Here is a 57,671-nt window from a genome sequence, read left to right on the forward strand (position 1 = left end):
AGAAATCCCAATTAAGGCTTTTCGTTGGGTAATTTTGATTGTCTTTTTCATTATTCTGCTGGCGCACCATAAAGGGATACAAATATTCGGTAAAATCACGAGAAACCACGTAGCGATGCCAATGTATTCAAAGCGCCAAAGGAAGGATAGCTTCACAATTTTCCAAATGGATATGGTTGCCCAAATAATATGTCGCAATTGTGGTTCACTGTAATAGCCGAAAGAGATAAAAATAATGAATAAATATATAAATCCGGTCGCTAAATTTCCTAAATGAGCCCATTTTTTTGCTTTTTTCCCATCTTGAATGAAGGGATAAAAAATGAGTAGTGCCTCATATCCAATAAAAGAAAGGGATAATTGAAAGGATGCTTTCATAATTGATTTTAACGAATGATCGAGTACAGGTAAAAAATCGGTGTAATCGGAATACGGCACTGCAAATAAAAATGTAAAATAAACATATATAGGTAGGATAACGCTAAAAAATGATATCCCAACAATCGTTTTGAAACCGCCATTTACAATATATATAGCAAGCAGTAAAAAACTGAAAGTGAACCAAAAAACACTTAAATCTTCAAAAAACCATACTTGGAGAATTTCAATATACGTCCGGATAACCCCAATCACTATTGCAGTGAAATATATGGCGATAACCACATTAAAAAGCCGCCCGAAAATTTTTCCGTACACAAAATAATGCGTCTGGATTAAATCGCCCTTCCCCAATTCAATAACTTTGAAAATAATAAATAAAACAATAGTTGTACCGAGTGTTGCAATGATAACGGCTATCCAAGAATCATAACCGGCACTGTTGGCAACCTCACGTTGGAATCCGAGAATACCAATGCCGATCTGTACCGAATGAATGACGAAGAAGACAAGAAAAGGTGCAATTTGTTGCTTTTTAGGTATAGAATCCATTACTTATTGCCTCCACCTTTTTCATTCATCAATATCCCTCATTTTATTTGCGTCCTTCGGCCGGAAGCGGATAGGCTGTTGAGTCTGCAAATATCCAGGACGTTTATATCTTTTGGCAAACGGGGCTTTAATGATTGAATCTTTTAGATCATTGAAACGGGGAGGATAAATTGGCTCCATATAAGGCCTCCCAAGGGATGTAAGTTGGATTAAATGCGTCAAAAAGAAACAAATGCAAAAAACAATTCCGAGCAGCCCCCATAATTGAGCGAAAAGTAAAAAAGGAAAGCGGATAATCCGAATGGTCGAAGTAATTTTATAAACAGGTGTAGTAAATGCCGCCAATGCACCAAGAGCGACGAAAATCAATAAAACATTACTCGTCAAGCCTGCCTCTACCACTGCGGTACCAAGGACTATACCGCCGACGATACCAATCGTCTGGCCAATTTTTGTCGGAAGACGCGCACCCGCTTCCCGCAGTAACTCAATACTGAATTCTAAAAAAAGAGCTTCTAAAATTGGTGGGAAAGGAACAGTTTCCCGTGAACTTACTAGTGGAGCCATTAAATCCTTTGGTATGATTTCAGGATGATACGTTAATATCGCAACATATAATGGGGTGGCCAATATCGAAAAAGTGACCCCAATAATTCTTAAAAGCCTAATAAAAGTGGACAAAACCCAATTATTTAAATAATCTTCATAAGAAACAAAATACGAAATGATGGTTGTAGGCCCCAAAAGTGCAAATGGCGAGCCGTTAACGAGAACAACAACTTTTCCTTCCACAAGATCACTAGCTACTTTTGCAGGATTTTCTGTACTTATCAGTTGAGGGAAAGGCGAATTATGATTCCCCACAATTGTTTCCTCAATAAAATGGCTATCAGTTATCTGGTCCATATCAATCTCTTTAATTCTTTGTCTCATCGTATCGATATTTTCAATATTGGTAAGACCGTCGAGATAAATGATGGCGACTCGTGTTTTCGTGAATGTCCCAACAATTAATTCTTCAATAACTAATTCTTTGACCGGAATGCGTGTCCTAATCAGATTAATATTTTGATCGATCGATTCAACAAACGCCGCTCTTGGTCCTTCAATCGTGTACTCAATATCTAATGTTTCAATACTTCTTCCAACTTCCGCGGTTGCTGGAAGTAGGGCCACTTTTTTGTCATCACCTTCGATTTTGATTAATATACAACCGGTCAGTATCTTATTTTCGATTTGGGCAGTATCAGAAGTAACAAAGACTTGGGCAGTTGGGACCAAGTTATATAAATCCGCAAGCGTATGAAATTCCCCTTCGAGCAAATAAGGCAAAATATCTTCCGCGATAATGCTGGTGTTTACTAAGGTGGAAAAATATTCGATTGAAAATTTGACATTCGTACGCTGATTAGTAGCTTTTGACTGCATGTAATCTTTAGATTTATGTAATTGCTCTAAAAGAGAAGAAAGAGGTGCTTCGGATTGACTCGTTTTTGATTCGGCCTTCTTTTTTTTATGCTTAAAGAATAAATTCATCTTATTATCATCTCCGGAACATGGATCCACTAATTCCTATAGTTTCCTGAACTGGGCAAAATATGCGGGCTTAAACTGGGTAAAAAAAAAGAAGCAAGTCAGGCCGCTTCTTTTTGAAAAGTATTATTGTACTTGCCCGCCGTACGGAAATTGAGATGAATAGCCCGCATGCTGCTGGTATGACTGCTGAATCTTTTGTGCATCTTGTGCTTCAAATTTATACCAGCCTTTTTGGAACATCTCATTAAAGAGATTACGCTGCATTTGCTGTGTCTCGTTAAAGATCGCCATTAAATCTTCATATAGATGCTGATGACTTGCTTCATGTAGTGCAGTTGTATAAGCGTCAGTCATGTACTTTTCAGTGGCTAACATATCATTTAGAAAATCGCGCTCATTCATCTGTGGGGTTTTAGGGACTTGTGTCTTTGGATTTTGGATTTTTTGCATATTTGGATTTTGGTTTTGCATACGATCTACCTCCTTGTTATTGCATTACACTATTGGAGTGCTGTTTTTCTTGTAAATGATAAAGGATTTTTTCGTAATGACGCTGATGCATTTGACCGCAAGAATCCAAGACTGTTTTGATTTGTTGGTCCTGGCACTGGGTAGCTGCAAAATGAGCTTTTTTCATTGCCAGCAAGTTCCACGCCAGCATGTCATTGATATAAGCAAAATCCTTCGTTGTTATCACGTGTGGCGGCTGTTGCATGACGTTTTGCTGATTTTGTGGTTGCTGATTTATTTGTTGATTTTGCATAAAGGGTTTCCTCCTTTGCTTTTACATATATAGCATGCCTGCTGATTCTTTTTTTATGTACATATAAGTAAAAGCCAACACAAAATGATGAAAAAATGATACAATTGAAAGGGTTTTCAATAGAGAAAGTGTGTAGGGGGAGTTCACCATGGAACATTACTTACGAAATTTATTTTTATTTTTATCAAAAAATAGATTCTTTACGAGGTTAGCCAAAAAGTATGGATTGCGTTTTGGCGCTGCCAGGTTTGTGGCAGGGGAAACAGGAGAACAAGCATTCAATGTGATTAAAGATTTAAACAAACAAGGGTTATCTGTAACGATTGATTATTTGGGAGAATTTGTTGATAACGAAAAGGAAGCAAATGAAATGGCTGATAACTCCATTAAAGCGATTGAAGCAATAGGTAGGGAAGGGCTTGATTCCCAGTTGTCTTTAAAACTTACCTCTATGGGCATGGACATATCCGATGAGCTCGTCTTTAAAAATATGCGGAGAATAATGGATGTGGCAAAGGAAAATCGTGTATTTGTAACGATTGATATGGAAGATTTCGCTCGCTGTGAGAAAACCTTAAAAATCTTTAAAACACTAAAAACGGAATACGATAATATTGGCACTGTCATCCAGGCATATTTATATCGTACGGAGACGGATATGATTGATTTGAGCGATTACTCACCTAATCTTCGACTCGTAAAAGGTGCCTATAAAGAATCACCAGAAGTCGCTTTTCCTGAAAAGGCGGATGTCGATGAAAATTTCAAAAAAATCATTAAAATGCACTTATTAAATGGTCATTATACGGCGATTGCCACTCACGATGAAGCAATGATCCAATTTACGAAACAATTCGTAAAGGACAATCATATCCCAAATGATCAATTTGAATTTCAAATGCTTTATGGCATAAGGATTGAGCGCCAACTCGAGCTTGTGAAAGAAGGGTATAAAATGCGTGTATATGTACCATATGGAACCGATTGGTATGGCTATTTTATGCGCAGGCTTGCAGAGCGACCTGCGAATGTCGCTTTTGTTTTAAAAGGCATATTTAATAAATGAGGTGCCAGTTCTGCTTGATTTATCAAGCAGAACTACTTTTAGAAAATTTGCTATTTTTGTGATTTTCGGATTGCAAGTAAATGGGAAATTCGATATATTAAGATTAATCATCATTCATTCATAGGGAAAATTTTTTAATCATAAAATGAATGAGTGTTCATTCAACGTTTTAAAGGAGGTATTTTCATTGACGTATAGCATTAACAAGGCAGCTGTTCTAGGATCCGGAGTAATGGGTTCGGGAATCGCCGCACATCTTGCGAACATTGGCATTCCAGTGCTTCTCCTAGATATCGTTCCGAAAGAGTTGACAGCTGATGAAGAAGCAAAAGGCTTAACGTTGGAAGATCAAGTTGTTCGAAACCGGTCTACGGATACTGCAGTCCAAAAGCTTTTAAAACAAAAACCGGCTCCGCTTACTCACAAAGACAATACTGCATTGATTACAACTGGGAATTTCGAAGACGATTTGAATAAGTTATCGGATGTGGATTGGATTATTGAAGTTGTGGTGGAAAACCTCGAAGTCAAAAAGCAAGTGTTTGCACAAGTGGATCAATTTAGGAAACAGGGAAGTATGGTCAGCTCAAACACGTCTGGTATTTCGGTGGAAGCGATGGCCGAAGGACGGTCAGAAAACTTCCAGCAGCATTTTATGGGTACGCATTTTTTCAATCCACCGCGTTATTTGAAATTGCTCGAAATCATACCGACTGCAAAAACAGATCCAGAAGTACTTCAATTTATGAGAAAATTCAGTGAGGATGTGCTTGGGAAAGGTGTGGTCATTGCAAAAGATACACCAAACTTTATCGCCAACCGCATTGGAACTTACGGACTGCTTGTCACTGTGCGGGAAATGCTGAAAGGCGGCTTCAGTATTGGTGAAGTAGATTCGATTACCGGCACACTCATTGGCCGTCCGAAAAGCGCTACATTTCGCACATTAGATGTTGTTGGCCTTGATACGTTTATTCATGTCGCTAATAATGTTTATGAACAAGTTGAAGGAGAAGAGCAAAAAGTATTTGAAGTTCCTGCATTTATGAAGAAAATGCATAAAAACGGCTGGCTTGGCAGCAAATCAGGGCAAGGTTTTTACCTGAAAAAAGGTAAAGCTATTCTTGAACTCAATCCCGAAACGATGGAGTATGAAGAACAGAAAAAGCTAAAAACGCCGGGGCTGGAAATGTCGAAGCAAGTAAAAGGAACAGCGCAAAAAATGAAAGCGCTTGTATACTCAGCTGATAAGGCTGGTAAACTCCTCTGGGACATCACGGCTCCTGTATTGGCCATTTCGGCAGAACTGCTTGGTGATATTGCCGATGATCTTCTTTCCATCGATCAGGCGATGAAATGGGGATTCGGCTGGAAGATGGGCCCATTTGAAACGTGGGATGCGATCGGTGTTGAGAAATCTATTCAAAAGATGGAAGCGGAAGGCATGACCGTTCCAGCATGGATTAAAGAAATGCTAGCCCAAGGATATTCCAATTTTTATAAAGAGGAAAATGGAAAAGAATATTATTATTCCAATGGTGAATATCGGGAAATTATAAAAAATCCGAAAGAGATAGATTTAAAGCTATTAAAAAAACAAGGGAAATTGCTCAAGAAAAATAGTGGTGCAAGTTTAATAGATATAGGCGATGGTGTAGTTCTGCTTGAATTCCATTCACCAAATAATGCGATTGGCTTTGATATTATTCAAATGATCAATTATGCAGTTGAAGAAACGGAAAAAAAATATAAAGGTCTCGTCATCGGAAACCAAGGGAAACACTTCTGTGTCGGTGCTAACCTAGCAATGATTTTGATGGCCGCACAAGATGATGAGATTTTCGAAGTCGATATGGTCGTTCGCCAATTTCAGCAGGCGATGATGAAAATTAAATATAGTAGCAAGCCTGTTGTCGCTGCCCCATTTGGCATGACGCTCGGCGGCGGCGCTGAAGTCTGTCTGCCGACAGCTCATATCCAGGCTTCGATGGAAACGTATATGGGACTTGTTGAAGTTGGCGTCGGTGTCATTCCAGGTGGAGGAGGAAATAAAGAATTATATATTAAAACATTAAAAGAGATGCCAAAAGGAATTGAATTCGACCTGCAAAAAGTTGCGAACAAGGTGTTTGAAACGGTCGCTATGGCAAAAGTATCGACTTCAGCTGAAGAAGCAGCGGTAAATCAATTTCTTAACAAAGCTGATGGGATCAGCATAAATGGCGACCATTTACTGTATGATGCAAAGCAAGTCGCTCTTGCAATGTATGAACAAGGATATAAACCGCCTATACGGGAAAAAGTTCCTGTCACAGGGGAAACGGGATATGCGACCTTGCTGCTAGGAGCAGAAGCGATGCGTCTCTCCGGCTATATTTCTGACCATGATATGAAAATTGCCAAAAAACTCGCCTATGTCATTGCGGGAGGAAAGGTGCCATATGGAACAGAGGTTGATGAACAATATTTGTTAGACATAGAACGGGAAGCATTTTTAAGTCTTGTTGCTGAGACGAAGTCACAACAGCGGATGCAGCATATGCTTGTAAAAGGCAAGCCACTGAGAAACTAAGTTTACTAGAAGGCGAGGGAGTACAACATGCGTGAAGCAGTCATTGTCGCCGGTGCAAGAACGCCGGTTGGTAGAGCGAAAAAAGGAACACTTGCCAATACGCGTCCAGATGATCTTGGTGCATTGGCGGTGAAAGAAACAATCAAACGCGCCGGGAATTATGAAGGCAATATCGATGACTTAATTTTTGGCTGTGCCATGCCTGAAGCTGAACAAGGGCTTAATATGGCAAGGAATATCGGCGGACTTGCAGGTCTTCCGGATACTGTGCCGGCGATTACAATTAACCGTTATTGTTCATCAGGCTTGCAATCGGTTGCCTATGCTGCGGAGAGAATTATGCTTGGGGCTTCGGACACAATCATCGCCGGAGGAGCAGAGTCTATGAGCCTTGTACCGATGATGGGGCATGTCGTCCGTCCAAATATTAGACTTGCAGAAACGGCTCCTGAATATTATATGGGAATGGGCCATACGGCTGAACAAGTAGCAAAAAAGTTCGGTATTACGCGCGAAGACCAAGATGCATTTGCGGTTCGCAGTCATCAAAAGGCGGCAAAAGCAATAGCTGAAGGTAAGTTTAATGATGAAATCGTGACAGTTCCGATTACCACTCGCACTGTGGGGGCTGACCATAAGCTAAAGGAAAGTAATATTGAATTTACAACGGACGAAGGAGTCCGTCCAAACACGAATATGGAAGTTCTCGCAAAACTTCGCCCGGCTTTTTCGGCAACAGGGTCGGTAACGGCTGGTAACTCATCGCAAACGAGCGATGGAGCGGCGGCGGTGATGGTGATGGACCGTGAAAAAGCAAATTCGCTTGGACTGAAGCCGATGGTCAAATTCAGGTCCTTTGCTGTAGCGGGTGTACCACCGGAAATTATGGGAATTGGCCCCGTTGAAGCCATTCCTAAGGCATTAAAAATAGCTGGATTAGAACTTTCCGATATCGGCTTGTTTGAATTAAACGAAGCGTTTGCTTCACAGTCAATCCAAGTCATCAGAAAACTCGGTATTAATGAAGAAATCGTCAATGTGAACGGTGGCGCCATTGCTCTTGGTCATCCGCTAGGCTGCACAGGTACGAAGCTTACACTGACACTTGCGCATGAAATGAAGCGAAGGGATGTACAATTTGGCGTTGTCACGATGTGTATTGGTGGCGGTATGGGGGCTGCAGGAGTTTTTGAATTAATCTAAGAATAGGAGGATCATATTATGGTAAATGAAACAAAGAAGCTTATAAAAGGCGGGGCATTTTTAATAGAAGATATTACTGCTGATCAAATGTTTACCCCTGAGGACTACACGGATGAACAAAAAATGATTGCCAAAACAACCGAAGACTTTGTCATCAATGAAGTCATGCCGGAAGTGGAACATATTGAAAACCACGAATTTGACCGTACTGTAAAACTACTTAAACAAGCAGGAGAACTCGGGCTGCTGGGGGCAGATGTTCCAGAAGAGTATGGCGGTCTTGCGCTTGATAAGATCAGTTCATCCCTTATTTCGGAAAAATTGTCTAGAGCAGGCGGATTCTCCATTTCTCACGGTGCACATGTCGGAATCGGGTCACTTCCAATTGTATTATTCGGAAATGAAGAGCAAAAACAAAAATATTTGCCATCTTTGGCAACGGGCGAGTTATTGGCTGCTTATGCTTTGACAGAACCAGGCTCAGGATCAGATGCGCTCGGTGCAAAGACGAATGCAAAGCTAAATGATGCGGGCACCCATTATCTTTTAAACGGAGAAAAACAATGGATCACGAACTCTGCATTTGCCGATGTCTTTATCGTGTATGCGAAAATTGATGGAGAGCATTTTTCAGCCTTCATTGTAGAACGAGAATTTCCGGGTGTTTCATCAGGTTCTGAGGAAAAGAAAATGGGGATAAAGAGCTCCTCAACACGGACTTTAATTCTTGAAGACGCACAAGTGCCTGTTGAGAATTTACTCGGGGAAGCGGGTAAAGGCCATAGAATAGCTTTTAATATTTTAAATATTGGCCGCTATAAGCTTGGCGTTGGTGCAGTAGGCGGTTCAAAACGGGCACTGGATATTACATTGCAATATGCAAACCAGCGTAAGCAGTTTAAAACACCGATTTCTCAATTTAATTTGACGAAAGAAAAATTTGGAACACTCGGCTCTGAAATATACGCAGCTGAGAGCTCCGTTTATCGTACAGTGGGCTTATTTGAAGATCGAATGAGCAAGCTGACAGAGGATCAAGTGAAAAATGGGGCAGAAGTAGCCAGTTCAATTGCTGAATATGCAATTGAGTGTTCTTTGAATAAAATCTTCGCATCCGAAGTGCTCGATCATGTTGTTGATGAAGGTGTCCAAATTCATGGTGGCTACGGGTATATGCAGGAATATGAAATTGAACGAGCATACCGGGATTCTCGCATTAACCGCATTTTTGAAGGAACAAATGAAATTAATCGCTTGCTCGTACCAGGGACATTTCTCCGCAAAGCATTCAAGGGAGAACTCCCGCTTTTACAAAAAGCACAAAGCCTTCAAGAAGAATTAATGATGCTTATGCCAGAGGAACCAGGTGATGAGCCGCTAGATCAAGAGAAACACTTAGTTAGAGGGGCTAAAAAAGTCGCGCTCATGATTGCGGGACTTGGTGCTCAGAAATACGGTCAAGCGCTAGAAAAAGAGCAGGAGATCCTTGCGAAGCTAGCAGACATTGTATCCTTCGCCTATTCTATGGAATCAACAGTCCTGCGTACTGAAAAAGCCATAGGTCGAGACGGCGTAGAAAAGAGCAATCAAAAGCTCCTTTATACACAAATTTTCTGTCAGGACTCAATTGTAAAAGTAGAGCAACTGGCAAAAGAAAGCCTTGCCGCCATTGAAGAAGGTGATACATTCCGGATGATGAACTCAGCCCTCCGAAAATTAACACGCCACACACCAATCAATGTTATCGCCAAGAAACGTGAAGCGGCAGATCGTTTGATTGCTGCGGAAAAGTTTGTTGTATAAATCAGTTTAAGAAAAGCTGCCCACTGCAGTTGGCGGCTTTTCTTTTTTATTGAGGAGTTGTCTTAAAAATCCCTCAAAATAAAGAGGGTTGTGCTTGTTTCGATTGCCCGTACTGCAGCAAAATTGCGGTTTATGGTAAATCGAGTGTTGTTCGATTGCCCATGCTGCAGCGAAATTGCAGTTTACGGTAAATGCAAAATGCAATGTAGTTCAATTACCCATTAAGATAAAAAGTGACCTTCTGAACAGCCCCTCCAATAAAAAACCACAATCAATTAATAATTTTATTCAGCTCCCTACAATATAGACGAAGTTTTTAAAATATTGTTGACATTGAAACCGGATTCATATCATAATAGTAGACAAGCAGCAAAATCCCACCCTCAAAACCACAAAAGGCCGTAAGATATCACAGCGATAGTTCAAAACCTTAAAAAGCTTACATCTATGAATTGGGATTCGGTGCTAAATACATGTAAGGGGGAAGTAAATTGAAAGGATTTAAGCAATCTTACAGATTAATGCTCGTACTGATTTTAGCTTTAAGTGTAGTTTTAGCAGCTTGTGCTGGTGAGCCTAAGACGAAAACCACCACGACAGGAAAGTCTGAAGGGAATGACTCTGAACCAGGAAAAGAAAAGGTAGTGCTAGATTTTTGGACATTCTGGGGATCGGAAACCCGTAAACCAATTATAGAAAAAATTATCGAAGATTTTAATTCCTCGCAGGATGAGATTGAGGTAAAACATACATATCTTCCATGGGGTGATATTTGGACGAAGGCTCTTGCTGCCGGAGCTGCAGGAAATCCACCGGATGTCATTATCAATGATATCAATACGGTTGCACAACGGGCAGATAAGAAACAAAACACAAATCTTTCCGAGTATATTAACAAGGAACAGGGCTTTGAAGAGCGATTCTACCCTCATTTATGGAGTCCAATGCTACATGACGGAGATGCTTATGCATTACCTTTTAATACTGATACTTACATGCTTTTTTGGAATAAAGAAGTATTTAAAGAGGCTGGTTTAGACCCTGAACAACCACCTAAAACATGGGCTGAGCTTGAAGAGTTTGCAAGAAAGATAGATAAGAAGAACGGTAATAAATATGAAAGAATTGGTTTCTTACCAAGGCATGGCGCAGGTCATAACCTCTGGATGCTCAATGCAGATGGCAAATCTTATTGGGATTATGACGCAAATAAGCCAACTATCAATCAACCTACTGACGTAGAAACACTTGAGTGGATTAAAGATTATGAGAGTCATTACGGTCAAAAAGTCATTAACTCCTTTACTGCTGAGTTTGGCTCAGAAACTGCAAATCCATTTATTGCCGGGAAAATTGGGATGTTTATTAACCCAGGAACTTTCTATACGCAAATTCGAGATTATGGAGATGGTATGGAATTCGGTATCGCACCAATGCCTGAAAGAGAAGCGGGTTCAGGGAATACAACATGGGGCGGTGGCTTTGTAGCTGAGATACCGTATGGTGCTAAAAATCCTGAGGCATCATGGGAATTCCTAAAATATCTAACTGGACCTGAAGCACAGGAATATTGGGCGGTTAAGAACTTCGACAATGTTGCAAATATTGAAGGTGCTGAAGCTGCTGCCCAAAGTTCTGAACTTACGGAAGAGGGACGTGCAACATATGACGCAACAGTAGACAATTTAAAAAATACTGTATTAACACCAAATCCGATTGAAGCTCCGGATTATACAACTTTAATCGATCCAGAAGTCGAAAAAGCATTATTGGGTGATCAATCCCCTAAAGATGCTTTGGATAAGGCACAAAAAGCTGTAGAAAAATTAATTGAGAGCAATAAATAATCCATGATCAAGGAGTGAGCGTCTTACTCGCTCCTTGATTATACATATAGGAAGAAAGGGGATGAGCAGCATGCGTACCACACCAACAATTGAGACAGAGACTCCTGCCCGTAAACAGAAGAAACCTATGTCACTTGATCAAAAGGAAAGTATACAAGGGTATATATTCATCGCTCCTTGGATCATTGGCTTTTTATTTTTAACAGGAGGTCCAATTTTATTTTCTTTATACGGCAGCTTTACCAATTATGACGTAACATCGCGAATGGATTTTGTTGGTTTAAAGAATTACATTCGTATGTTCACGAATGACGATTTGTTTTGGACATCCTTATACAACACTTTATATTACGTGGCGATATCAGTGCCATTGACAACAGCAGGAGCTGTTTTACTGGGTGTTTTATTAAATCAAAAAGTGCCAGGTATGAGGGTTTTTAGAACAATTTATTATTTGCCGGCTGTCCTGTCTGGTGTTGGCGTTTACTTGTTATGGATGCAATTATTAAGCCCGGACACTGGCCTGGTTAATACGATGTTAAGCTGGGTAGGCATTGATGGGCCAGCTTGGCTATCTGATCCTGCATGGACAAAGCCAGCGCTTATTTTTATGAAGCTTTGGAGCCTTGGCGGGGGAATGCTTTTATACTTAGCAAGTTTGCAAGGAGTACCTCAATCATTATACGAAGCAGCGGAAATGGATGGGGCGAATGTGTTTCACCGTTTTCGTCACATTACGATACCAATGATTACTCCAGTCATCTTCTTTGACCTCGTTACAAGTTTAATTGGAGGATTCCAAATCTTCCAAGAGGCTTATGTTATGACTGAAAGTGGCAGTGGCGGTCCTGCGAATTCATTGGTTTTCTTTAATTTACATATGTGGAATAAGGCTTTTAGAGTGTTTGATATGGGTTATGCGATGGGGATGTCATGGGTGTTGTTTATCATTGTCTTTATTTTAACAGTCTTTAATTTAAAGCTTGCTCCACGATGGGTGCATTATGAAGGGGAGGATCGGAAATGAATACTGTGGCGGAGAAGAAAACAACATATTTTGAAAACGCTAAAAACAGAAAACGGGTATTACAAATATTCGTCACGACCATTCTGATCCTTGGGAGCTTATTAATTTTGTCGCCTGTTTGGTGGATGATTTCCACTTCATTAAAGGATATGAAGGAAGTTATGACATATCCTCCGACACTCATTCCTAAGGAGTTTCACTGGGGGAACTACCAGCGAGTATTGAACGCTGCGCCGTTTTATGGCTATGCTGCGAATACATTAATCATTACGACCATCGTTGTGATCGGGAATGTCCTATCCAATACGTTTATTGCTTACGGTTTTTCAAAAATAAGATTTAAAGGACGCAATACCTTGTTTGCCATTGTGCTTGCAACAATGATGATACCAGGATTCGTCATGTTGATTCCTCAATATATAATCTTCTCTAAATTGGGATGGCTGAACACATGGTTGCCTTTAACTGTTCCGGCGTTCTTTGGAAGTGCGTTTTTTATCTTTTTATTAAGGCAGTTTTTCTTAACGATTCCTAATGAATTAATTGAAGCGGCAAAAATTGATGGTGCCAATCACTTCTATATTTGGTCAAGGTTGATGATCCCATTGACAAAACCTGTCATCGCGACGGTAGCTATTTTTTCCTTTAATGGTGCTTGGAACGATTTCCTTGGCCCTTTGCTTTATATTAATGACCAAGCGCTTTACACGTTGCAGCTTGGGCTACAAGTGTTTAAAGGTCAAAGTAATACACAATGGAACTTATTAATGGGTGGTTCTTTAATGGTACTTTTGCCAGTTATAATTCTCTTCTTCCTATTCCAGCGCTATTTTATCGAAGGAATGAATATTACAGCCGGGACGAAAGGTTAATGACCTCTGCTTCAAGTAGAATTTAAAGGCATGGCATTACTTGTCATTTCTAATAAATGATAAAGGAGAGAGTTCAAAATGGCCGATCAGAAAGCTGTAGTGGGAATCGATATTGGAGGAACAAAAACCTTAATTGGTTTAGTTGACCGGACAGGTGAAGTATTGGTTAAACAGCAGTTTCCGACGATGATTACGGATTCGCCGGAAATCCATATTCAGAAATGTATTGAAACTGTACATATTTGTCTTGCCAAAGCCGGGCTCACTCATCATTCATTGCTTGGAATTGGTGTAAATGTCCCAGGATTGGCTGATCCCGAAAAAGGTATTCTATTACATGCCCCATATGCTGGGTGGAAAAATGTCCCCGTGAAAGAGCTCTTGGAACGTGAGTGGCCGGGAATGCCGATTAACATTGCTAATGATGTGAATGCTTGTGCGTTAGGAGAACTCATTTTTGGTATAGGAAAACAATATAACAGCTTCCTTTGGGTCACAATTAGCACTGGAATTGGCGGAGGGCTTATTATTGACCGCCAAATCTATGAAGGTGAACATTTTATTGCAGGTGAAGTTGGGCATTTAGTTGTCCAATGGGAGGAAGGGAATCTTTGTGGCTGCGGAAACCGTGGATGTCTTGAAGCACATGCTTCAGGCACAGCCATTGCAAAAGCAGCAAAAGAAAAATTGGCTGCTTTGCCTAGGGATTCTCCATTTTCGACTTATTTTATCGAAAGAAAAAAGGACATAACTGCTCAAAGTGTTGCCGAAGCTGCTTATAAAGGGATAGAAGAGGCTAAGGAAATCTATCAACAGGCTGGCGAGTATATCGGTAGAGCCTTTTCTTATGCAATCAATATCATGAATCCCGGTGCCATTATCATGGGTGGCGGTGTCAGTCTGTCAATTGACTTGCTTGAACCTTATATACGCCAAACATTTCAGACAGCGGTAATTAGCGAGGCGAATAAGAATATGCCAATTTTGCTGACGGATCTTGGTTATGAAGCTGCTTTAATTGGCGCCGCGAGTTTAATTTATGCAGATATTTATATTGGACCAATAAAGGAGATGAACAGATGATGTTTCAATCCTACTTCACCGAATATCGTTCCGAATTTATCAAGGCATTGCAGACACTAGATTTTACCGTTATTGAACAAATCTTTGAAAGTATTAAAAGTACAAGGGAAAACAATCAGCAAATTTTTGTAATCGGAAATGGTGGAAGTGCCGCTTCTGCTTCACATTGGGCCTGTGATTTCGGAAAAGGGGTAAATGTGGAGGGGGTTGAGCGGTTTCGAATTCTCAGCTTAACAGATAATCTTCCCTTCATTAGTGCCTTGGGAAATGATATGAGCTATGGTGATATTTTTGTTGAACAGCTAAAAAACTACTTAAAACCTGGTGATGTGGTAATTGGTCTTTCAGTATCCGGTAATTCCGAAAACGTGGTACGTGCTTTTCAATATGCCAAGAAAACTGGAGCAAAGGTGATTTCTTTAGTAGGGGAAAAGGAAGGAAGAATGAAGGAGCTGTCCGATATTTCGCTTGTGATTCCTTCTAGTGATTACGGCATAGTGGAAGATGTGCATATGTATGTAAATCACGTAATCTCACAATATATAAAAAAAGAAAATGAGCTAAAAGGAGCGTTATCGATCAATGGGTAAGACATTGGCCATCATCCATACGACACCCGTGACAGTAGGATCGCTAAAGCAGTTGGCAAATGAATATTTGCCAGGCTTCGACGTCATCAATTTTGTTGATGATTCGATTTTGCCTCAGCTGGCCAAGAATGAGGGGAAAATTGAAGAAGTGCAGGAAAGACTGATTCAATATGCAAAGTATGCCGAGCAAGTCGGCGCACATACCATTTTGAATGCCTGTTCTTCGGTTGGAGAAGTTGTTGAAAAAGCTAGAGAACAATTGAACATTCCAATCATTAGAATTGACGAGCCAATGGCTGAAACAGCAGTAGATCAAGGCGGGAAAATTGGCGTCGTTGCTACATTAGCCACGACATTGAATCCGACGATAAAATTGTTGAAAGCTACGGCAGAAAAATACGGAAAACAGGTGGACATTCAAGCAGAGTTGGCGGGGGAAGCTTATGAGTGTTTAATAAGCGGTGATCGCGATGGCCATGATGATGTTCTGGTCGAGGTTTTATTAAAACTAGCAGATGAAACAGATGTTGTAGTGCTAGCGCAGGCATCGATGGCAAGAGTGATTGAAAAGCTTCCGAAACAGATTCAAGCTAAGTTCCTTACAAGCCCAAGGCTTGGAATGGAACAAGTGAAACGAACGATGGAAGGATTGTGATTCATGACGGCGCTACTTGGAATAGACATTGGCACAACGCATTGCAAGGCAGGATTATTTGATCGTTTAGGCAATTGTTTAAAACTAGCGAGCCGTCAAACAATGACCCATTATCGATCAAATGGCGAAGCCTATTATCAACCCGACGAAATATGGGGAATTGTCTCGTCGACAATCCAAGAAGTCATCAAAGAAAACAGCGAAACAATTGCTGCCATCGGGATTACGAGTATGGCAGAAACGGGCCTGCTCATAGACAAAAATTCCGGCTTGCCGAAAACGGAAATGATTCCGTGGTTTGATAAACGAGCAATGGAAGAAGCAAATCAAATCCTTATGGAGGCTGACCGGTTAGAGCGCTTTGTGAGATCAGGATTACGTCATAGCTATAAATATGGGTTACCAAAGATTTTATGGTTGAGAAAACAAAATCCTTCTATTACTAATGATGCGATTTGGCTTTCAGCGTCAGATTTTATCGCCTATAAGCTGACAGGGGAATTTGGAACCGATTATTCTCTCGCTGCAAGAACGTATGGATTTAGAATCGATGAAAAAGTGTGGGACACCACGTGGTTGAATAAATTTGGGCTGGATGAAACGCTTTTCCCGCCTGCTAGGCCGAGTGGTACACCAATGGGTGAGGTCAACAACGAGGAATGTATTGCATACGGGTTGTCAAAAGGGACTCCAGTTGCAGTATCTGGGCATGATCACGTTTGTGCGGCACTTGCAGTCGGGGCGATTCATCCGGGTGTTGTGCTTGATTCGATAGGCACGGCAGAAACTTTAGTCGGGACATTGGAAGAACATCCACTTGGCGAGAAAGAATACAAATCAGGATTATCCTACGGATGTCATGTGGCGAAAAACCGCCTTTTTTTGATGGGTGGCCTGCCTTCTTCCGGAGGAGCGGTGGAATGGATACGAACACAGTTTTCCGATAAATCATTATCATATGACGAAATGCTGAGTTTATTGAAAGAAACGGATGAAGGCCCTACAGGAATATTATTTTATCCCCATTTGTCGGGAAGCGGGGCACCAAATCCAGATCCGCAAGCAAAAGCCGCTTTTATCGGTTTAGAGAAGAAACATGAAAGAAAAGATTTATTAAAAGCATTATTGGAAGGTACAGCTTACCAAATGGAATCCATACGCGAAGCTGTTGAAAGCATTGCAGAAAGTGATATTACAAATATAGTAGCAGTCGGCGGTGGAACGAAAAATAAACAGTGGATGCAAATAAAATCGGATATTTCCGGATGTATTTATTCGATTCCTGAAGTAAGTGAATCAACTTTGCTAGGGGCGTCGCTTGCTGCTGGTATCGGTACTGAATTCTATCAAGACGAAGAAGAGGCAACAAGATTAATCGGCCAACAAAACCGGACGGAGATCGTTCCGAACGATGAACATCATCAAGCCTATCAAACTATTTATAAAAATGGCTATGTACAAATGGAAAAAGCACTTCGTATGTATTATCAAAATCAGCTGGGAGATGAATGAAATGAAAACAATGACAAAGCCGAAAAATGTAATCACGTTAAAACAAATGTTGGAAGTAGCTGAAAAAGGCGGTTATGCAGTTGGTTCCTTTGCACCTCGCTATACGGATATGATTCGGCCTATTTTACGAGCTGGACAGAAAACGGAATCCCCGATCATTGTTCAAATATCCCAGAAAGAATTGGTACGGTACGGAGTAACACCTTTTGAGTTTGCTGAAGAATTTTATACGGCTATTTTAGATGAAAAAATCACAGTGCCGGCTGTTCTTCATCTCGATCATACAAAGGACCTTTCCGTGATTAAGGATGCAATAAAGGCAGGGTTTACCTCAGTAATGATTGATGCTTCCGAAAAGGATCTTGAAGAGAATATTGCCATTAGTAAAGAGGCAGCACAATATGCACATGACAAAGGTGTGTCTGTTGAAGCGGAGCTTGGAAAAATAGGCACGACTGATTTCGTAGAAACAGATTCGGATGAAGAATTATATACAGATCCTAATGAAGCTCTGCGCTTTGTCAATGAAACAAAAACGGATGCATTGGCTGTTTCTGTTGGAACGGCACATGGTGTGTATGTAGTAAAAGAGCCGAAGGTTGATTATGACCGCTTAAATGCGATTAGAGCTTTAACGCCAGTCCATCTTGTGTTACACGGAGGATCGGGTGTTCCTTCCGAAATGATTCAGCAAGCGATTAAATTAGAAGCTGGCGGTATTAGTAAGGTGAACATTGCGACAGATTTGGAGAATTCTTTGCTCGCAGCACTTGGAAAAGAAGAACGTATGACAAATGCCGAGTGTAAGAAACTTTCTAAAAGCGAATTGGAGACAGGGCAATCAGCTGTTGAAAGAACGGTCACAGAAAAAATTAATCAATTTTTACGAAGCAATCAGCGTGCTAAGGAATTTAATCTTTAAAGGGAGGTCGCAATCATGAATGAAGCTACTTTAGAAAAAAGTAAACAAGTATTAAAAACGAAGCAACAAACTTTACATATGATTGGTAACGCACACTTAGATCCTGTATGGCTATGGCAATGGCAAGAGGGGTTTCAAGAAACAAAAGCAACCTTTCGTTCAGCACTCGATCGTATGAAAGAGTACGATGACTTTGTTTTTACAAATAGTTCCGCTGCCAATTATGAGTGGATAGAAAATAACGAGCCAGAAATGTTTGAGGAAATCAAACAACGAATCAAAGAAGGCCGTTGGGAAATTGTTGGCGGCTGGTGGATTCAACCCGACTGTAATATCCCAGGCGGAGAATCATTTGTTCGCCAAGGGTTATACGGTCAGCATTATTTCCAAGAAAAATTTGGGGTAACGGCTAAAGTTGGTTATAACGTCGATAGCTTTGGCCACCATGGCATGCTGCCACAAATTCTTAAAAAGAGCGGCATGGATCATTATATTTTTATGCGTCCAAACCCTCAAGAGAAGGGACTTCCGGGACGGATTTTCTGGTGGGAATCAGATGACGGATCCAGAGTATTAACGTATAGAATTCCATTTGAGTATTGTACGTGGGGTAAGGATATTGAAAAGCATGTCCGTCGTAATGCCGGAGAATTCAAAGCGCCTTTTAATGATTTAATGTGCTTCTATGGTGTAGGCAATCACGGTGGTGGACCAACAAAGGAAAACATTGAAAGTATTAAAAGAATGAATGAAGACCCTGAATTTCCGAATATGATATTCAGTACGCCAAATCAGTATTTCGCGGAAATGATGGAAAAAGACTTGCCATTTCCGGTTGTGCACGATGATTTACAACACCATGCAAGTGGTTGCTATTCGGTCCATTCAGGCATAAAAAAATGGAATCGTGAAGCTGAAAATCTTTTACAAGCGGCAGAGAAATTCTCATCGCTCGCCAATTGGACGACTGGACAAAAGTATCCGGAAAATTACGGGTTAGCATGGAAAAACGTACTTTTTAATCAATTCCATGATATTTTGGCCGGAACAAGCCTTGAAGCCGCCTATGAAGATGCTCGTAATATGCATGGAGAAGCAATGTCGATTGCCAGTCGCGGTTTGAACTATGCGATTCAGTCCATGTCTTGGAGAATAAATATTGAAGAAGAAGAAGGAATGAAGCCAATCGTTGTCTTTAATCCGCATTCATGGGAAAGCAAAGTGAATGTTGAACTGGAAGTAGGTGGACTGAAAGATTCCTATGTACTAGTTGACGATGAAGGAAATGAAGTGGCTCATCAAACTGTACAGTCATGGGCAACGGCAGGAGGAAGATATCGACTTAGCTTCATTGCTGAACTGCCGGCATTAGGCTACCGGGTCTATAAGATTCGCAAGCTGTCGCCGAGCAGGCAATTTCAAACAATCAAAGCGAATGATCATACGTTAGAAAATGATACATATCGTGTTGAAATTGATCCAAAGACAGGTTTTGTAACAAGTCTATACGACAAAAATAAAAACTTGGAACTGCTTGAAGGACCTGGAGCTCGACCAGTAGTCATGAGTGATAAGAGTGACACGTGGTCTCATAACGTTCTTCACTTTAATGATGAAGCAGGGCAATTCATTGCCAAAAGCGTCCAAAGGGTTGAACACGGTCCGGTTAAATCTGTCATTCGTGTTGTTAGTGAATACGGAAAATCGACACTCGTTCAAGACTTTACGATGTATCGCGAGCTAAACCAAATTGATGTGCATGTTACCGTGAACTGGCAAGAGCAATTTAAAGCCTTAAAATTAAAATTCCCAGTGGACCTTGTCTTCCGTAAAGGAACGTACGAAATCCCGTACGGCCATATTGTCAGAGAATGTAATGGTGAGGAAGAACCAGGACAAAGCTGGATCGATATTTCCGGTACACATCCTGGTACGGGAGAAATGTACGGATTAAGTATTTTAAATGACGGTAAATATAGCTTCGATATTCATAATAAAGAAATGAGCATAACGGTTTTACGTAGTCCGATATATGCTCACCACGATCCACTTGTTCCACAAGAAGATGGACATTATACGTTTATTGATCAAGGAATCCAAACGTTTACCTATTCATTGATCCCGCATGAAGGAAACTGGGAAACAGCAGGCACGGTGAAGAGGGCAGCGGAATTGAACCAAAAGCCAACAACGATTATTGAAACATACCATGAAGGATCGCTTCCACAAAAGGATTCGTTCATTTCAGTAGATGTTGATAACGTTATAGTCAGCGTTGTGAAAAAAGCGGAAGACAATGATGACCTAATTATTCGCGCATACGAAACAACGAATAATGAAACAGATGTGAAAATTGCCTTGCCGAAATGGAATCGGGTGATTAGCTCAACGTTTAAACCATCGGAAATCAAAACGTTCCGGATTCCAAGTGACCAAATGGAAGCAGTGATTGAAACGAACATGTTGGAATGGGTGGAATAAAAGCTTTTAAAGATAAACGGGCAGCCTCTTTTGGAACAACTGCCCGTTATAACTTTTTCCACGTTAAGGAGAGAAAAGTGTATGAATGAAATCCAAGAGCAATTGCAGCAAGTCGGTCGTTATATGATGGAAAATAATTTAGCTTGGGGTAATGCAGGGAATATTAGTGCACGAATTGCTGATGATCAATATTTAATTACAGCAAGCGGAACATATCTTGGTGAGTTAAGTGAAAATGATTTTGCCCATTGTTCTTTTAATGGGCCTATTTCCTCTAGTGAATCTAAACCATCAAAAGAGATGCCGATGCATAAGGCGATTTATGAGGAAAGGCCTGAGATTAATGCCGTTCTACACGCATCGCCATTTTATAGCACCTTAATCGCCTGTTCAAAGGTTGACCCTCCTACAAATTTATTCGTGGAATCCATGTACTATCTTGAAAGAGTGGAGCGGGTTCCATACTATCACCCGGGGTCGGTTGAGTTAGGCGAAGCGGTAAGAAAGCAAGCTTCAAAGGCTAATATTCTTCTTTTAGAAAACCATGGTGTACTCGTTTACGATACAAGTGTTAAAGAAGCTCGCATGAGTTTGCAGACACTAGAGATGGTGTGCCGAATGTTTATCACTGCCGGAAAATCCGGCATTGAATTAAACACATTATCGAATGAGACGGTAGATGATTTCCTCCATCATTCTGGATATAAGCCTAAAAGAAAGTGGTGAACAAACATGATTGGTGTTGTAGCAGATGATATTACAGGTTCAAATGATATAGGAATCATGTTTGCTAAGTCAAACTACATAACGGATATCTTCCATCATCAAGACTGGGATTTAGAATCCAGTACTGCCAAGGAAAAAAGGGATGTATTAATATTAGACACTGACTCCCGTTTTGATCAGCCTAAAACCGCCTATGACAAAGTCTTTGAAGCAACAACTGCCTTAAAAAAGGCTGGAGCCAACCGGTTTTTTAATAAGGTTTGCTCTGTTTTTCGTGGAAATATTGGTGCTGAATTTGACGCGATGTTAGATGCGTTAGAAGAGGAATTTGCCATCGTTGTTCTCGGGTTCCCAAAGAATGGACGGACGACGATTGATGGAATCCATTATGTTTATGATCAAAAGCTGGAGGAGTCTGAATTCAGAAATGACCCTATGCACCCGATGATCAAATCCAATTTAGTAGAGATTTTACAATCTCAAACGAAACGAAAAGTAGGATTGATTAACTTTGACGTTGTTCAAGAAGGATCAGAGACCCTAAAGTCAGAAATTGACAAGTTAAAAGGTCAGTATAACTACATTATCTTGGATGTGACTGAACAAGCGGACCTTCAAACGATTGCAAAGGCGGTCAATCATGTAAAAGTGATTTGCGGGAGCTCGGCACTTGCGGAGGAACTTCCGACCGTTTGGTCACAAAAAAGTGCTGAAATGGTTTCAATAGATTTACCTTGCTATTCCAAAGAAAAAGGATTGCTTTGTGCGGCTGGAAGCTTAATGACAAAAACAGCGGATCAAATTCAATACATGCGTGAAAAAGGGGCAATTGTACTAGAACTAGAAAGTCTGCAATTGTTTAACCAAGATACACGAAAACATCAATTACATTCATTAGCTGATCAAATTGTCACTTATATGGAAAAAGGCGCTGATGTCATTCTGCATTCTTCCAATGATTATAATACGGTGGACCAAACAAAAAAAGAAGGATTAAGGCTTGGTTTTACTAATAAAGAAATCTCTAGGCTAGTATCCGGCAGCATAGCCGAAATTGTCCAAAATGTCATCGAACGAACTGGCCAAAATAGGCTGCTTGTAGCCGGAGGAGATACATCAGCTGCGGTATGCAGTAAATTGAGCGTTCGTGGGATGAGAGTTTGGAAGGAAATCCAACCTGGTTTGCCTTCTTGCGTTTCACTATCAATCCCGGCATTATTACTTGTGCTAAAATCGGGGAGTTTTGGCCAGCCGAACTTTTTCGAAAAAGCATTTGCACATTTAAGAGAGCAATAGGAAATAAGCGACGAAATGGGGATTATTAAATGAAGTTTGAGATTGATAGATTAGTAACAAAATATCCTGAACTCTCTGCTTGTGTTGCAGATATTGAAGAAACGTTTCAGTTACTCAGGGAAACATATCGTAATGAGGGGCAGGTACTCCTTTGCGGAAATGGAGGAAGTGCAGCTGATTGTGAACATATTGTCGGTGAATTAATGAAGGGATTTCTATTAAAACGCCCTGTCAATGATTCGATTAAGAAAAAGCTCCAGGAAGATTTCCCGAATGACGGTGATTATCTTGCCGATCATTTACAAGGAGCACTCCCAGCTATTTCATTAGTCAGTCAAAGTTCTTTAATTAGTGCTTTCGCCAATGATATTGCTGCAGACATGATCTACGCCCAACAAGTTTTTGGATATGGAAGACCGGGAGACGCGGTAATCGGAATAAGTACTTCTGGAAACTCAAAAAATGTGATTCATGCTTTACAAGTAGCACGGGCAAAAGGCTTAAAAACAATCGGATTAACAGGGAAAAATGGCGGTCAAATGAATTCAATTTGTGATGTAACGATCTGTGTGCCATTGGAAGAAACCCTAGATATTCAAGAGCGGCATTTACCAATCTATCATACACTTTGCGTCATGTTGGAAAAGGAGTTTTTTGGACAATGAGTATATTGGTCGGAATAGATATTGGCGGTACTAAATGTGCAGTATCGATCGGAAAAGCTTCGAATCAATCGGTTGAAATCATCGGAAAGGATAAATTTCTTACACCGGATTCACCTGAACAAGCAATTGAGATGTTGATGGAGACGACAACGAACCTCCTGGAAAAGTTGGAAATTACGGTGATTGACGCCATCGGAATTAGCTGCGGAAGCCCTTTGGACAGTAACCGTGGGTTGATCCTTTCTCCTCCCAACCTTCCAAACTGGGATCAGGTCGATGTAATCACGCCGTTTCAAAAACGTTTTTCCGTTCCTGTTAGTTTACAAAATGATGCCAATGCTTGTGCCCTTGCCGAATGGAAATGGGGAGCTGGCCAAGGGTGCAGAAATATGGTTTTTCTTACATTTGGGACGGGAATGGGGGCGGGCTTAATTCTCGATGGCAAACTTTATGCAGGAACAAATGATAATGCAGGTGAAGTTGGCCATGTTCGCTTAGAAGATGAGGGCCCTGTCGGTTATGGAAAAGCGGGATCGTTTGAAGGTTTTTGTAGTGGTGGTGGCGTTGCAAAATTGGCGCAAGAAAAAGCTGAGAAGCATCTTAAAGACGGTAAAACAACTTTGTTTTGTCGTACGCCAGAGGAAATTTCTGAAATCACAACGAAAAAAGTGGGTGAAGCTGCGCAGTCAGGCGACCCACTTGCAATCGAAGTGTTTGAAATCGTGGCGAAGAAACTTGGAAAAGGATTAGCCTTTATCGTTGATATTTTGAACCCCGAACGGATTGTCATTGGGAGCATTTATGGACGACAGCAATCATTATTGGAAGCGATCACACTTGAAGTGCTTAGTAAGGAAGCTTTACCCCAATCTTTGGCTGTGTGTGAGATTGTGCCGGCGGGGCTTGGTGAACAAGTCGGTGATTATGCCAGCTTGTCCGTAGCGTTAAATACATTAGAGGTAGGGGGTTAAATCATGGAGAGTACAAAGGAAAGAAATACCCTTAACATAACGGAAAATGCTCATTTAGGCGATATAAATTTATTAGTAAAACTTAACGACCATTCACAGGTCGCACTTACATATAAAAATACAGTTGAAAATCATGATCAGGATCAGCTTGGCAACTATAAAAATCTTAACCATCATTTTTCCGATCAAGATGAGAAAATCTCTTTAACGCTACAACTGAAAGTGTATAACGAAATCACTTTTGCCTATATAGATGCAAAAATTAAAAATGAGAGAATCCAAGGCAGGCATCAATATTTTTCCCCGGAAAACAGCATTACTATCAGGGTCGGGAAGCTTGGAGTTATTCAAGGTTTAATGGCGAACTACCAGCATAAAGATTGGTGGACTCGTCCGTACTTTGGTCATGAAATTTCAAAGCTGCCTGATAGAACTCAATCCTTGCTATGGAAATCGGAAGATAATTTCCATTACTTATTACCGGTTGTAGATAAAGATTATCGAACAGATCTTGCTGGCGATGGGGATGGGCTTACTATTAAATTGTCATCCTATGCTGGTGGATTTGATAGCTGCAAAACTTTGGCTTTTGCACTTGGTGTTGGCAATAATCCGTTCAAACTTTCCGAGAAAACGATAAAAACTACACTACATGCTTTAAGATTCCCAACACTACCTCGTGAAGAGAAGCGTTATCCTGAAACATTAGAATACCTTGGATGGTGCAGCTGGGATGCCTTTTACCATCGGGTGAGTGAAACAGGAATTATTGAGAAAATGAAGGAGCTGAAGAAAAAGGAGCTGCCTGTAAAATGGGTGATGATTGATGATGGTTGGCTAGATGTTGAAGAAAACCGCCTTCGCTCTTTTGAAGCTGATAAGGAAAAATTTCCTGATGGCCTTCAGTCCGTTGCCAGTAAATTAAAAGAGCAATACGGTGTAAACTGGGTCGGGGTATGGCATACATTAACCGCCTACTGGGGCGGCATTCACCCTGATAGCGACTTGGCAAAAACAATGGAAGCGTCCCTTTATAAAACGAATAGTGATAAATTGATACCGAATCCAGATTCCAGTAAAGGATTTGCTTTTTGGGATACATGGCATAATAAGCTAAAAAAAGAGAGTATAGACTTTGTGAAAGTTGACAGTCAAAGTGCAGTAAATAATTTTATGATGTACCACGATTCCGTCGGTAAAACCGCCCGCGGAGCCCATGCAGCATTAGAGGCGTCAGTCGGCATTCATTTTGACCAAAGTATCATTAATTGCATGGGGATGGCAGCGGAGAATATTTGGAACCGCCCAATTTCAGCTATTTCTAGAAACAGTGATGATTTTGTTCCCGGGGAGGAAATCAGCTTTAAAGAGCACGCACTGCAAAATGCTTACAATTCCTATTATCATGGCCATTTTTATTGGGGAGATTGGGATATGTATTGGACCATGCATGAAGAGGATGTACAAAATGCTGTTTTAAGAGCGATCAGTGGCGGTCCAGTCTACTTTAGCGACCGTGTAGGTGAAACAGATACATCCAAAATTTGGCCCCTAATTTTAAAAGATGGACGAATTCTGCGTGGTGATCAACCTGGTCTTCCAACGGCTGACTGTTTATTTACGAATCCGAATGAGGAAACCGTACCTTTGAAGGTCTGGAATACAACGAATGAAGCTGGAATTATCGCTGCCTTTAATATCCATTTAAAAGGTGAACAAGTGAAAGGAACCATTTCTCCATCAGATGTTCCAGGGCTTACCGGAGATAGATTCGCAGTTTACGATTATTTTAATGAAAAAATATCGATATTAGAATCGAAAGAAAGCTTACAACTTTCACTAGAAAAAGAAGCTGTTCAATTATTTTTAATTATTCCTTTAACCGGAAAAATAAATCCGCTCGGTTTAATAAATAAATATTTAGCACCAAAAACCGTTACGAAACAAATTGTGTATGAACATAAGACAGTGATTCAGTTAATCGAAGGCGGCGTGTTTGGATTTATTTCAACAGAGAAACCAATAAAGGCAAAGATCAATGGTTTTGATGCGGAAATTCGCAACAAAGCTGGTGGCTTCTATACAATTGATTGCTCAGAACATCAAAAGGAAGTTGTTCTAGAAATAACTCACGGCTAACCTGCTGGAGGTTGCTGGAAATTATATTACAAATCGGAGTGTGTTTCATTTGATTATTGGCTTTCATACAGCAAATTATTTTGCTCGAGCAACAAATTATCAAGCAAGCATGGCGACATGGGCTGAAGCGGAACGCAAAGTTATTGAGAATTTTAGTCTTCCTGAATTCGATAGAATTTGTAGGGATATTGCTGCAGTCGGTTTCCAACATATTGAGCTATGGATGGGGCACGCCTTCCCTAAATTCATGACTCCATATTTAGCAGATGAATTAAAATCAATTTGGAAAAAACACGGATTATATGTTTACTCTTATTCCTGCTCTCTTGGCGATCCGGTTAGGTATCCGAAGTGGGCCCGTCTTTGCTTTGAAACAGCAGAAATGCTTGGAATTGAGATGATTACGAGCGGACTTTCAAAAGAAGCAGCCCCTGTAATATATGCCATGTGCACTGAATATCAAATAAAGGTTGCAGTCGAAAATCATCCGGAAAAACATCCCGATGAAATTAAAGCTGTCATAGGTGACTACGGCGACCTCATGGGTGCAGCGGTTGATACAGGATGGTTCTCTACACAAGGATTTTCAGCCTCGGACGCAATTCGCGAGTTGCAAGATGTACTTTTCCATATTCACTTAAAAGATGTAAGTGAAGTCGGTGAACATAATCCTGTAGCGCTTGGGTCAGGAATTGTGGATATTGAAGAATGTGTGAAAACGTTAAAAGATATTGGATATAACCAGGCGCTCTCTATCGAGCAGGAAACAGGGAAGTATAACCCGACCAAGGATTGCGCCATAGCACTTAATAGAGTGGGGAAAATGTTAAATACTCAAGTGAAAATACAGCCTTAAAGGCGGGAATGAACAATGGTGAAAATCGCATTAGTTGGTACTGGGTGGCAAGGTCAAGGACACTTGGCAACACTGAAAGAGCTTGAAAATGTCCACTTGGTAGGTGTCTGTGATTTAAATGAGGAAATGTTACAGAAAGCAACAAGTAAATTTGGCATTAAAGGCTTTAACAATTATGTAAACATGCTGGAAGAGACCAAACCTGAGGGTGTGATCATTTGTACCCCTCCGGAAATAAGGGAGAACCTTGTTAGAGAGGCCGCCGAAAGAGGAATCCATTGTTTTATCGAAAAACCACCTGCTAGAAATATCGACTCAGCTAAAAAAGTGGTTAGTATTTTGGAGAAAACAGGTGTCATCAATAGTGTCGGATTCATGTATCGGTATAGTCCTGCGGTAGAGTATACAAAACAAATCATTCAAGGCAAAAGGATTGCGTTGGTTCGCAGCGCCATGCTTGATGGGCTCGCGCTTCGCCCCAACTGGCCACGATGGTTTTTTGATAAAGAACGTTCAGGAGGTCCAGTATTTGATCAAGCTATACATATCTTTGATTTATGTAGATATCTTCTCGGTGAGGTGGATCGTGTAACTGGATATCAAGATAATCTTGTAGTTCCAAAAGCTGATGACTTTACAGTTGAGGATAGCTTGACACTATCGATGAAATATAAGAATGGTATTTTACAAAATCATCTTCATTCTTGGTCTTATCCGGATGTTTTTACGCAAATAGAGCTTTATTCCGATGAGCTAAATTTGACACTTGATCTAGTAAAAGGACGCGTGAGTGGACAGGTAGACGGTGAGGTTGTATTTTTTGAATCTAATGAAGATCCATTATATCGATTGGAATTGGAAGCATTTATCAAGGCGATTTCAGAAAACAATCCTAAGTTAATACTTTCATCTTATAAAGATAGTATTCTTTCACTTTCATTTGCGATAAAAGCCATGGAGGCTCTTGAAAATTGATCATTAGGGTGGTGAAAAACTATGAAACAAATCTCTCAAAATCTATTCCTTTACGAAGATACATGTAATGTCTATGTCATTCGAAGCGGAGATCAAGGGATCCTAATCGATTTTGGAGCAGGGGATGTAATGGCGCATCTCTCTTCCATTGGCGTTAATCAAGTAACGGATATCCTTATGACCCACCATCATCGCGATCAAGCACAAGGACTTGATGCCGCTGTAAAAAAAGATATCCGAATTTGGGTACCACATACCGAGCAAAATTTATTTCATTCTGTTAACGAACATTGGAAAGCAAGAGAGATTGATAATAACTATAATATGAGACAGGATCGATTTTCACTTTTACAATCTGTTTCTTTATACGGTACGTTAAAGGATTATTCCACGCATCATTTAAACGGAATTAAGTTTACTATTTTGCCTACACCAGGTCATACAATTGGATCAATCACCATTTTAGCGGAAATTGATGGGATGAATGTAGCTTTCACTGGAGATTTAATTTATGCACCAGGGAAGGTTTGGTCGATGTCTGCAACACAATGGTCGTATAACGGAGGAGAAGGCATTGCATTAAGTGTACTTTCGTTACTTGACTTGAAAGATAGAGACATTGATATTCTCCTTCCGTCCCACGGTCAAGCGATGATTCGTCCAATTGAAGCTATCGACCTTTTGATTGATCGTTTTACGGAATTAATGAAGGAACGCAAACAAAATCCACGGCTTTTTCACTTAAAAGAGAAGCCTTATAAACAAATTACGCCGCATTTATTGCAAAACCAAACGAGCATGGCCAATTCATATGTTTTATTATCAAATACAGGGAAAGCTTTATTGATCGATTTTGGCTATGATTTTATTGGAGGGATGGCGGCTGGGGCTGATCGTGCTTCAAGAAGACCTTGGCTGTATACACTTAACAAACTTAAAGAGGACTTTAATGTCGAAAACATTGATGTTGTCATTCCGACTCATTATCATGATGACCACGTTGCGGGAATGAATATTTTAAGAGATGTTGAGGGAACACAAGTATGGTGCCCAATCAACTTTTCAAATATATTGGAAGAACCAAAAAAATATAATTTGCCGTGTCTATGGTATGACCCGATTAAAGTGGACAAAACACTGCCACTTAACAAAAAAATCAGGTGGGAAGAGTACGAATTTACTTTATATGAGCAGCCCGGCCATACGCTATATGCAGTCGCTATTGCTTTCGAAGTGGACGGGAAACGAGTACTAGCAATCGGGGATCAATATCAAGGCGATGGGGACGAATATAATTACGTATATGGTAATGAATTTCGTATCAACGACTATATTGACAGTGCTGACCTATACAAAAGCTTGAAACCTGATCTTCTCATCTCCGGTCATTGGGATCCAGTTCAAGTGACAGAGGGATACCTCCAAAAAATAGCGGAAAAAGGAAAAAACCTGGAGGAGCTTCATCGAGATTTATTACCGTTAGAGACGATTGATTTTGGTGCTAATGGGTTTGGTGCTACTATTGAGCCTTACCAATCAATAGTAGAGGCTGGAGAATCCTTTTCGATAACAGTAGAAATAAAAAACCCGTTTCAAGACGAACATATGGTTACGGGAACAATCATTACACCGAACGATTGGCAAATTGAAAATAATAAGTATGGTGAAAAAGTAGCTGGAAACATGACGGCTAATTTTACGGCGACCATTACAGTTCCTAAGGGAGTGATCGCATTTAGAGAAAGAATTACTGTTGATATAACTGTTGGAAATCAACATTTTGGTCAGCATGCTGAAGCACTTGTTTCTATTATTAATTAGGAAAGCAGAAAGAGGGGCATTTAATGATTCTGGCAGAGCGCCGCAGGGTGATAAGGGATTTACTTAAAAAAAATAAAAGTGTAAAAGTCTCCGGTCTTGTGGAATTACTTCATGTTTCCGAAGAGACCATTCGTCGAGATTTAGCCCAGCTAGAGAAGGAAGGAATAGCAGAAAAAAACTACGGAGGAGCTATTTTAATAGAAGAAACTCCAAATAGTCAAATCATACTTCCTGTAGATGAGCGGAAGTTTCAATATGCAGCAGAAAAAAATGTCATTGGTGAAACAGCCGCTCAATTGGTAAACAAAGGGCAGATTGTCATTATCGATGCAGGTTCTACAACATGGCACGTTGCTAAAAATTTCCCCGATCAAGCAAATTTAACTCTGATTTCAAATGCGATTGATGTTGCCGAAGAATGTAGCAAGGATGAAACCGCATCGATCTACTTATTGGGAGGAAAGTTGCGGAGGAATTCAATGAGTCTTGTAGGCCCCCAAGCGGAAGTTGAATTGCAAAATTATAATGCTGATTTTGTCTTTTTAGGTACTTCGGGCATCTCACTTAGACATGGATTTACAAGCTCCGATTTATATGAAGCTGAAATTAAACGCGCGATGGTCTCTGCAGGGAAGAAAATAGTCGTCGTCGCTGACCATAGTAAATTCGAAAAAGCTGGACTAACCTCATTCTGCAGTTTCGAACAAACGGATATATTAATTACAAGCGACCGAGCTGATCAGGGTGTTTTAAGTGAAATTAAAAAAAGAGGTGTAGAGGTGATTATTGCACCTGTCAAAGAGTGAAATTGAAGAATTCCCAAGCTAGCCCCATCATATGGAGGCTAGCATTTTTTGACAATTATATATTCATTGACTTCAAGAGTTTTGAGTGATAGATTAATTCTTATGTGAATGCTTGGAATTAAGAATAGTCACATAGAATGCATTAATTACGGGGGGAACAACATGAGAAAGGGAATACATAGTTTACCTATTATACTACTTGCATTACTGCTTATTTTGGCAGCTTGCTCGAACGGGAATAAAACATCGAACGAATCTGAAGGGGCAAAAGACAATGGTGTGCCTAAAGATGGAGGAACGATCACCATTGCAGTTGCCGATAATCCGCAAGTAATGAATCCGCTTTATGCAAATGACCGGGTTACACTTACGATTCAGCAGGCGCTTTATTCAGCGTTATACCATTTGGAAAATGGCGAAAAAAATTACGTTCTTGCCGAAAGTTTTGAACCTTCGGAAGATCAGCTTAGCTGGACATTGAAGCTAAAAGATAATCTGAAATGGCATGACGGTGAAAAAATTACAGCTGATGATATTATTTTTACTATAGATTCTATTCTTGATGAGAAACAAAATAGCTCTATGCGCGGGAGCCTGATCTTTAATGGGAAACCGGTTAAAGTTGAAAAAGTGGATGAACTGACTGTCACATTTACATTGCCTCAAGTTAGTGCTTCATTTGAAGGGGCTTTAAATGACTTCTTCCCAATTCCTAAGCATGTATTTGAAAAAGAAGCAGACTTGGAGAAGAGTGAAAAGAACCAAGCACCAGTTGGATCAGGTCCATTCAAATTCAAGGAATTTAAAACCGATGAATATGTTGTGTTAGAACGTTTTGATGACTATTTTGCAGGTAAAGCAAAACTAGATTCTATCGTCTATCGTGTAGTAAAAGATCCGAACACAGCAAATATTGCACTACAAAAAGGCGAAATCAACATGCGTTTAATTGAACCGCAAGATTTCAAGAAACTTCAAGATACAGACAAATTCAATATGGTGACATTTCCGGAAGGTAGACTTTTCTATATGGCTTTTAACTTAAAGAGTGAAGCTGTACAGAAGAAGGAGTTAAGACAAGCAGTGGCTCATGCATTAAATAAAGAAGAATTGATTCAATCGGCCTTCGTTTCCGGAGATTTTGCAGACCCGGCAGCATCCATTTTAACACCAGACACATTGCATCATACCGAGGATATTAAGCAGTATGATTATAATCAAGACCAAGCAAAAGAATTGCTTGCAAATGCAGCGATAAAAGAAAATCATAAGCTGCGCATTATCTATGCAAATAATAATAAAATCATGGAGAGCCTTGCTCTTTATTCACAACAAAAACTTGAAGAAATTGGCTTAAAAGTCGAATTGACACCAATGGATCCAAGTGCTTATGGCCAGAAAACATTAGACATGGATACAACTGATTATGATATCAGCTTCGGTGGCTACATTATGGGACCAGAACCTGATGTATATAAAACATTATTCCAAAGTGATGCTGCTTATAATTTTGCCCGCTATAAAAATGCTGAGTTTGATGGTTTATGGGAGCAAGCAGCAGTTGAAACCGATAAAGAAAAGCGCGCTGAGCTTTACAAACAAATACAAGAAACAGTAGCTGAAGATGTTCCTTACCTGCCACTAGCCTATCCAAAAGCAATCCTTGCTGTAGATAAGAAGTTTGGCGGAATTGAGGAAGCGAAAGCAATTCCAGTCACGATGGTGGAAGATTTAAGTAAAATATATGAGATAGAATAGTCTTTGAGTAAAGATACTGTCCCGTAAATGCCAGGCTCCTACTTGCCCCATCCTAATATAGTATTCGTTTCTAATACTGTATATGGTGCAAATTGGTGCCTGGTTTTTTATCTTATTACTTAATCCATGCTTAGGAGGAAGAAATGAAAAAAGTCATTGCAAAAAGGCTATTAAATGCGATTCCGCTCTTATTTATGATTTCAATCATTGCATTTTTGCTCATAAAAATGGCGCCTGGAGATCCTGTTCGAAGCTTTGTAACGCCAGACATGAACCCTGATGATGTTGAGCGGATACGTAAGAGCTTAGGCCTGGATAAGCCGGTCCATATTCAGTATTTTCTATGGTTGCAAAATATTCTTACAGGTAATTTTGGTTACTCCATCGTCAGTAAACGCCCTGTATTAGAGATGATTGTAGAACGGCTCCCGGCAACGATGGGGTTAATGGGTGCATCCTTGATTGTTTCCTTGATTTTGGCGATTCCCATTGGATTGTATACAGCAGTCAAAAAGAATTCATTGTTTGATAAATTCGCTAATTTTCTTTCTTATATCGGCATTTCGATTCCTATTTTCTGGTTTGCATTAATGCTGATATATTTATTTTCCCTTAAATGGAACCTACTGCCGAGTATGGGGATGAGAACAGTAGGTGTTTCATCAGCATGGGATGTTATGAAGCATGGGATTTTACCATGTTCAGTTCTCGCTTTTCAAAATATATCTGTCTACATGCGGTATATAAGGTCAAGTACCATTCGTCAGCTTGATGAGGACTACGTCCAAATTCAGTATGCATATGGAGCGACAAGAGATCGGATTCTCTTTCATCATGTTCTGAGAAATGTATTATTGCCGATTATTACGATTATTGGTTTATCGATACCCAGTCTGGTAGGCGGGGCTTTTATTACGGAGACTGTTTTTTCCTGGCCAGGTCTTGGATTACTAGGGGTTACTTCTATTTTTAGTTTTGATTACCCTGTCATCATGGCAATCACACTCTTCTCATCCATTATGCTCGTCATTGGGAACTTGGTTGCTGACATTTTATATAGTGTAGTTGATCCGCGGATACGGTTGAGGGGGTAAAACAATGAATATACGCAGATGGAATAACGTAAAAAATGAATTATTTAAAAATAAATTTGCTTTGCTTGCTCTAATCACGTTGATTATATTTACTGCTGCATCCGTGTTTGCCTTTTTATCACCCTTTGACCCAAACAAAATGTCGGTGATGGATCGCCTTCAGTCTCCAAGTGGTGGCCATATTTTCGGTACAGATGATTATGGTAGAGATTATTTTACACGTGCATTATACGGCGGGCGTGTTTCACTTGCCGTAGGCTTTTTATCCATGGCTGTTGCAGTAATCGTTGGAACCGCTGTTGGTACAATTAGCGGTTATTTTGGAGGGTGGATTGATAATCTGCTAATGAGGTTTGTTGAGGTTTTGATGTCCATTCCATCATTCTTTTTAATGCTTCTTCTTAATGCTTATATGAAACCTGGAATTACAACCCTTGTCCTGATTATTGGATTAATGACATGGATGGAAATCGCAAGGATTGTTAGATCGGAAACATTATCTGTGAAGGAACGAGAATACGTAATGTATGCAAAAGCATCAGGACAATCATCTTTCTTCATAATCTTTAAACATATTGTTCCAAACATAGCCTCAACTATTATTATTGCCGGGACATTAAATATTGCAACTGCTATTTTGATGGAATCTTCCCTCAGTTTCCTAGGTTTGGGTGTACAACAGCCCAATTCATCTTGGGGAAGCATGCTTAATAATGCCCAAGGATATATTGGCGATGTATGGCATTTAACATTGTTCCCGGGTTTTCTAATCTTGCTGACTGTCCTGAGCTTTAATGTTTTGGGAAATGTCCTTCGTGTTGCATTTGAACCAAAGGGACAAAAACAATAGAAATGAACGACATCTAGATGGGAGGGAACGATATGGCAGAAACATTGTTGGAAGTAAAAGATTTAAAAACATCATTTTTCACGGAAGCCGGCGAAGTGCAAGCCGTAAGAGGAGTAAGCTTCACTTTAAAAAAAGGAGAAGTATGTGGAATTGTTGGTGAATCAGGAAGCGGAAAGAGCGTGATGGCAAAATCCGTCATCTCTCTTATTCAGCCGCCCGGGAGAATTAAAGAAGGAAAAGTAAATCTAAAGGGTGAAAATCTTTTAGTAAAATCTCAAAAGGAACTCCGTACAATTCGAGGCAATCAAATCGCTTTGATTTCCCAAGATCCGATGTCAGCAATGAATCCGGTAATCAAAATTGGCAAACAGCTGACAGAGGTAATTACCCGTCATCAAGGGCTTGGGAAAAAAGCAGCCGAAGCTTTAGCTGCTGGCTTACTTCGTCAAGTAGGTATTTCATCTCCGGAAGAAAGATTAAAGCAATATCCTCACGAACTAAGCGGAGGGATGAAACAGCGTGTGATGATTGCCATGGCGATTTCATGCCGACCAGAATTATTGATAGCGGATGAGCCAACGACTGCTCTTGATGTTACCATTCAAGCACAAATTCTCGATATTATGCAAGATTTGAGAAGTAAGAATGATATGGCCATGTTATTAATTACCCATGATCTCGGAGTTGTTTCGCAAAATTGTGAGAGAGTGATAGTCATGTATGGGGGCCTTGTCATGGAAGAGGGACCTGTAAAAGAAGTTTTCCAACACCCGAAGCATCCTTATACAGAAGGTTTGCTTCGCTCGTTGCCTAGAATGACCAATGGTGTAAAAGAACGACTCATTCCAATCCAAGGTACTCCTCCAGATTTATTGGACCCGCCAAAAGGATGTCCTTTTGCCGAGCGCTGTCCATATACAATGGGGATTTGTAAAGAGCAGATGCCACCCCATTTTAAGATCGGCGATGATCGATCCACAATGTGTTGGCTAGAAGATCAAGAAATCAAGAAAAGAGGGGATATGAATGAGTGAGAGCAAGACGTTAGTCGATGTTCAAAATCTAAAAAAATATTTCCCTGTGAAAAGTAGTATTTTCAGAAGAGAGCCACAGTATTTGAAAGCTGTAGATGGGATTAGTTTTACCATTCAAAAAGGGGAAACGCTCGGTCTTGTTGGTGAATCTGGATGCGGAAAATCAACCGTTGGAAGAAGTATTATTAGATTGTATGATCCAACTTCAGGAAGTGTCATTTTTGATGGTACTGATATTACTACTTTAAATGAGAGAGAATTAAAGAAATATCAACGTCGGATGCAGGCTGTTTTTCAAGACCCTTATGCATCGTTAAATCCAACGATGAATGTATTCGAGTTGATTAGCGAACCGATGAAGATTCATGGTTCACAATCTGTTCAGGAAAGAAAAGAATTCATTTTAGACTTGTTGGATAAAGTCGGATTGAAGTCTGATCACTTATATCGATATCCGCATGAATTTAGCGGTGGTCAAAGACAAAGAGTAAGCATTGCAAGGGCTCTTTCAGTCACACCTGAATTTATCCTTTGTGATGAGCCTATTTCAGCTTTAGATGTATCTGTCCAAGCGCAAGTAGTGAATATGCTTGAGGATATTCAAAAAGAAACAGGTGTGACATATTTATTCATTGCTCATGATCTATCTATGGTCCGCCATATTTCAACAAGAATCGGTGTGATGTACCTTGGTAATCTAGTAGAAATTGGCGGAAGCAATGAGGTTTACACGAATCCACTCCATCCATATACCCAAGCATTATTATCAGCTATTCCTGAAACTGATACAGTAAACGAAAAACGTGAACGGATTATTTTAAAAGGAGAAGTGCCGAGCCCGCTTCATTCACCATCTGGATGCAAGTTTCGTACAAGATGTCCACATGCAATGAAAGTTTGTGCGGAAATCGTACCACCGATGATGGAAATTGAAAAAGGTCATCAAGTCGCTTGTCATCTATATGGAAATTAACGAAAGTGGGGATATAGTTATTCATGGAAAAGGTTAAACTGGCCCTGAATTATGCTTTGATGATTGAAATGGCCTGCAAGTATGGCTACGGAGATTTGGAGTTTTTACAATTGCTTGAAAATCGAGAAGTCCATAAGTTACAGGAAATAGGCGAAGGAATTCCTGACTGGGAGACTTTGATTGATTACTATCACGATCATCGTGAGAAAATTGAGGAAGCGATCCAAACAGGATATCAAATCACTTTCTTGACTAAAGGTGCGTTGAAGTCTCTTCTTAAAATTAAATTTAGTTTGGTAGAAAATCAACATTTTCTGGATGCCGGCGATTATTTAGACGAAGTTGATTTATCTAATGAAGCTCTAGAAGAATTGCGTGGGATGTTGGCGGAAAACTGGACAATTGTTGATAATGCTAAAAGTAATGTATCTATCGAATTGACTTACAATCAGAAAAGTAGTTAACTATTTTGTCAAAGCTATATGACAAAACCCGGCGAATAGTAGAGTATACTATATCGTATATGAGGCTCCTATTTGCTGGGGAAATAATGGAGAGAGGAGGTATTATTATGGCGCTAACAATTTATTCATATCCTACTTGTGGCACATGCCGGAAAGCAAAGAAATGGTTGGAGGATCATCAAAAAGATTTTCAAGAATTACATATTGTTGAAAATCCACCTTCGCGAGACGAGATTGAGGCATTATATAGAAGCAGTGGACTTGAATTGAAAAAAATGTTTAATACGAGTGGAAAAAAATACCGCGAACTCGGGTTGAAAGATAAGATTCGTGATGCATCTGAAGATGAACTGCTTGATATACTATCTACCGATGGAATGCTGATGAAAAGGCCGATTGTAACTGATGGAAACAAAACGACGGTAGGCTTCAAAGATTCAGAGTTTGAGCAGGTTTGGGGCAGTCCTCAATAATGTAAACAGGAATCTTGATTTAATCTAGGTCTTTATGTACATTGGTATTAGACAATTTTATGGAGGGGTTTTTATATGAATTTGCCAAAAGAACTTCGTTATTCCGACGAGCACGAGTGGGTAAAAGAAGAGGGAGAAAAGGTTAGAATCGGTATCACTGATTTTGCTCAATCAGAGCTAGGAGATATTGTTTTTGTTGAGCTTCCAGAAGTTGGCGATGAAGTAACTGCAGACGAGCCATTCGGAAGCGTTGAGTCTGTTAAAACCGTTTCTGAACTATACGCTCCGCTTAGTGGAAAGGTAGTAGCGGTAAACGAAGATCTTGAAGACAGCCCAGAATTTGTAAATGAGTCTCCGTATGAAAAAGCATGGATGATTGTCGTGGAACCATCTGACAAAAGTGAAATGGACAATCTTATGTCTGCCGAAGATTATGAGAAAATGACAACTGAGGGATAATAAATGATGCACCTGGGCGATGCGCCAAGGTGCATTTTTAAGTAAGGTCTGGAGTTGATGTTCAGCCATGGAAAAAGTAATCATTGTCGAAGGCTTATCTGATAAAAAACGGGTGAAGAATATTATTAGTGAACCCATAGAAATCATTTGCACCAATGGAACCATCAGTCTGACGAGAATGGATGAGCTTATCGAGGAGCTTGATGGGAAAGACCTATATATTTTGGTCGATGCTGATGCTTCTGGGGAAAAGCTGCGGAAACAATTCAAACGAGAATTTCCACTGGCACGGCATATATACATTGATCGTACATACAAAGAGGTGGCCACTGCGCCTTATGCACATCTTGCCTCTATATTGCTGAGGGCTAATATTAACATCAATTCAGAATTTCTTAAAAAAGGATGAACTTTTTCTTATGAACGATTGGTCTAAAGAGGACATTATGGCTATTTTTGATAATAAGAAATCAGCGGTCCTTTATTTTTACACACCATTATGCGGCACATGCCAAGTCGCTGGTAGAATGATGGACGTTGTAGAACAATTGATTCGCGATATTTCATTTGGAAAAACGGATTTAAATTATATGCCAGAAATCGCTGAACAGTTTTCGATTGAAAGTGTACCGTGCCTGCTAGTAGTAAAGGAAGGCCATATATCAGAAAAGATTTATGCGTTTAAATCTGTTCCCTATTTATATGATCTTATTAAGCGCTATATTTAGTAGTAATTTGCTATTGTCGAAAAAGGCGGATAATTGTCATTGACGAATTGAAACTTACATGTTAAAATCACATTTATACAATTAGCTGACTAAAAATTTAATATCTTTTTGCTCTTATCGAGAGAGGTGGAGGGATGTGCCCTATGAAGCCCGGCAACCGTCACATGTTGAAATGGTGCCAATTCACACAAAGTGTAAAAACTTTGATAGATGAGAGGAAGGATTGTATTTCACAATGCCTTTCTGCTCATTTATGCAGAAAGGTATTTTTATTTTTAAGGAGCCTACTAATCGAGGTGAAGATAAACATGGGAGAAAAATCAGCGGATTGGGATGTAGCCGTCATCGGGTTAGGCTCAATGGGAAGTTTTGCATTTTGGCAGCTTGCACGTATGGGAATAAAGGTGGTTGGATTTGATCGCTATAAACCCGGACATGATCATGGGGCAGGTCATGGTGAATCGAGAATTTTCCGGACGGCATACGGTGAAGGTGTTGAATATGTTCCCTTACTAAAAGAAGCTAGAGGACTTTGGCGTGAATTGGAATCTGAGACCGATACAGAGCTTTATGTAGAAACTGGCGGGACTATGTTTGGACCTAAGGAAGATGAATTTATCATTACTGTTCAAGACAGTGTGAAAAAATATCATCTTACACATAAAGTTTATGAACCGTCTGAGGCTAAGCAAATTTATCCGCCAATTAACTTTCAAGACAATCAATTAGCTGTTTTTGAAGAATTGGCAGGGTATGTAAAACCTGAACTGGCAATTGAAACTGCGGTAAAACGAGGAATAGAATTAGGTGGAACAGCTTTTACAGAACATCCTGTAACTGAAATTGAACCTGATACAGATCGCGTAACGATTAGATGTGGAGACAAACAAATTAGAGTGAAAAGGGTAATTGTTTCCGCCGGTGGCTGGACTTCTAAACTTCTTCCGGAATTGAATCTACCTCTTTCAATCGAACGTCAAGTGTTAGTTTGGTATAATGCTAGGAATCCCGAATTATTCGCACCAGAAAAGTTCCCGATCTTCTCTAGGGTAAGTAAAGGAAGAGGGTTTTACGGTTTCCCGTCACTAGATGGTAAAACAGTAAAGGTGGCATTCCATCATGGCGGTGAAATAGTCGATCACCCAGAGCAGGTGGATCGTATTATTCATGAAAGTGATCTCGCACCTCTGACAGAGAAGGTGAAAAAATATTTGCCGGACTTGATACCGGAACCTGTTAGGGCAAAAACATGTTTTTATACAAATACACCAGATGAACATTTTGTTTTAGGTTTTGCACCGGGGATGCCAAATATAGTCCTGCTTGGTCCGATGGCTGGACATGGATTCAAGTTTGCTCCAATAATGGGGAAGATTGCCGCCGAATTATCTACTAATCAAACTCCATCATTAGAGATCAGCATGTTTGACCCAAGTCGTTTTAAAAACACAAAAAAATACTAAATAGAAACTGAGGGATATCACGATGAAAAAAATATTTACGGTAATTTCATTAGGACTTATATTATTACTAGCTGCATGTGGATCAAATGGTAAATCCGAGAAGAATGTAGTCAAAGTTGGAACGAGTACAGCAGAAGCGCAAACTTGGAATCTAGTAAAAGATCTTGCAAAGGAAGAAGGAATTGAACTCGAAATCGTAAAAATCGACGATTATGTTCAGCCGAATCTTGCATTAGATAGTGGCGAAATTGATATTAATGCCTTCCAAACAGTTGTTTATTTTGATAACTTTAAAGCAGAACGCAAGCTTGATTTATCAGCGATTGGAACGACTAACATTTGGCCAATGGGAATATATTCAAAAGAAATTAATGATTTAAATGAACTAAAAGATGGAGACCAAGTCATTATTCCGAAAGATCCTACTAACTTAGGAAGAGCACTTTTACTAATGGAAAAAGCTGAATTAATTACATTGAAAAAAGGTTTTAGTGGGGCTGGCGGTGTTGAGAATGTTGAAGAGAACCCGAAAAACTTAAAAATTACAACAGTAGATTCAGGGCAAACAGCACGCGGTCTTGATGATGCTACACTTGCCATTATTAACTCTGACAAGGCTATCGCTGCAGGATTAAACCCTACTAATGATCCTGTTTTCAGAGAAGATGCAAGCAATAAAGCTTATGTAAATATAATCGCTGCCCAAACGAAAAGAAAAGATGATGAGACATTAAATAAAATTGTGGAAATTTTTCACTCTGATAAAGTGAAGGAGTTTATCGAAGAAGAATTTAAAGGTGCTGCCGTGCCGGTGAGAGAGCCAATTTCTTTCTTGGATGACTACAAACAAAATTAATATGATATTATTACTCTTTAGCCTGTTTTCTAAAAACAGGCTAAAGTTATGAAGAAATGATGATTTTTCTTGTTTATTTCTTTGTGGTAAAATTGTACCGCATATAATTAGTCTATTAAGATTAGCTAATGAAACTATATTTTAATGAAGTAAGGAGATATATACATGCTTCTACTAGATAATGTTCATAAGGTATATGGGAAAAACAAAGAGAAGAAAGTCGAAGCATTAAAAGGCATTAACCTCTCTGTGAATAAAGGTGAAATTTTTGGAGTTGTAGGCTTTAGTGGTGCCGGAAAAAGTACATTAATCCGCTGTGTGAATTTGTTAGAGCGGCCAACTTCTGGAAAAGTATTAATTAATGGTATCGATTTACTGTCACTTTCTAAAAAGGAATTGCGTAAGCAAAGAAAGAAAATAGGAATGATATTTCAACAATATAATCTTTTACATTCTAAAACAATCTTTCAAAACGTAGCCATGCCGCTTATTTTGGATGGTAAGCCTAAACAGTATATTAAAGAAAAGGTTACTGAGCTATTATCCTTTGTTGGCTTGGAAGATCGGATGTCACATTATCCTGAGCAGTTATCTGGTGGGCAAAAGCAAAGAGTAGGTATTGCACGTGCGTTAGCGACTGATCCAGATATTCTTTTATGTGATGAAGCCACTTCTGCACTGGATCCTAGTACGACGGAGTCAGTATTAGATTTATTACGCAAAGTCCGGGACGAATTTGAGGTTACTATTTTAATGATTACACACGAGATGAATGTTATTAGAGATATTTGTGATAAAGTCGCTGTCATTGAAGGTGGAGTAATTGTTGAACAAGGATCAGTCATCGATGTTTTTACTGAACCTAAGACTGGTATTGCCAGAAGTTTTGTACGGACAATTTTAAACGATGATACACCTCATTCTATAAAAGAATTAATTAAGGCGAATTCAGGTAAAACGTACCGTATCATCTTTAAAGGAAATTCGACGAATATACCACTCTTATCTGATACAGCAAAAAACTTTTCAGTGGATCTTAATGTATTTCATGGTATGATCACGGAACTTCAGGGAATTCCCTTCGGAAACTTACTTGTTAATATGAATGGAGACAGCGAAGAAATTACCCGTGCCATTCAATTTATGAAGGATCGAGAAGCGATTGTAAAGGAGGTAACTCATGATGCACTTTGAGCCATGGTTCTGGCCTGAGTTTTTTTCTGCCATCAACGATACGCTTTATATGGTGATTGTTGGCCTTATTGTTTCGATTTTCATAGGCTTACCCATTGGTGTAATATTAGTTGTAACTAGAGAAGGCGGTATTATAGAAAATAAGGCTTTATATAATATTCTTAATGTGATAATTAATATTTTCCGCTCTATTCCGTTTATTATTCTCCTAGTTGCTATCATTCCATTTACGCGGTTAATTGTCGGGACATCGCTCGGAACAACTGCCGCAATTGTACCGCTTGTTCTTTATACGGCTTTTTATATTGCACGGCTAATCGAGAATTCCCTTCTTGAAGTTGACCACGGAACAATTGAATTGGCCCAGGCGATGGGTGCGACACCGTGGCAAACGATTTGGCGGTTCTTGCTTCCAGAAGCCTTAAGTTCTATTGTCCTGGCACTAACTGTTGCAACAATTGGTTTAATTGGAGCTTCTGCGATGGCTGGAGCCGTAGGTGCTGGAGGAATAGGGGATTTAGCCATTACTTATGGATATAATCAGTTCAAAACTGAAATCATGGTGATTACTGTCATCACGCTCATTGTGATGGTTCAGCTCGTTCAATCACTTGGTAATCTTATTTCTAAAAAAATTCGCAGGAAATAGCGAATCAAAAAGTTCCGAGGTTTATTCGAACCTTCAGACTGTAGACAAACTCGGGAAAACGAGTTGTTTACAGTCTTTTTATATTGGATAGAGCAGGTTTTCCGAAGCTTACCGCTCGCTTTCCGCGGGGCGAGCGCCGAGCCGCTTCGTCGCTGCGCTCCTGCAGGGTCTCGGCTGTCTCGCTTATCCCGCAGGAGTCGAGCGGATGCTTCTCCAAACCAATAAAGTAGTATATTTTTCTTTTCTGAATCACAGCTTTAACAATACCATCTACCACGCGTGCGGAATGATTCTCTGGTATTAGTACTTCAATATCAAACATCATTTAAATTTGACGGATGTTATAAGGTTTGAAAGTAGGGGCTAATTCTCTTTTAGGGTTCTTTTTTTCTCAGTCTCTGGAAGAAGTTCCATTTGGATGTTATCATTTTTATTCGTGATCATTTAATTGCTGATAAAAATCGTCCCTTTCTTAAATGGTGTGTGGCAACTTTATTTTATTAAAAAGGATGATTTTTTTGTGTTCTTTTCTAAAAAAAATGGCTAGTTCTAAGCCCGTCTTTTATATGTTGCACTCTGTTGATTGGAGCGGAAGGCGCGAAGACTCCTGCGGGAGTACGGGGCAGGGGAGACCCCGCAGGAGCGAAGCGACGAGGAGGCTCCCCGGCACGCCCGCGGAAAGCGAAGCGCCTGGAGTGGAAATCAACAGACCCATTTAACTAACCGAAAAATTTAAAATAAGAGGGGGCTACCAAAGGTCAGTTACCTGACTTTTGGGCAGCCCCCTTTTGTCGATAATCTGAAAGTTCCAGGTTTATCCGGAACTTTTTGTTTTATTTATTTTCATTAGGGAAAAGAGATACAGATGATTTAAACCATCGAGGGCTTATAATCAGAAAGGATTGGTTTTTATTAATACGCTAGACATCCAGTATACGAATGGAATGGAAAAGGCGATGCACGGGGCGCACGGAGTTGGCTATGAAACTTATAAACAAAAGCACGAGATGAGAATGAAAATAGAAAAAAGCCGGGAAGAAGAATACTTGAAATCCCAAAGACTGATATCCGATCTTGAGCGAAAAATTCATACTTGATAATAGACGATGCTTTTACGAAGACAAGGCTGGTGCGAATCGCGCCAGCCTTTTGGTATTCTAATGTTTAACGAGGTCAGCGTAATTCTGTCCTAGTTGATAATAATTTTAATATGGTATAAGATAATAATGAGAATAAATTGAGAATGAACTCAACAAAATAAGAAAATCACTTTCTATATAACGGAGGTATGATCATGGCTTCAACACTAACTATCAAAGATCTTCATGTGGAGATCGATGGAAAAGAGATACTTAAAGGTGTAAACCTTGAAATAAAAGGTGGAGAAATCCACGCAGTAATGGGTCCTAACGGTACCGGGAAATCTACTTTGTCTGCAGCTATTATGGGACATCCTAAATATGAAGTAACAAAAGGTTCAATCCATCTTGACGGTGAAGACGTACTAGAAATGGAAGTTGACGAGCGCGCTCGTGCAGGTCTTTTCCTTGCTATGCAATATCCAAGTGAAATTAGCGGTGTAACAAATGCTGAATTTTTGCGTTCATCCATTAACTCTCGCCGTGAAGAAGGAAAAGAAATTTCTCTTATGAAATTTATCCGTGAAATGGATAATAAAATGGAATTACTTGAAATGGATCCGAATATGGCTCAACGCTATTTAAATGAAGGATTCTCAGGTGGAGAAAAGAAACGTAATGAGATTTTACAATTATTAATGCTTGAACCAAAAATTGCCATCCTTGACGAAATTGACTCAGGTCTTGATATCGATGCATTGAAAGTAGTTTCAAAAGGAATCAATGAAATGCGCTCAAGCGATTTCGGTTGCTTAATCATCACTCACTATCAACGCCTTCTTAACTATATCACTCCTGACCATGTTCATGTCATGATGCAAGGACGTGTAGTTAAATCCGGCGGTCCGGAATTGGCTCAACGTCTAGAAGCAGAAGGATATGATTGGATCAAAACAGAACTTGGCATCGAAGACGAAACAGTTGGTCAAGAAGCATAAGGTTAGGGGGATTAAAATGACAATTGATACGAAAATGACAATAGATCAGGAGTATGTCCGCAGTTTTTCTACGGAAAAAGGCGAACCAAGCTGGCTTACAGAGCTTAGAGTACATGCTTTAGGTCAAGTGGAAGAACTATCCTTGCCAAAACCAGATAAAACAAGAATCACTAATTGGAATTTTACAGAATTTGCAAAGCACGCAGCGCAAGGCTCTGTTTTCCAATCACTTACAGAGTTACCAGAGGCTGCAAAATCTGCTGTGAACGTAGATGAGACTAATCAGAATTTGTATATTCAGCACAATCAGACTGCTGCATTTTTGTCGCTTTCTGACGAACTAAAGCAGCAAGGTGTTATTTTTACCGATATTTTCACAGCAGCTAAAGATCATAGCGAATTAGTTCAAAAATACTTTATGACTGATGCTGTAAAAGTAAATGAACATAAGCTAACAGCATATCATGCAGCATTAATGAACGGTGGCGTATTCCTATATGTGCCGAAAAATGTTGAGGTAAAAGACCCGATTCAAGCAGTATACATTTTGGATGATAAAGAAGCGGCTACGTTCAATCATGTGATTGTTGTTGCTGAGGATAACAGTTCCGTTACTTTTGTAGAAAACTATATTTCTACAGAAGATGAAGTAAGCGGTATTGTTAATATTGTTTCTGAAGTCATCGCTGGCAATAATGCGAACATTGTATATGGTTCAGTTGACACACTAGCTAAAGGTTCGACAGTATATGTGAACCGCCGCGGTGTTACTGGCCGTGATGCTCGTCTTGACTGGGCGCTAGGCATGATGAATGAAGGAAATACAATCTTTGAAAACACGACAAATCTAATTGGTGACGGATCAAACAGTGATGCAAAAACAGTTGTGGTTGGTAAAGGAAAACAAACGCAAAACTTCACAACGAGCATCGTTCACTTTGGGAAGAATACGGAAGGCTTTATCTTGAAGCACGGTGTTATGAAGGATCAAGCATCTTCCATTTTTAATGGAATTGGAAAGATTGAGAAAGGTGCTTCAGGAGCTAATGCTGTGCAAGAGTCACGCGTATTAATGCTAAGTGAAAAAGCTCGTGGAGACGCAAACCCCATTCTTCTCATTGATGAAGATGATGTAATGGCAGGTCACGCAGCTTCTGTAGGACGTGTGGATCCAATGCAGCTTTACTACTTGATGAGCCGAGGCATTACAAAAGCTGAAGCAGAACGCTTGATTATCCACGGATTCCTTGCGCCAGTAGTAGAAAAACTTCCAATTGAAGCAGTTAAGCGTCAGCTAATTGATCTAATTGAAAGGAATTTACGCTAATGAATGTTGCAGAGGTGCGCAAACAATTCCCAATACTAGACCAGGATGTAAACGGGCATCCGCTCGTTTATCTGGACAGCGCCGCGACCTCACAAAAGCCTGTGCAGGTAATCGAAGCAATAGATGCGTATTACCGTGAGTATAACTCGAATGTGCACAGGGGTGTCCATACTTTGGGGACAAGAGCGACAGATAAATACGAAGGAGCACGTGAAAAGGTCCGTAAGTTTATCAATGCCGCTTCAACAGAAGAAATCATATTCACTAGAGGGACAACAACAGCTTTGAATACGGTAGCCGCAAGCTACGGGCGAGCCAACCTTAGTGAAGGTGATGAAATTGTCATTACCTATATGGAACATCACAGCAATATTATCCCATGGCAGCAGCTTGCTCGTCAGACTGGTGCTGAGCTCAAATATTTACCTCTGCAAACAGATGGGACAATTGATCTTGAAGACGCTCGTAAAACAATTACTGCGAAAACAAAAATTGTTTCCGTCATGCATGTTTCCAATGTGCTTGGCGTCATCAATCCTATTAAAGAAATTGCTGCGATTGCCCATGAAAAGGGAGCGGTAATGGTAGTGGATGGTGCACAGAGTGCGCCTCACATGAAGATTGATGTTCGTGATCTAAACTGTGATTTCTACGCTTTTTCTGGCCATAAAATGTGTGGCCCAACAGGAATTGGCGTCCTTTATGGAAAGAAAGAACATTTAGAGAAAATGGAGCCGATCGAGTTCGGCGGAGAAATGATTGATTTTGTAGGTATGCAAGAATCTACATGGAAAGAACTTCCGTGGAAATTTGAGGCGGGAACTCCTATTATTGCAGGTGCAATCGGACTTGGTGCCGCCATCGATTTTTTAAATGAAATAGGTCTCGATCATATTTTGGCACATGAACATCAGCTTGCTGCATATGCACTGGAAAAGATGTCCACCATTGATGGTCTGACTATTTTCGGGCCAAAAGAAGCTAATAAACGTGTTGGTGTTATTACTTTTAATATGGACGATGTTCATCCACATGATGTAGCTACAGTCCTTGATGCTGAAGGTATTGCAGTTCGTGCAGGCCATCACTGTGCACAGCCGCTCATGAAATGGCTGGATGTATCTGCAACAGCAAGGGCAAGCTTTTATATATATAACACAGAACAAGACATTGATAAGCTTGTGGAAGGGCTTGTCAAAACAAAGGAGTATTTCACGAATGTCTTTTAATAACCTAGATACCCTTTACCGCCAAGTAATTATGGATCATTATAAAAACCCGCGAAACAAAGGCAGCCTGGAAGATGGCAGCTTGACAGTCGATATGAATAACCCGACATGTGGAGACCGGATCCATCTGACGATGAAGGTGGAGGATGGGAAAGTAACGGATGCAAAATTTGATGGTGAAGGCTGTTCCATTTCGATGGCATCTGCATCAATGATGACACAAACCATTATTGGGCAAGAAGTGGATACTGCCTTTAAGCTTTCACAAATTTTCTCCGATATGATTCAGGGGAAAGACTTTGCTGAAGATGAGAGCCTTGACCTGGGTGATATCGAAGCACTACAGGGAGTATCCAAATTTCCAGCTCGTATTAAATGTGCAACACTTGCATGGAAGGCGATGGAAAAAGGATTAAATGAACCACAATAGGTGAATGGAGGAATGACGTATGGCTAAAAAAGCTCCTGAAATTGGGGAATACAAATATGGCTTTAGTGATAAAGACGTTTCAGTCTTTCGTTCAGAGCGCGGATTAACACGAGAAATTGTAGAAGAAATTTCGAGAATGAAAGATGAGCCACAGTGGATGCTCGATTTCCGTCTGAAATCACTTGAGCAATTTTATAAAATGCCAATGCCACAATGGGGTGGGGATCTAAACTCACTCAATTTTGACGAAATTAGATACTATGTAAAACCATCCGAGCAAACAGAGCGCAGCTGGGACGAGGTTCCTGAAGAAATCAAGCAAACGTTTGATAAATTGGGAATTCCTGAAGCTGAGCAAAAATACCTTGCAGGTGTTTCTGCACAATATGAATCAGAAGTTGTATACCACAACATGAAAGAAGATCTTGAAGAGATGGGAATTGTCTTCAAGGATACTGACTCAGCACTTAAAGAAAATGAAGACATTTTCCGCAAGCACTGGGCAACTGTCATCCCACCAGCTGATAATAAATTTGCAGCCCTAAACTCTGCAGTCTGGTCCGGCGGATCATTCATTTATGTTCCACCAGGAATAAAAGTTGATACACCGCTTCAAGCATACTTCCGGATTAACTCCGAGAATATGGGTCAGTTTGAGCGTACGCTTATTATCGTTGATGAAGGCGCATCTGTTCACTACGTTGAAGGTTGTACAGCTCCTGTTTATACAACAAACTCACTTCATAGTGCGGTTGTAGAAATCATCATTAAAAAAGATGCATATTGCCGTTACACAACCATTCAAAACTGGGCAAATAACGTTTATAACCTAGTTACAAAGCGTGCGGTTTGTGAAGAGCGTGCGACTATGGAATGGATTGACGGTAATATCGGATCGAAATTGACGATGAAATACCCTGCAGTTCTCCTTAAAGGTGAAGGAGCTCGTGGATTAACATTGTCGATTGCTTTGGCTGGAAAAGGCCAGCATCAAGATGCAGGAGCAAAAATGATGCACTTGGCACCAAACACATCTTCAACAATCGTCTCAAAATCCATGTCCCAGCATGGAGGAAAGGTCACATATCGTGGAATTGTTCACTTTGGCCGCAAAGCTGACGGTGCCCGTTCTAATATTGAGTGTGACACGATGATTTTAGATGATAAATCAACATCAGATACAATTCCGTACAACGAAATCTTGAATGACAACATTTCACTTGAACACGAAGCGAAGGTTTCTAAAGTTTCCGAAGAACAGCTCTTCTACTTGATGAGCCGTGGAGTACCTGAGTTAGAAGCAATTGAAATGATCGTCATGGGCTTTATCGAGCCATTTACGAAAGAACTACCAATGGAATATGCCGTAGAAATGAACCGTTTGATCAAGTTCGAAATGGAAGGCTCCATCGGTTAACATATATCTCCCAACCCGTCCGGCTATCGCAGCTGGGTGGGTTTTTTGTATTATATAAGAGGGAAATAACTCTTATATAGCGTACATGGCCCATAAATGAGGTGACGGCCAATAAGCGCGTAATGACGACAAACAAAAATAACAATATTCATATTTTAACTTAAAGCAGGTGAAAGGTATGATTTATATTGGAGTAACAGGCTGGGGAGACCACGATACACTGTATCGAAAAGGAATTGTTGCTAAGGATAAACTTCAAGAATACAGCGCTCATTTTCCGACCGTCGAAGTTGATACTTCTTTTTATGCCATCCAGCCAGAACGGAATATAGAAAAATGGGTATGTGATACACCGTCCGGATTCAGATTTGTCGTTAAAGCATACCAGGGAATGACAGGGCACCAAAGAGGCGATATTCCTTTTGCGACGAAGGAAGAAATGTTTAAAGCATTTATTTTATCCCTTGATCCATGCATAAAAAGTGGAAAATTGGCAATGGTCTTATTCCAATTTCCTCCATGGTTTGATTGTACGAAGGAAAATGTAGCTTACTTGCGATATTGTCGTGAAAGAATGGCTGGGATTCCGATTGCATTAGAATTTCGGAACCAATCATGGTTTTATCCACAATATAAAAATCGAACACTTCAGTTTATGGAGGAAGAGGGTTGGATTCATAGTATTTGTGATGAACCACAAGCAGGGCTTGGATCAATTCCAACGGTATTGCATGCTACTAACAAAGAAAAAACACTCGTCCGTCTGCATGGTCGAAATGTGGGCGCCTGGATGCAGCCGAATGGGAAAAATTGGCGTGAAGTTCGTTACTTATATCGGTATAATGAAATGGAACTGCTTGAATGGAAAAAATACATACTTAAACTTCAGGAATCAACAAAAGATATTTATATACTTTTTAACAATAATTCAGGCGGTGATGCCGCTGAAAATGCTAAACAGTTAATTGAAAAAATGCAAATAGAATATACTGGATTAGCAGCGAGGCAACTTGATTTGTTTTAGAGAATAACAAGACGTTAGACATTATTGTCGCCATCGATAGGAAGTGTCCATATGAACGAAAAAATCCATATTTACCACACAAATGATATACATAGTCATTTTGAAAACTGGCCAAGAATCCAGGCATTTTTAAAAGATCGTAAGGCTTCTCATGAAGCTGCCGGAGAAGAGGTATTTATATTTGATATCGGTGATTTTGCCGATCGCTGGCATCCCTTTACAGAGGGAACAATGGGAAAAGGAAATGTAAAATTACTGAATGAAGCAGGCTATACTGCTGTAACGATCGGAAATAATGAAGGCATCACCTTACCACACAGGGATTTAAATGAGATGTATGAAGAAGCAGAATTCGATGTAATAGCAGCTAATTTATACTTTCCAGATTACAAAAAGCCTGATTGGGCGTTACCATACCGAATTTATGAGACAAAACAAGGAAGAAAAATAGCTGTAACAGGCATTACTACTTATTATCAAAAACTGTATGAATTGCTTGAGTGGAAACTCTCTGAGCCGTTTACTGAACTTGAAATTCAATTAAATAGACTAAAAGAAAAAACGGATATGATTATCGTTCTTTCCCATTTAGGGATTCATGATGATGAAAAAATTGCCGAACTTTTTCCGCAAGTGGATTTGATATTGGGTGGCCATACACACCATCTTTTTCCCGAAGGAAAAGCAGCTGGACGATCAATGATGGCTGCAGCAGGCCGGTATGGGGAATATATAGGATATGTTACGGCACTACTAAAGAAAAATGCTCCAAAACAAATTCAAGCGACAATATATGAAACGGCATCTTTGCCTAGGCCCATTAATGAACAACAACAAATTATAAGCTTTGATCAAATAGGGAAAAAACAATTGGATATAGAAATTACAACGATAAAAGAAACACTCGATTTTGCTTGGGATAAACCATCACAACTTCCGGCACTGTTGTGTGAAGCCCTTCATGAGTGGTGCAATGCAGATTGTTCACTCATTAATTCGGGGCTTGTACTCAAATCACTTACGAAAGGAAGAGTGACCAAGTACGATCTTCACCAGATGCTTCCTCATCCTATTAATCCGTGTACTGTTGAGTTGTCAGGGGCAGAGTTAAAAGAAGTCCTATTACATGCACAAGATGCCAGTTGGGTGAATCTAGAATTAAAAGGTTTAGGATTTAGAGGCCAAGTGATGGGCACATTTATTTTTCACGGAATAATAATTGATAAAAGCCATCATGAAATATATATAGGAGAAGAACCAATTAACCCTGATAAAATCTATAAACTTGGAACAACAGACATGTTTACCTTTGGCAAATTTTTTCCGGAAATACGGCGTTCCCGAGTGAAGCACTATTATATGCCCGAGTTTCTTCGCGATATTATGGCTTGGAAATTGAGACAACCTTAAAAACAAGTTGGGAGTAAACTATTATCATGTCCACTCATACATATGAGTAGTGGAAGGAGTGGATGATATGGTTTCTGTGAAACCTTTGATTATAGATGGCCAAACATTTATTGCAACTTCAGTATCACTGCCAAAAACAACATTACTAACTATCTCAAACGACAAAGGGTATATTATGTGCGGTGCACTCGATGTTGCTTTGCTTAATAGGCTTCTTTCCAACCGTCAAATTCTAGCCGGAAGGGCTATTGGAGTTAAAACAATTGAACAGTTGATGGAAGCCCCGCTGGAATCCGTGACGGTTGCAGCCGAGAAACTTGGAATTCATGCTGGTATGATAGGCAAAGAGGCGTTATTGAAGATGGTTTAGAAGCCTCAAAAGCATAATTTCATAAACTAGCCCTATAACCCTCCTTATGAGCATATATTTGTTCACAGGGGGGGATTTTTTTGGCCGTCTTTCGCGCTCGCAATATACGGCGCGGCCCTTTGCCGTTCCGATACGTATTATTATTATCATTTGTCTTTTTTATTTTTTCCACAGCTGCAGGACTTTGGATTGTGAATAAAGGTATCAAGCCAACATTAATTGATTATGCCGAATCACAGACGAAAAAAATCGCACCGTTGGTTATTAACAAGGCGATAAAAGAAGTTCTTCCAAATGTTAAAGATATACGTGAAGTTACGGAAATTGTACCGAATGGTGTCGGGGGAACATCGGTACAATTTAAAACTGATATAATAAACGAGACTGCCTCGGAATTGTCGAGGGCGATACAACAAAATTTAAAAAAGGCAGAAAGTGGAAACCTTCAAGCGCTTGAAGCCGAAACCGATGTTGAAATTGATTATGAAAAATCAAATTTGGGTGAAGGAATCGTATATTCCTTTCCCCTTGGTCAGGCTACTCATAACGCGTTACTGGGTAATTTGGGGCCGCGTATTCCTATTAGATTTACAGCAATTGGCAGTGTCCAAACGAATGCTAAACCTAAAGTTGAGCAGTATCCAATTAATAATGTATTCATTACTGTCGAGATTCAAATTGAAGTTACAGTGCAAATTATTATTCCATTTGGAACAAAACAAGCAGTCGTACAACAAGATGTTCCCATTGCTTTAGGATATTATCCAGGCAATGTCCCTCAGTTTTACAATGGGAATGGGAAGACGAGCCCATCGATCCAACTACCCTCCAATCCATGAGGTGTTGCCTGCATAAGCAATTAATGCTATATTAGAATTATAAAACCGAATATCAAACCTTATCAAAATCGGATGGGGTAGAGGCGCAAAAGGAATGAGTAGGCTGTGTGAGGATGACAACGATGATCACAACCAAAAGGTTCTTTTGCCGAAGCGGAAATTGATGTCGATTGATTTTCGTTGGTGTTGCTTTAAATAAGAGTAACACTCTCATGGTTGGTGTTTTTTACCAAAAATGGGGAGCTACAGATCGCGATGGAGAACCTGACATTACAAGAGTAATGATAGATCTCTATCATTGCTCTTTTTGTTTTGCGCTTTTCTGTTGCTCCTTCATATATCAGGAGGGTATTATGGTGAATTCAATATTTTCATTACTGCCACCTTTATTGGCAATCGTAATGGTTATTATTACAAGGCGAGTGCTCCTCTCGCTAGGGACAGGAATTATTGCATCCGCATTGCTGCTTGCAAAGGGAAATCCAGTGAATACAGGAGCTGTTTTATGGGGGGCAATAAAAGGTATTTTTGTTGATGAAGGTAGCTTGAACACATGGAATGTATATATTATATTATTTTTATTTATTTTAGGAGCGATTACTACACTCATTAACATTGCTGGCGGAAGTCGTGCATTCGGAGAATGGGCGATGACTAAAGTGAAAAGTCGTGCTGGAGCACAAATCTTAGCTGCTATTTTCGGCATCATTATTTTTATTGATGATTATTTCAATGCACTTGCTGTCGGCCAAGTAGCGCGTCCTATCACTGACCGTCACCGCGTGTCACGAGCGAAGCTTGCATATATCATTGACTCAACATCGGCGCCTGTTTGTGTTATTGCGCCAATTTCGAGTTGGGGTGCTTTCATTATTGGAATTATTGGGACTGTATTCGTAACACATAATATTACACATATTTCTCCATTGACTGCCTTTCTTCAAATGGTGCCAATGAATTTATATGTATGGACAGCCTTGGCTTTAGTCTTTATCATCGCCGCCCGCAATATTGACTTTGGCACGATGAAGGTACATGAAGAGCGGACGTTATCAACGGGCATTCCTTATGATCCGGAGAAACCAATCCCGGGCCAAGCAAAAGAAGATTTACCAGTAAGTGAAAAAGGCAATGTTGGAGATTTGATGTGGCCAATTGCCGCACTATTCCTTGGGACAATTGGTGCAATCATTTGGAGCGGGTCTAAAGAAACCGAAGGTAAAGCTACGATCATGGAGATATTCGGAAACGCGGACGTGTCTGAGGCACTGCTTTATGGTGGTTTAATCGGACTCGTCGTGACGATCGCGTTATTTATCCGTCAACAAGCAAAATATAAGTCTTTGGATTCCAAGTTTCTCGTAACAGGATTAAGTGTTGGAATTAGATCAATGTTGCCGGCTGTATTAATTTTGCTGTTTGCGTGGGCAATTAGTGCACTTATCGATGAATTGGGTACTGGTAGTTATTTAGCAAGTATCGTACAAAATTCTCAATTAAACCCAGTGTTCTTACCAGTAATCTTGTTTTTTGGTGCCGGCTTGATGGCATTTTCTACAGGAACTTCATGGGGCGCATTTGGAATTTTACTGCCGATTGCAGGCCAAATAATGGCGGCAACAGATATTTCTCTGCTTTTACCAGCTATGGCAGCTGTACTTGCAGGTTCGGTATTGGGAGATCATTGTTCACCCATATCTGATACGACCATTTTGTCATCGACAGGTGCTGGCTGTAACCATATGGACCATGTTCTCACCCAGCTCCCATATGCCGTGCTGGCGGCAATTATTTCAGCGATTGGTTATATTGTCATGGGGATCACAGGTATAACGGCTTTCGGGCTACTTACCATCGGTATTTTGCTTGTACTTTTTACAATTTGGATGGAAAGAAGTAAGACACGACTATCCCCAATTAATCAAGAAGTTTAATAAAATAGGTCAAAAGGACAGCGAGTGCCGCTGTCCTTTTGTGTTAAAAAGTATATTAATATAATTTATTACAAGAAAAGTTTTCTTGAAATTTATTATTGAAAAAGAATTGTGAATAAATAAATATTTATTTTGACAAGTTAGGCCCAAATAGCTATACTAATTTTAGATTAGGTTTAATAATCTGAAAACATAGAACCTTCCGTTTATTCGGAAGAAAAAGGGGGAAATTAAATGGAAAATCGTGCGCAGTTTGGATCAAGAGCCGGTTTTATCTTTGCCGCTGTTGGTTCTGCGATCGGCCTCGGGAATATTTGGCGCTTTCCAGCGGTTGCGTATGATAATGGTGGAGGAGCTTTCTTTCTTCCATATTTATTCGCATTGTTGACTGCAGGTATCCCGCTTTTAATCCTTGAGTTTGCCATTGGGCATAAGTACCGGGGCTCAGCACCATTATCCTTGGCAAGAGTCAAAAGAGGCGGAGAATGGATCGGCTGGTGGCAAATTTGTATTTCATTTGTCATTGCAACATATTACGCAGTCATCATTGCCTGGGCGCTAGCGTATACTTATTTCTCCTTCAAGCTGGATTGGGGCAAAGATACAACGAACTTTTTGATTGCCGATTATTTAAAAGTGGGCGATACAGCTTCAATGGGAAGCTTTGTACCTGGTGTCCTTATTCCATTATTACTAGTCTGGATAATTACTCTCGGCATATTATTTGCAGGTGTTAAAAAAGGAATCGAGGTTGCTACAAAGATCATGATTCCGTTGCTTGTTGTCTTATTTACTATTATCGTTATACGAGCTCTCACTTTGAATGGTGCAATTGAGGGGTTAAACCAATTTTTTAAACCTGAATGGTCTTCTCTTATGAACGGGAAAGTTTGGGTTGCTGCATACGGACAAATTTTCTTCAGCTTATCAATCGGCTTTGCCATTATGATTACTTATTCTAGTTATTTGCCGAAGAAGTCTGATATTACAAATAGTGCTTTTATTACCGGATTCGCTAACTCCGGTTTTGAGTTACTTGCCGGATTTGGTGTATTTGCGGCATTGGGATTCATGGCTGCTCAGCAAGGAGTTCCAGTTGATGAAGTTGTAAAAGGAGGAGTGTTGCTAGCATTCTCCGTTTTCCCAACAATTATCAACGAGTTACCTGCATTTAACCAAGCATTCGGTATTTTGTTCTTCGTTTCATTGACATTAGCAGGTCTTACATCGCTTATCTCGATCACGGAGACGTATGTGGCCGGAATCCAGGAAAAATTTAATGTGTCCCGGAAAATGGCTGTTTCTGTCGGCGGTGGCCTAACTGCTATTATTTCCCTTGCTTTTGCTACACAAAACGGTCTCAATTTACTGGATGTGGCAGACTACTTTATTAACCAGTTTGGTGTCGCTATGGCCGGATTGTTTGAGGTTATCTTTATCGCTTGGTTTGCCAAGCAGCTTAAGCCTCTTCAGGCACATGCTGATTCAGTTTCCGATATAAGACTTGGGGCTTGGTGGAGAATCAGCCTGTCGGTTATCACGCCAATTGTCCTTGGTTATATGATGTATGATAATTTACGCCAGAACCTTGTTGGAGATTATGGTGGTGGAGATTATCCTCGTGAGTTCCTGTTTAAATACGGTTGGACGGTTGCACTTGGTGCCATTTTTGTCGGAGTGTTATTCACGATAAAACCGTGGAAAGGGCATGCTCTTGAATTGCCAGTTTCCCGTAATGAGAAGGAGGTATCCTGATATGAGTGCAAGTGCAATTACGATGATGATTATCGGAGTTCTCATTATATGGGGAGGTTTTGGTGCAAGTGTAGCACTCGCTATTTCAAAAGCAAAGGAAGCAAAAAGAAATAGATAAGAGAACAAAAGCTAGACGAGAAAAAAAGCTTCGGGTTAACCTGAAGCTTTTTTATTTAGAATCTTTTTGTCGTTCTTGACGTTCCCAAAGCCTTAAATAAGGGTACGGATCAAAGGACCACACGCTTCGTCCATCATCTTTATACATTCCAAAATGAAGGTGGGGAGGGAATTTACCCGAGGTTCCAGGAGGCCCGTAACCTGAACTGCCGACGCTTCCAATAATTGTTCCTGGTTCAACGATGTCACCTATCTTTAAATCCTTTGAAAAGCCGTTTAAATGTGCGTAGTAATGATACGTATTGTTTAAGTCGCGAATTCCTACTCGCCAACCACCAAATTTATTCCAGCCTTTTAATTCAACAACTCCATATACAATGGACCGAACAGGGACTCCATAACCGGCAAAAATATCTGTACCTTCATGGATTCTTCTTCCTCCCCAACCTCTGCGGGCTCCCCAAGTATTTTTATATGAGTAGTGATATCCTCTAGGAATCGGGAACATTTTTTTATCTAGATCTATCCGGTTAAAGCGTTTATACAATTTTACATTTGTCATGATAGAGTTAACCGTTAAATCGCGTTTATAATAATCCCATAGTGCAATCCGGAATTTATTCTCATCAA

At 40.1% G+C, this 57,671-nt stretch carries 55 protein-coding genes and 2 riboswitches (2 of these 57 running past the window's edge); of the genes, 49 read left to right on the top strand and 6 right to left on the bottom strand.

Features of this window, described 5'->3' with window-relative positions; translation table 11 throughout:
* The 4 genes from KHA88_RS14005 to KHA88_RS14020 all read right to left on the bottom strand — a co-directional run.
* Positions 1-930: the 5' portion of a GerAB/ArcD/ProY family transporter gene (locus tag KHA88_RS14005; protein ID WP_213098007.1), read on the bottom strand. The gene continues 165 nt to the left of window position 1, outside the view; 930 of the gene's 1,095 nt are visible here — the first part of the coding sequence; it begins with the start codon at positions 928-930; its stop codon lies beyond the left edge, outside the window.
* A gap of 21 nt (positions 931-951) precedes the next feature.
* Positions 952-2,466 (bottom strand): spore germination protein, encoded by a 1,515-nt coding sequence (locus tag KHA88_RS14010; RefSeq protein ID WP_213122242.1) that lies wholly within the window; start codon positions 2,464-2,466, stop codon positions 952-954.
* 123 nt (positions 2,467-2,589) lie between these two features.
* Positions 2,590-2,937: a spore coat protein gene (locus KHA88_RS14015; protein WP_249306045.1), complete on the bottom strand. Its 348-nt coding sequence runs from the start codon at positions 2,935-2,937 to the stop codon at positions 2,590-2,592.
* 16 nt (positions 2,938-2,953) lie between these two features.
* A complete protein-coding gene (locus KHA88_RS14020; RefSeq protein ID WP_213108046.1) occupies positions 2,954-3,229 on the bottom strand; it encodes a hypothetical protein in 276 nt (91 codons plus the stop codon).
* Positions 3,230-3,377: 148 nt separating this feature from the next.
* Here KHA88_RS14020 and KHA88_RS14025 point away from each other — a divergent pair, with 148 nt between their 5' ends.
* From KHA88_RS14025 to KHA88_RS14200, 36 genes are all read left to right on the top strand, one after another.
* A complete protein-coding gene (locus KHA88_RS14025; RefSeq protein ID WP_213122243.1) occupies positions 3,378-4,295 on the top strand; it encodes a proline dehydrogenase family protein in 918 nt (305 codons plus the stop codon).
* Between the two features lie 145 nt (positions 4,296-4,440).
* Positions 4,441-6,867, top strand: a complete 2,427-nt coding sequence (locus KHA88_RS14030; protein WP_213122244.1) for a 3-hydroxyacyl-CoA dehydrogenase/enoyl-CoA hydratase family protein — start codon at positions 4,441-4,443, stop codon at positions 6,865-6,867.
* Between the two features lie 27 nt (positions 6,868-6,894).
* Positions 6,895-8,070, top strand: coding sequence for an acetyl-CoA C-acetyltransferase (locus tag KHA88_RS14035; protein WP_213098002.1), 1,176 nt, complete (start codon positions 6,895-6,897; stop codon positions 8,068-8,070).
* 18 nt (positions 8,071-8,088) lie between these two features.
* Entirely contained in the window at positions 8,089-9,873 is a 1,785-nt protein-coding gene (locus KHA88_RS14040; RefSeq protein WP_213098001.1) for an acyl-CoA dehydrogenase family protein, read from the top strand.
* A 491-nt stretch (positions 9,874-10,364) separates the two neighbouring features.
* Entirely contained in the window at positions 10,365-11,720 is a 1,356-nt protein-coding gene (locus KHA88_RS14045; RefSeq protein ID WP_249313126.1) for an ABC transporter substrate-binding protein, read from the top strand.
* A 61-nt stretch (positions 11,721-11,781) separates the two neighbouring features.
* Positions 11,782-12,747 carry a carbohydrate ABC transporter permease gene (locus KHA88_RS14050; protein WP_249308435.1) on the top strand — a complete coding sequence of 322 codons (966 nt, stop codon included), beginning with the start codon at positions 11,782-11,784 and terminating at the stop codon, positions 12,745-12,747.
* Complete coding sequence (locus KHA88_RS14055; protein WP_213098000.1) at positions 12,744-13,619, top strand: carbohydrate ABC transporter permease; 876 nt, start codon at positions 12,744-12,746, stop codon at positions 13,617-13,619. The genes KHA88_RS14050 and KHA88_RS14055 overlap by 4 nt, the downstream gene beginning before the upstream one ends.
* Before the next feature lie 78 nt (positions 13,620-13,697).
* Positions 13,698-14,702, top strand: a complete 1,005-nt coding sequence (locus KHA88_RS14060; RefSeq protein WP_213122245.1) for an ROK family protein — start codon at positions 13,698-13,700, stop codon at positions 14,700-14,702.
* Positions 14,699-15,292: an SIS domain-containing protein gene (locus tag KHA88_RS14065; RefSeq protein WP_213097998.1), complete on the top strand. Its 594-nt coding sequence runs from the start codon at positions 14,699-14,701 to the stop codon at positions 15,290-15,292. Before KHA88_RS14060 ends, KHA88_RS14065 begins: the two co-directional genes overlap by 4 nt.
* Positions 15,285-15,947 (top strand): aspartate/glutamate racemase family protein, encoded by a 663-nt coding sequence (locus KHA88_RS14070; RefSeq protein WP_213122246.1) that lies wholly within the window; start codon positions 15,285-15,287, stop codon positions 15,945-15,947. Before KHA88_RS14065 ends, KHA88_RS14070 begins: the two co-directional genes overlap by 8 nt.
* A 3-nt stretch (positions 15,948-15,950) precedes the next feature.
* Positions 15,951-17,459 (top strand): FGGY-family carbohydrate kinase, encoded by a 1,509-nt coding sequence (locus tag KHA88_RS14075; protein ID WP_213122247.1) that lies wholly within the window; start codon positions 15,951-15,953, stop codon positions 17,457-17,459.
* A gap of 1 nt (position 17,460) precedes the next feature.
* A complete protein-coding gene (locus KHA88_RS14080) occupies positions 17,461-18,381 on the top strand; it encodes a class II fructose-bisphosphate aldolase (RefSeq protein WP_213097995.1) in 921 nt (306 codons plus the stop codon).
* Between the two features lie 15 nt (positions 18,382-18,396).
* Positions 18,397-20,862, top strand: a complete 2,466-nt coding sequence (locus KHA88_RS14085; RefSeq protein WP_213097994.1) for an alpha-mannosidase — start codon at positions 18,397-18,399, stop codon at positions 20,860-20,862.
* An 81-nt stretch (positions 20,863-20,943) separates the two neighbouring features.
* Entirely contained in the window at positions 20,944-21,588 is a 645-nt protein-coding gene (locus KHA88_RS14090) for a class II aldolase/adducin family protein (protein WP_213097993.1), read from the top strand.
* A 6-nt stretch (positions 21,589-21,594) separates the two neighbouring features.
* Positions 21,595-22,884, top strand: coding sequence for a four-carbon acid sugar kinase family protein (locus KHA88_RS14095; protein WP_213122248.1), 1,290 nt, complete (start codon positions 21,595-21,597; stop codon positions 22,882-22,884).
* A 29-nt stretch (positions 22,885-22,913) separates the two neighbouring features.
* Positions 22,914-23,549 carry a D-sedoheptulose-7-phosphate isomerase gene (locus tag KHA88_RS14100; protein ID WP_213122249.1) on the top strand — a complete coding sequence of 212 codons (636 nt, stop codon included), beginning with the start codon at positions 22,914-22,916 and terminating at the stop codon, positions 23,547-23,549.
* Positions 23,546-24,520, top strand: a complete 975-nt coding sequence (locus KHA88_RS14105) for an ROK family protein (protein ID WP_213122250.1) — start codon at positions 23,546-23,548, stop codon at positions 24,518-24,520. The genes KHA88_RS14100 and KHA88_RS14105 overlap by 4 nt, the downstream gene beginning before the upstream one ends.
* 3 nt (positions 24,521-24,523) lie before the next feature.
* On the top strand, positions 24,524-26,659 hold the full coding sequence (locus KHA88_RS14110) for a Sip1-related alpha-galactosidase (protein ID WP_213122251.1): 2,136 nt from the start codon (positions 24,524-24,526) through the stop codon (positions 26,657-26,659).
* 40 nt (positions 26,660-26,699) lie between these two features.
* Positions 26,700-27,515 carry a sugar phosphate isomerase/epimerase family protein gene (locus tag KHA88_RS14115; protein ID WP_213122252.1) on the top strand — a complete coding sequence of 272 codons (816 nt, stop codon included), beginning with the start codon at positions 26,700-26,702 and terminating at the stop codon, positions 27,513-27,515.
* A gap of 15 nt (positions 27,516-27,530) precedes the next feature.
* Positions 27,531-28,490, top strand: a complete 960-nt coding sequence (locus tag KHA88_RS14120; protein WP_213097987.1) for a Gfo/Idh/MocA family protein — start codon at positions 27,531-27,533, stop codon at positions 28,488-28,490.
* 21 nt (positions 28,491-28,511) lie between these two features.
* Complete coding sequence (locus KHA88_RS14125) at positions 28,512-30,311, top strand: MBL fold metallo-hydrolase (RefSeq protein WP_213122253.1); 1,800 nt, start codon at positions 28,512-28,514, stop codon at positions 30,309-30,311.
* 23 nt (positions 30,312-30,334) lie between these two features.
* Positions 30,335-31,117, top strand: coding sequence for a DeoR/GlpR family DNA-binding transcription regulator (locus tag KHA88_RS14130; protein ID WP_213122254.1), 783 nt, complete (start codon positions 30,335-30,337; stop codon positions 31,115-31,117).
* A gap of 162 nt (positions 31,118-31,279) precedes the next feature.
* Positions 31,280-32,875: an ABC transporter substrate-binding protein gene (locus tag KHA88_RS14135; protein WP_213122255.1), complete on the top strand. Its 1,596-nt coding sequence runs from the start codon at positions 31,280-31,282 to the stop codon at positions 32,873-32,875.
* 143 nt (positions 32,876-33,018) lie between these two features.
* Positions 33,019-33,969, top strand: a complete 951-nt coding sequence (locus tag KHA88_RS14140) for an ABC transporter permease (protein WP_213122256.1) — start codon at positions 33,019-33,021, stop codon at positions 33,967-33,969.
* Positions 33,970-33,973: 4 nt separating this feature from the next.
* Positions 33,974-34,819: an ABC transporter permease gene (locus tag KHA88_RS14145; protein WP_213108054.1), complete on the top strand. Its 846-nt coding sequence runs from the start codon at positions 33,974-33,976 to the stop codon at positions 34,817-34,819.
* 32 nt (positions 34,820-34,851) lie between these two features.
* Entirely contained in the window at positions 34,852-35,853 is a 1,002-nt protein-coding gene (locus KHA88_RS14150) for an ABC transporter ATP-binding protein (protein ID WP_213122257.1), read from the top strand.
* Positions 35,846-36,826, top strand: a complete 981-nt coding sequence (locus KHA88_RS14155) for an ABC transporter ATP-binding protein (RefSeq protein ID WP_213108056.1) — start codon at positions 35,846-35,848, stop codon at positions 36,824-36,826. Before KHA88_RS14150 ends, KHA88_RS14155 begins: the two co-directional genes overlap by 8 nt.
* A 23-nt stretch (positions 36,827-36,849) precedes the next feature.
* Positions 36,850-37,290, top strand: a complete 441-nt coding sequence (locus tag KHA88_RS14160; RefSeq protein ID WP_213097979.1) for a hypothetical protein — start codon at positions 36,850-36,852, stop codon at positions 37,288-37,290.
* A 107-nt stretch (positions 37,291-37,397) separates the two neighbouring features.
* Entirely contained in the window at positions 37,398-37,763 is a 366-nt protein-coding gene (locus KHA88_RS14165) for an arsenate reductase family protein (RefSeq protein ID WP_213097978.1), read from the top strand.
* A 75-nt stretch (positions 37,764-37,838) separates the two neighbouring features.
* Positions 37,839-38,222 (top strand): glycine cleavage system protein GcvH, encoded by a 384-nt coding sequence (gene gcvH, locus KHA88_RS14170; protein WP_213097977.1) that lies wholly within the window; start codon positions 37,839-37,841, stop codon positions 38,220-38,222.
* A 67-nt stretch (positions 38,223-38,289) separates the two neighbouring features.
* Entirely contained in the window at positions 38,290-38,631 is a 342-nt protein-coding gene (locus tag KHA88_RS14175) for a toprim domain-containing protein (RefSeq protein WP_213097976.1), read from the top strand.
* Between the two features lie 10 nt (positions 38,632-38,641).
* On the top strand, positions 38,642-38,950 hold the full coding sequence (locus KHA88_RS14180; protein ID WP_213122258.1) for a thioredoxin family protein: 309 nt from the start codon (positions 38,642-38,644) through the stop codon (positions 38,948-38,950).
* A gap of 111 nt (positions 38,951-39,061) precedes the next feature.
* A riboswitch (SAM riboswitch) is annotated at positions 39,062-39,167 on the top strand.
* Positions 39,168-39,258: 91 nt separating this feature from the next.
* Positions 39,259-40,413, top strand: a complete 1,155-nt coding sequence (solA, locus tag KHA88_RS14185; protein WP_213122259.1) for an N-methyl-L-tryptophan oxidase — start codon at positions 39,259-39,261, stop codon at positions 40,411-40,413.
* A gap of 22 nt (positions 40,414-40,435) precedes the next feature.
* Positions 40,436-41,269, top strand: coding sequence for a MetQ/NlpA family ABC transporter substrate-binding protein (locus KHA88_RS14190; protein ID WP_213122260.1), 834 nt, complete (start codon positions 40,436-40,438; stop codon positions 41,267-41,269).
* 165 nt (positions 41,270-41,434) lie between these two features.
* Entirely contained in the window at positions 41,435-42,463 is a 1,029-nt protein-coding gene (locus tag KHA88_RS14195; RefSeq protein WP_213122261.1) for a methionine ABC transporter ATP-binding protein, read from the top strand.
* Entirely contained in the window at positions 42,450-43,112 is a 663-nt protein-coding gene (locus tag KHA88_RS14200; protein WP_430413657.1) for a methionine ABC transporter permease, read from the top strand. Before KHA88_RS14195 ends, KHA88_RS14200 begins: the two co-directional genes overlap by 14 nt.
* 67 nt (positions 43,113-43,179) lie before the next feature.
* Here KHA88_RS14200 and KHA88_RS14205 read toward each other — a convergent pair whose 3' ends face one another.
* Complete coding sequence (locus KHA88_RS14205) at positions 43,180-43,437, bottom strand: hypothetical protein (RefSeq protein WP_213122262.1); 258 nt, start codon at positions 43,435-43,437, stop codon at positions 43,180-43,182.
* Between the two features lie 577 nt (positions 43,438-44,014).
* Between KHA88_RS14205 and KHA88_RS14210 the strand changes: the two genes are divergently transcribed.
* From KHA88_RS14210 to KHA88_RS14270, 13 genes are all read left to right on the top strand, one after another.
* Entirely contained in the window at positions 44,015-44,209 is a 195-nt protein-coding gene (locus KHA88_RS14210) for a YuzK family famiily protein (protein ID WP_213098964.1), read from the top strand.
* 194 nt (positions 44,210-44,403) lie between these two features.
* Positions 44,404-45,189 carry a Fe-S cluster assembly ATPase SufC gene (gene sufC / locus KHA88_RS14215; RefSeq protein WP_213098879.1) on the top strand — a complete coding sequence of 262 codons (786 nt, stop codon included), beginning with the start codon at positions 44,404-44,406 and terminating at the stop codon, positions 45,187-45,189.
* A 16-nt stretch (positions 45,190-45,205) separates the two neighbouring features.
* Positions 45,206-46,516 (top strand): Fe-S cluster assembly protein SufD, encoded by a 1,311-nt coding sequence (gene sufD / locus KHA88_RS14220; RefSeq protein ID WP_213097971.1) that lies wholly within the window; start codon positions 45,206-45,208, stop codon positions 46,514-46,516.
* Positions 46,516-47,745 (top strand): cysteine desulfurase, encoded by a 1,230-nt coding sequence (locus KHA88_RS14225; RefSeq protein WP_213122263.1) that lies wholly within the window; start codon positions 46,516-46,518, stop codon positions 47,743-47,745. The genes sufD and KHA88_RS14225 overlap by 1 nt, the downstream gene beginning before the upstream one ends.
* The gene (sufU, locus tag KHA88_RS14230; protein WP_213097969.1) at positions 47,735-48,175 is read left to right on the top strand and encodes a Fe-S cluster assembly sulfur transfer protein SufU; all 441 of its coding nucleotides are present in this window, start codon (positions 47,735-47,737) and stop codon (positions 48,173-48,175) included. The genes KHA88_RS14225 and sufU overlap by 11 nt, the downstream gene beginning before the upstream one ends.
* Positions 48,176-48,194: 19 nt before the next feature.
* Positions 48,195-49,592, top strand: a complete 1,398-nt coding sequence (gene sufB, locus KHA88_RS14235; protein WP_213097968.1) for a Fe-S cluster assembly protein SufB — start codon at positions 48,195-48,197, stop codon at positions 49,590-49,592.
* A 178-nt stretch (positions 49,593-49,770) separates the two neighbouring features.
* Entirely contained in the window at positions 49,771-50,616 is an 846-nt protein-coding gene (locus KHA88_RS14240) for a DUF72 domain-containing protein (protein WP_213097967.1), read from the top strand.
* A 51-nt stretch (positions 50,617-50,667) separates the two neighbouring features.
* On the top strand, positions 50,668-52,026 hold the full coding sequence (locus KHA88_RS14245; RefSeq protein ID WP_213122264.1) for a bifunctional metallophosphatase/5'-nucleotidase: 1,359 nt from the start codon (positions 50,668-50,670) through the stop codon (positions 52,024-52,026).
* 67 nt (positions 52,027-52,093) lie between these two features.
* On the top strand, positions 52,094-52,396 hold the full coding sequence (locus KHA88_RS14250; protein ID WP_213108067.1) for a YunC family protein: 303 nt from the start codon (positions 52,094-52,096) through the stop codon (positions 52,394-52,396).
* A gap of 80 nt (positions 52,397-52,476) precedes the next feature.
* A complete protein-coding gene (gene yunB, locus KHA88_RS14255; protein ID WP_213097964.1) occupies positions 52,477-53,235 on the top strand; it encodes a sporulation protein YunB in 759 nt (252 codons plus the stop codon).
* Positions 53,236-53,305: 70 nt separating this feature from the next.
* A riboswitch (Lysine riboswitch) is annotated at positions 53,306-53,489 on the top strand.
* 99 nt (positions 53,490-53,588) lie between these two features.
* Entirely contained in the window at positions 53,589-55,169 is a 1,581-nt protein-coding gene (locus KHA88_RS14260) for a Na+/H+ antiporter NhaC family protein (protein WP_213122265.1), read from the top strand.
* 234 nt (positions 55,170-55,403) lie between these two features.
* The gene (locus tag KHA88_RS14265; RefSeq protein ID WP_213097962.1) at positions 55,404-56,924 is read left to right on the top strand and encodes a sodium-dependent transporter; all 1,521 of its coding nucleotides are present in this window, start codon (positions 55,404-55,406) and stop codon (positions 56,922-56,924) included.
* 1 nt (position 56,925) lies between these two features.
* Complete coding sequence (locus tag KHA88_RS14270) at positions 56,926-57,042, top strand: methionine/alanine import family NSS transporter small subunit (RefSeq protein WP_213097961.1); 117 nt, start codon at positions 56,926-56,928, stop codon at positions 57,040-57,042.
* Between the two features lie 51 nt (positions 57,043-57,093).
* Here the strand turns inward: KHA88_RS14270 and KHA88_RS14275 are convergent, their stop codons facing one another.
* Positions 57,094-57,671, bottom strand: partial view of a M23 family metallopeptidase gene (locus KHA88_RS14275; RefSeq protein ID WP_213097960.1) — the 3' portion only. Its footprint extends 412 nt past the window's final position; 578 of the gene's 990 nt are visible here — the last part of the coding sequence; the start codon falls outside the window, past its right edge; its stop codon occupies positions 57,094-57,096.

It is taken from the genome of Lederbergia citrea, from assembly GCF_018343525.1.
Lineage (GTDB): Bacteria > Bacillota > Bacilli > Bacillales > Bacillaceae_C > Lederbergia > Lederbergia citrea.

Bases quoted from the DNA above. Each gene is read 5' to 3' on its own strand.
- KHA88_RS14155 (WP_213108056.1), top strand. From the start codon at position 35,846: ATGAGTGAGAGCAAGACGTTAGTCGATGTTCAAAATCTAAAAAAATAT.
- KHA88_RS14020 (WP_213108046.1), bottom strand. From the start codon at position 3,229: ATGCAAAATCAACAAATAAATCAGCAACCACAAAATCAGCAAAACGTC.
- KHA88_RS14190 (WP_213122260.1), top strand. From the start codon at position 40,436: ATGAAAAAAATATTTACGGTAATTTCATTAGGACTTATATTATTACTA.
- KHA88_RS14040 (WP_213098001.1), top strand. From the start codon at position 8,089: ATGGTAAATGAAACAAAGAAGCTTATAAAAGGCGGGGCATTTTTAATA.
- KHA88_RS14055 (WP_213098000.1), top strand. From the start codon at position 12,744: ATGAATACTGTGGCGGAGAAGAAAACAACATATTTTGAAAACGCTAAA.
- solA (WP_213122259.1), top strand. From the start codon at position 39,259: ATGGGAGAAAAATCAGCGGATTGGGATGTAGCCGTCATCGGGTTAGGC.
- KHA88_RS14270 (WP_213097961.1), top strand. From the start codon at position 56,926: ATGAGTGCAAGTGCAATTACGATGATGATTATCGGAGTTCTCATTATA.
- gcvH (WP_213097977.1), top strand. From the start codon at position 37,839: ATGAATTTGCCAAAAGAACTTCGTTATTCCGACGAGCACGAGTGGGTA.
- KHA88_RS14065 (WP_213097998.1), top strand. From the start codon at position 14,699: ATGATGTTTCAATCCTACTTCACCGAATATCGTTCCGAATTTATCAAG.
- KHA88_RS14265 (WP_213097962.1), top strand. From the start codon at position 55,404: ATGGAAAATCGTGCGCAGTTTGGATCAAGAGCCGGTTTTATCTTTGCC.
- KHA88_RS14125 (WP_213122253.1), top strand. From the start codon at position 28,512: ATGAAACAAATCTCTCAAAATCTATTCCTTTACGAAGATACATGTAAT.
- KHA88_RS14030 (WP_213122244.1), top strand. From the start codon at position 4,441: ATGAATGAGTGTTCATTCAACGTTTTAAAGGAGGTATTTTCATTGACG.
- KHA88_RS14260 (WP_213122265.1), top strand. From the start codon at position 53,589: ATGGTGAATTCAATATTTTCATTACTGCCACCTTTATTGGCAATCGTA.
- KHA88_RS14105 (WP_213122250.1), top strand. From the start codon at position 23,546: ATGAGTATATTGGTCGGAATAGATATTGGCGGTACTAAATGTGCAGTA.
- KHA88_RS14100 (WP_213122249.1), top strand. From the start codon at position 22,914: ATGAAGTTTGAGATTGATAGATTAGTAACAAAATATCCTGAACTCTCT.
- KHA88_RS14135 (WP_213122255.1), top strand. From the start codon at position 31,280: ATGAGAAAGGGAATACATAGTTTACCTATTATACTACTTGCATTACTG.
- KHA88_RS14035 (WP_213098002.1), top strand. From the start codon at position 6,895: ATGCGTGAAGCAGTCATTGTCGCCGGTGCAAGAACGCCGGTTGGTAGA.
- KHA88_RS14075 (WP_213122247.1), top strand. From the start codon at position 15,951: ATGACGGCGCTACTTGGAATAGACATTGGCACAACGCATTGCAAGGCA.
- KHA88_RS14010 (WP_213122242.1), bottom strand. From the start codon at position 2,466: ATGAATTTATTCTTTAAGCATAAAAAAAAGAAGGCCGAATCAAAAACG.
- KHA88_RS14250 (WP_213108067.1), top strand. From the start codon at position 52,094: ATGGTTTCTGTGAAACCTTTGATTATAGATGGCCAAACATTTATTGCA.
- KHA88_RS14195 (WP_213122261.1), top strand. From the start codon at position 41,435: ATGCTTCTACTAGATAATGTTCATAAGGTATATGGGAAAAACAAAGAG.
- KHA88_RS14160 (WP_213097979.1), top strand. From the start codon at position 36,850: ATGGAAAAGGTTAAACTGGCCCTGAATTATGCTTTGATGATTGAAATG.
- KHA88_RS14130 (WP_213122254.1), top strand. From the start codon at position 30,335: ATGATTCTGGCAGAGCGCCGCAGGGTGATAAGGGATTTACTTAAAAAA.
- KHA88_RS14245 (WP_213122264.1), top strand. From the start codon at position 50,668: ATGAACGAAAAAATCCATATTTACCACACAAATGATATACATAGTCAT.
- sufB (WP_213097968.1), top strand. From the start codon at position 48,195: ATGGCTAAAAAAGCTCCTGAAATTGGGGAATACAAATATGGCTTTAGT.
- KHA88_RS14060 (WP_213122245.1), top strand. From the start codon at position 13,698: ATGGCCGATCAGAAAGCTGTAGTGGGAATCGATATTGGAGGAACAAAA.
- KHA88_RS14110 (WP_213122251.1), top strand. From the start codon at position 24,524: ATGGAGAGTACAAAGGAAAGAAATACCCTTAACATAACGGAAAATGCT.
- KHA88_RS14080 (WP_213097995.1), top strand. From the start codon at position 17,461: ATGAAAACAATGACAAAGCCGAAAAATGTAATCACGTTAAAACAAATG.
- KHA88_RS14205 (WP_213122262.1), bottom strand. From the start codon at position 43,437: ATGATGTTTGATATTGAAGTACTAATACCAGAGAATCATTCCGCACGC.
- KHA88_RS14140 (WP_213122256.1), top strand. From the start codon at position 33,019: ATGAAAAAAGTCATTGCAAAAAGGCTATTAAATGCGATTCCGCTCTTA.
- sufU (WP_213097969.1), top strand. From the start codon at position 47,735: ATGTCTTTTAATAACCTAGATACCCTTTACCGCCAAGTAATTATGGAT.
- KHA88_RS14165 (WP_213097978.1), top strand. From the start codon at position 37,398: ATGGCGCTAACAATTTATTCATATCCTACTTGTGGCACATGCCGGAAA.
- KHA88_RS14240 (WP_213097967.1), top strand. From the start codon at position 49,771: ATGATTTATATTGGAGTAACAGGCTGGGGAGACCACGATACACTGTAT.
- KHA88_RS14015 (WP_249306045.1), bottom strand. From the start codon at position 2,937: ATGCAAAACCAAAATCCAAATATGCAAAAAATCCAAAATCCAAAGACA.
- KHA88_RS14070 (WP_213122246.1), top strand. From the start codon at position 15,285: ATGGGTAAGACATTGGCCATCATCCATACGACACCCGTGACAGTAGGA.
- KHA88_RS14175 (WP_213097976.1), top strand. From the start codon at position 38,290: ATGGAAAAAGTAATCATTGTCGAAGGCTTATCTGATAAAAAACGGGTG.
- KHA88_RS14085 (WP_213097994.1), top strand. From the start codon at position 18,397: ATGAATGAAGCTACTTTAGAAAAAAGTAAACAAGTATTAAAAACGAAG.
- sufD (WP_213097971.1), top strand. From the start codon at position 45,206: ATGACAATTGATACGAAAATGACAATAGATCAGGAGTATGTCCGCAGT.
- KHA88_RS14050 (WP_249308435.1), top strand. From the start codon at position 11,782: ATGAGCAGCATGCGTACCACACCAACAATTGAGACAGAGACTCCTGCC.
- KHA88_RS14025 (WP_213122243.1), top strand. From the start codon at position 3,378: ATGGAACATTACTTACGAAATTTATTTTTATTTTTATCAAAAAATAGA.
- KHA88_RS14180 (WP_213122258.1), top strand. From the start codon at position 38,642: ATGAACGATTGGTCTAAAGAGGACATTATGGCTATTTTTGATAATAAG.
- KHA88_RS14225 (WP_213122263.1), top strand. From the start codon at position 46,516: ATGAATGTTGCAGAGGTGCGCAAACAATTCCCAATACTAGACCAGGAT.
- KHA88_RS14090 (WP_213097993.1), top strand. From the start codon at position 20,944: ATGAATGAAATCCAAGAGCAATTGCAGCAAGTCGGTCGTTATATGATG.
- KHA88_RS14095 (WP_213122248.1), top strand. From the start codon at position 21,595: ATGATTGGTGTTGTAGCAGATGATATTACAGGTTCAAATGATATAGGA.
- KHA88_RS14200 (WP_430413657.1), top strand. From the start codon at position 42,450: ATGATGCACTTTGAGCCATGGTTCTGGCCTGAGTTTTTTTCTGCCATC.
- KHA88_RS14120 (WP_213097987.1), top strand. From the start codon at position 27,531: ATGGTGAAAATCGCATTAGTTGGTACTGGGTGGCAAGGTCAAGGACAC.
- KHA88_RS14145 (WP_213108054.1), top strand. From the start codon at position 33,974: ATGAATATACGCAGATGGAATAACGTAAAAAATGAATTATTTAAAAAT.
- KHA88_RS14150 (WP_213122257.1), top strand. From the start codon at position 34,852: ATGGCAGAAACATTGTTGGAAGTAAAAGATTTAAAAACATCATTTTTC.